The sequence below is a fragment of the Bacillus pumilus genome, from assembly GCF_038738535.1.
Lineage (GTDB): Bacteria > Bacillota > Bacilli > Bacillales > Bacillaceae > Bacillus.
In genome coordinates, this window is sequence record NZ_CP046128.1 from 1 (window position 1) to 57,671 (window position 57,671).

Below are 57,671 nucleotides of genomic sequence, written 5' to 3' on the forward strand. Positions count from 1 at the left end.
ATGGAAAATATTTTGGATCTGTGGAATAAAGCACTTCAAAAAATAGAGACAAAGTTGAGCAAACCCAGTTTTGAGACATGGATGAAATCGACAAAAGCCCATTCTCTTCAAGGCGATACGCTTACAATTACGGCACCTAATGAATTTGCTAGAGACTGGCTGGAATCAAGATATCTCCACTTAATTGCTGATACCATCTACGAACTGACAGGTGAAGAGCTCAGCATTAAATTTATTATTCCTCAAAATCAGGATGAAGTGGAAGCCATGCCAAAGTCTCCAATTAAAAAAATGTCTAAAGAAGAGGCCGTTGATATTCCACAAAATATGCTGAATCCAAAATATACATTTGATACTTTTGTTATTGGTTCAGGCAACCGATTTGCGCATGCCGCTTCACTTGCAGTTGCGGAAGCACCGGCAAAAGCATATAACCCGCTCTTTATTTATGGGGGCGTTGGTTTAGGAAAGACTCACTTGATGCATGCGATTGGTCATTATGTCATCGACCATAATCCATCAGCCAAAGTGGTCTATCTATCATCTGAAAAATTTACAAATGAATTTATCAACTCAATCCGAGACAACAAAGCTGTCGATTTCCGTAATCGCTATCGGAATGTAGATGTGCTTTTGATAGATGATATTCAATTTTTAGCAGGAAAAGAACAAACACAAGAAGAGTTTTTCCATACATTCAACACACTTCACGAAGAAAGTAAGCAAATCGTCATTTCTAGTGACCGGCCGCCGAAAGAAATTCCGACACTTGAAGACAGATTACGCTCTCGATTCGAATGGGGCTTAATCACAGACATTACCCCGCCAGATTTAGAAACACGTATTGCAATTTTGCGAAAAAAGGCAAAAGCAGAAGGCTTAGACATTCCGAATGAAGTCATGCTTTATATTGCCAATCAAATCGACAGCAACATTCGTGAACTGGAGGGTGCTTTGATTCGTGTCGTTGCTTACTCTTCTTTAATTAATAAAGACATCAATGCGGATCTAGCAGCTGAGGCCCTAAAGGACATCATTCCTTCATCGAAGCCAAGAGTCATTACAATTAAAGATATTCAAAGAATTGTAGGGCAGCAATTTAATATACGCTTAGAGGATTTCAAAGCGAAGAAACGTACGAAGTCAGTTGCTTATCCAAGACAAATTGCCATGTATCTCTCTAGAGAAATGACCGATTCCTCTCTGCCTAAAATAGGAGAAGAATTTGGAGGTCGTGATCATACGACTGTCATTCATGCTCATGAGAAGATTTCGAAATTAATGGTTGAGGATGAACAGCTTCAGCAGCATGTGAAAGAAATCAAAGAACAATTAAAATAACCAAGCTGATATAATAAGTACGGGAAAATGTGAATAACTAGAGCATAGTCATACACAGTCTGTCCACATGTGGATAGGCTGTCTTTCCTTTCTTTTTACCGACTTATCCACATATTCACAAGCCCTACTATTACTTCTACGATTTTTATTAATAAAATATATATACATGTCATTAAGAAAATTTAGGAGGACCACTATGAAATTCACGATTCAAAAAGATCGTCTTGTCGAAAGTGTCCAAGATGTATTAAAGGCCGTATCCTCTAGAACAACGATACCTATTTTGACAGGGATTAAAATTGTTGCATCTGATGAGGGGGTTTCTCTAACAGGAAGCGACTCTGATATCTCAATTGAATCCTTTATTCCTCAAAGAGATGGAGATTTAGAAGTAATCACGATTGACCGTCCAGGGAGTATTGTGCTTCAGGCCCGCTTCTTTAGTGAAATTGTGAAGAAACTGCCAATGGCTACTGTCGAAATTGAAGTAGAACAAAATCACCTCACGATCATCCGTTCTGGTTCAGCGGAATTTAACTTAAACGGCTTAGATGCTGAGGAATATCCGCATCTGCCGCAAATTGAAGAGCATCATGCATTTCAAGTCCCGACAGATTTGCTTAAAAACTTAATTCGTCAAACCGTTTTTGCAGTGTCCACCTCAGAAACACGACCTATCTTGACAGGTGTAAACTGGAAGGTAGAGAAAGGTGAATTAATATGCACAGCGACGGATAGCCACCGTCTTGCTTTAAGAAAAGCGAAGTTGGATATTGACGAGGAAAGCTCATACAATGTCGTAATTCCAGGGAAGAGTTTAACAGAGCTAAGTAGAATCCTTGATGACGGACAAGATCTTGTGAGCATCGTGATTACAGAAACGCAAGTTCTCTTTAAAGCACAAAACGTGTTGTTCTTCTCAAGATTGCTGGATGGTAATTATCCAGATACAGCTCGCCTGATCCCGCAAGAAAGTAAAACGGATGTCGTGGTCAACACGAAGGAATTCCTTCAAGCTATTGATCGTGCATCACTTTTGGCAAGAGAAGGACGCAATAATGTCGTAAAGCTGTCAGCTGATCCTGAACAAAGCCTTGAGATTTCTTCTAATTCACCTGAAATCGGTAAAGTAGTCGAAACGGTTCAAGCGGATGACATTAAAGGGGAGGACCTCAAAATCTCCTTCAGTCCAAAATATATGCTGGATGCGTTAAAAGTATTAGAGGGAACAGAAATTCATGTAAGCTTCACTGGTGCCATGAGACCGTTCCTGTTGCGCACGCCAAATGATGATTCAATCTTGCAGTTGATTCTCCCAGTCAGAACATATTAATCCAATCTAAAATAGCTGCTGTGTGAGTGCACAGCAGCTTTTCTTCTCGTTTACCATGCTTTCTTTCATCCTAGTTCGCTTTCCCCCTTTCCTTCTTGTCTTGTTTTTTAGTACAATTAGATATTAGTGATATTGAAAGAGGTCGATATAATGCCTAATCTTATAACCATTGAGAAAGAAATGATTACTTTAGGGCAGTTTTTGAAATTAGCCGAAGTCATCCAATCTGGCGGAATGGCGAAATGGTTTTTAAGTGAACATGAGGTGTTCATTAATCAAGAGCCAGATAATAGACGGGGACGCAAACTATACCCAGGAGATGTTGTCGAGATAGAAGGTTATGGCACATTTCAAGTTGTGAATTAGAAACGGGTGACAATACATGTACATTCAAAGTCTGGCGTTAACTTCATACAGAAACTATGAACACACTGAGCTTCAATTCGACAACAAGGTGAATGTCATGATCGGTGAGAATGCCCAAGGTAAAACGAACTTGATGGAAGCGATCTATGTATTGTCGATGGCAAAGTCGCATCGTACGTCAAATGATAAAGAACTTATCCGATGGGACCAAGACTATGCTAAAATAGAAGGTAGAGTCATCAAAAAAAATGGTCCACTCCCAATGCAGCTCGTGATCTCAAAAAAAGGGAAAAAGGGCAAGGTCAATCACATTGAACAACAGAAGCTCAGTCATTATGTTGGTGCGTTAAACACCATCATGTTTGCACCAGAGGACTTAAGTCTTGTGAAGGGCAGCCCGCAAATCCGCAGAAGATTCCTCGATATGGAGATTGGACAAGTTTCGGCTGTCTACTTGCATGATTTATCGCTCTATCAAAAAATCCTCTCTCAGCGGAATCATTACTTGAAACAATTGCAGACAAGAAAGCAAACGGATCAAGCGATGCTGGAGGTTTTAACAGAGCAGTTGATTGATGCGGCAGTGAAAGTGGTCAAAAGACGACTGACTTTTACGAAACAGCTCGAGAAATGGGCGCAGCCGCTGCATTTTGGCATTTCTAGAGAGCTAGAAACACTCACGCTCCAATACCAGACGGCGATAGAGGTATCAGAAGCGTCAGACTTGTCGAAAATAAAGAATAGCTATGAAGAATCGTTTCAGAAACTAAGAGACAGAGAAATAGACCGAGGAGTGACACTGTGGGGACCTCACAGAGATGACCTTCTTTTCTTTGTGAATGGTCGGGATGTTCAGACATATGGCTCTCAAGGGCAGCAAAGAACAACAGCTCTTTCACTAAAGCTGGCAGAAATCGACCTGATACATGAAGAAATCGGAGAATATCCCATTCTTCTACTCGATGATGTTTTATCTGAACTTGATGATTACAGACAGTCTCATTTGCTCCATACCATTCAGGGACGTGTACAGACCTTCGTCACCACAACAAGTGTTGAAGGCATCGATCACGCCACCTTGAAAGAAGCGGAAATTTTCAGAGTAGCCAGTGGAAAAGTAATTGACTGATAAATGAGGTGTGAGTCTTGTATATTCATTTAGGTGATGATTGTGTTGTTTCTACACGAGAGATTGTCGCAATTGTTGATTACAAAATGAGGTCGTCTTCTGTTGTAGAAGAGTTTCTCCAAAAACAAGAAGAACAAATCATTTCGTTATCACAAGGAACACCCAAATCCATCGTCGTCACAACTGAATCTGTTTATTACTCTCCTCTTTCCTCAAGCACGCTCAAAAAACGTGCTTCATTTGTGATTGAAATTGAAGTCTAAAAGCTCAATTCATATAAATATATCGTTTAAGAAAAGTGTAGGTGAATGTACGTGGCAATGGAACAGCAACATAATAGTTATGATGAAAATCAGATACAGGTGCTCGAAGGACTAGAAGCTGTTAGAAAACGTCCAGGAATGTACATCGGGTCAACCAGTGCAAAAGGACTTCACCATCTTGTATGGGAAATTGTCGACAACAGTATTGATGAGGCTTTAGCTGGATATTGCACAGATATTACGGTGCAAATTGAAAAGGATAATAGCATTACAGTGAAAGATAATGGCCGCGGGATTCCGGTTGGGATTCATGAGAAAATGGGACGTCCTGCTGTAGAGGTCATTATGACTGTTCTTCACGCTGGCGGTAAATTTGACGGCAGCGGTTATAAAGTATCTGGCGGTCTGCATGGCGTAGGGGCATCTGTTGTTAATGCGTTATCTACGACCTTAGACGTGACCGTATATCGTGACGGGAAAATTCATTATCAACAATTCAAACGCGGTGTTCCAGCTGGAGATTTAGAGATCATTGGTGAAACAGATGTTACAGGGACAACCACTCATTTTGTGCCAGATCCAGAAATTTTTACTGAAACCATTGAATTTGATTACGACACACTTGCCAACCGTGTACGTGAGTTAGCTTTCTTAACAAAAGGTGTAAACATCATTATTGAAGATTTACGTGAAGGTAAAGAACGACGAAATGAATACTGCTATGAAGGCGGTATTAAGAGCTATGTAGAACATTTAAATCGCTCAAAAGAAGTCGTTCATGAAGAACCCGTTTACATCGAAGGTGAAAAAGACGGAATCACGATTGAAGTGGCGTTACAATATAACGATTCCTATACAAGCAACATCTATTCCTTCGCCAACAATATCAACACGTATGAAGGCGGAACGCACGAAGCAGGCTTTAAAACAGGTTTGACGCGTGTTATCAATGATTATGCTCGTAAGAATGGCGTATTCAAAGATGGAGACTCGAATTTGAGCGGTGAAGATGTGCGAGAAGGCTTAACAGCCATTATCTCCATCAAACATCCAGATCCTCAATTCGAAGGACAAACGAAGACAAAGCTTGGGAACTCAGAAGCAAGAACCATTACCGACTCCCTTTTCTCCGAAGCACTTGAGAAATTCCTCTTAGAGAATCCTGATGCTGCAAAGAAAATTGTGGAGAAAGGCGTGATGGCAGCTCGTGCAAGAATGGCTGCCAAAAAGGCACGTGAGCTGACAAGACGTAAAAGTGCACTGGAAGTCTCCAGCTTACCGGGGAAACTGGCGGACTGTTCTTCTAAAGACCCTTCCATCTCTGAACTCTATATCGTAGAGGGAGATTCTGCGGGCGGATCTGCTAAGCAAGGCCGTGATCGTCACTTCCAAGCGATCTTACCGTTAAGAGGGAAGATCCTAAACGTTGAAAAAGCGCGACTAGATAAAATTCTATCGAACAACGAGGTTCGTTCAATGATTACAGCATTAGGAACTGGAATCGGAGAAGACTTCACTTTAGAGAAAGCTCGCTATCACAAAGTTGTGATCATGACGGATGCCGATGTGGATGGAGCGCACATTCGAACGCTGCTTTTAACATTCTTCTATCGCTACATGCGTGAAATTATTGAAAACGGTTATGTGTATATTGCACAGCCGCCTTTATATAAAGTGCAGCAAGGAAAACGTGTTGAGTACGTGTATAACGACAAACAGCTAGATGAGCTGTTAAAAACACTTCCTCAAACACCAAAACCTGGACTTCAGCGTTATAAAGGTCTTGGAGAGATGAATGCCACTCAGCTTTGGGAAACAACAATGGACCCTGATGCGAGAACACTTCTTCAAGTCACACTTGAGGATGCGATCGATGCTGATGAGACATTTGAAATGCTCATGGGAGATAAAGTAGAGCCGAGAAGAAACTTTATCGAAGAAAACGCGCAATACGTGAAAAACCTCGATATTTAGATAGATCCCTACTGAGAACAACCTTATTTCTTGTTTGGAATAAGGTTGTTTTTCAAGAAATAGGGGCGTATAACCAATGTCCTGTTTTTCCGTGTTTTCGTTGATTTTCTAGTAAATAAATGTGTATAAAGACGAGATTATTGATATAATGGAGAATAGTCTTGTGAAGATAAATACATATTTTACTCCCACATAATTTATTTCATGTGATACGTAAAGGGAGGTTCTTATAGTGAGTGAACAACATACACCAAATGTACGCGAAGTGAATATTAGTCAAGAAATGCGTACGTCCTTTTTAGATTATGCAATGAGTGTGATTGTGTCGCGTGCATTACCAGATGTGCGAGACGGATTAAAGCCCGTGCATCGAAGAATTTTGTATGCGATGAATGACCTAGGTATGACAAGTGATAAACCATTTAAGAAATCTGCACGTATCGTTGGGGAAGTTATCGGTAAGTATCACCCTCACGGTGACAGCGCTGTATACGAAGCAATGGTTCGTATGGCGCAAGACTTCAACTATCGTTATATGTTAGTTGATGGTCATGGAAACTTTGGTTCAGTCGATGGAGACGGAGCAGCGGCGATGCGTTATACCGAGGCGCGTCTATCGAAGATTTCTATGGAAATCCTCCGTGATATCACAAAGGATACCATTGATTATCAAGATAACTATGACGGCAGTGAAAGAGAGCCAATGGTGATGCCTGCAAGATTCCCGAACTTATTGGTCAACGGAGCGACAGGAATTGCTGTAGGAATGGCGACCAATATTCCGCCGCACCAATTAGGTGAAGTGATTGATGGGGTATTGGCCATCAGTCAAAACCCGGAAATGACAACACAGGAGCTTATGGATATCATCCCAGGGCCAGATTTCCCAACAGCAGGTCAAATCATTGGCCGAAGTGGTATTCGAAAGGCGTATGAAACAGGGCGCGGCTCTATTACATTAAGAGCAAAATCGAATATTGAGGAAACATCTAGCGGAAAACAGCGCATTGTTATCAATGAGATCCCGTACCAAGTCAACAAAGCCCGTTTGATTGAAAAAATTGCTGATCTTGTGCGTGATAAAAAGATTGATGGCATTACAGATTTGCGTGATGAATCAGATCGTAATGGTATGCGTATTGTCATTGAACTGCGAAGAGACGCAAACGTCCATGTTCTATTAAACAATCTTTATAAACAAACGACACTTCAAACGTCATTTGGTATCAACTTATTAGCACTTGTTGATGGACAGCCGAAAGTCTTGTCCCTCAAACAATGTCTTGAGTATTATCTAGAGCATCAAAAAGTGATCATTCGCAGAAGAACGGCGTATGAGCTGCGTAAAGCAGAAGCAAGAGCACACATTTTAGAAGGCCTCAGAATTGCACTTGATCACTTAGATGAAGTCATTGCTTTAATTAGAGGCTCTCAAACTGCGGAAATTGCGAGAAATGGTTTGATGGAAAACTATAGCTTGTCTGAAAAACAGGCACAGGCCATTCTTGATATGCGACTTCAGCGTTTGACTGGCCTAGAACGAGAAAAGATAGAAGATGAATATAAAGGACTTGTTGATTTGATTGCTGAATTAAAAGCCATTTTAGCAGACAATGAGAAAGTACTTGAAATCATTAGAGAAGAATTAACAGAAATTAAAGAACGCTTTAATGATACGCGCCGGACTGAAATTGTGACAGCGGGTATTGAAACAATTGAAGACGAAGATTTGATTCCTGTTGAGAACATCGTGATTACGCTGACGCATAATGGTTATATCAAGCGTCTCCCTGCATCAACATACCGCAGTCAAAAAAGAGGCGGTAAAGGTGTCCAAGGAATGGGAACCAACGAAGATGATTTCGTTGAACAGTTGATTTCAACCTCGACCCACGATACGATTCTTTTCTTCTCTAATAAAGGGAAGGTTTATCGTGCGAAAGGGTATGAGATTCCTGAATTCGGACGGACAGCGAAAGGGATTCCGATCATTAACCTTCTTGAAGTAGAAAAGGGAGAATGGATTAACGCCATTATTCCAGTAAGCGAATTTGATGAAAATTCGTATCTCTTCTTTACAACAAGACACGGTGTATCAAAACGGACGACATTGTCTCAGTTTGCTAACATTCGAAACAACGGTCTTATTGCACTCAGCCTTCGTGACGAAGATGAACTGATGGCTGTTCGTTTAACCAATGGAGAAAAACAAATCATCATTGGAACGAAAAAGGGGATGCTGATCCGTTTTGACGAGACAGATGTTCGTGAAATGGGACGTACGGCAGCTGGAGTGAAAGGTATCACACTTTCCGAAGATGACATTGTCGTGGGTATGGAAATCCTTGAACCAGATGCAAACGTATTGATTGTAACTGAAAAAGGATATGGTAAACTAACCCCTGAAAAAGAATACCGTGTGCAAAGTCGTGGCGGTAAAGGTCTTAAAACGTGCAAAATCACTGACAACAACGGTCCGCTTGTCGCAGTGAAGGCAACTAATGCTGAAGCCGAAGAAGACTTGATGATTATTACAGGAAGCGGTGTAATCATTCGTATGGCCGTTTCTGACATTTCGACAACAGGTCGAGTCACTCAAGGTGTCCGCCTAATCCGCCTCGGTGATGAGGAACATGTCGCTACAGTGGCATTAGTTGAACAATCACAAGAAGACGATGAAGAGATTAGTGAAGAGAACGTAGAAAATATAGAGTCAGATCAAGAGCAATCTGAGTAAAAATGAAGCCGGTTCTTCACCGGCTTTATTTTTTTTTGAAAAAACATCATTTTTTTTGAAATTTATAATGCTTTTTTCATAGATATGTGTTAATCTTTCAAAGGAGCAAAAAGAGGCTCTATTTTTTATCTCATTCTCAGTAAAAACTTCTTTAAAAAAACGAAATGTTTTTTAAGAAAAATGTTGACTGTTGATAGAGATACATGATATATTTAAGTGGTCGCTTTAAGAGAGTGGCACACAAGTTCTTTGAAAACTAAACAAGACAAAACGTACCTGTTAATTCGAGTTTTTATAAAAAAATCCTATGAAATATCATAGGTAGTCAGTCAAACTGGCGAAAAACAAAACTTCGGTTTTGTACTTTTTCGGAGAGTTTGATCCTGGCTCAGGACGAACGCTGGCGGCGTGCCTAATACATGCAAGTCGAGCGGACAGAAGGGAGCTTGCTCCCGGATGTTAGCGGCGGACGGGTGAGTAACACGTGGGTAACCTGCCTGTAAGACTGGGATAACTCCGGGAAACCGGAGCTAATACCGGATAGTTCCTTGAACCGCATGGTTCAAGGATGAAAGACGGTTTCGGCTGTCACTTACAGATGGACCCGCGGCGCATTAGCTAGTTGGTGGGGTAATGGCTCACCAAGGCGACGATGCGTAGCCGACCTGAGAGGGTGATCGGCCACACTGGGACTGAGACACGGCCCAGACTCCTACGGGAGGCAGCAGTAGGGAATCTTCCGCAATGGACGAAAGTCTGACGGAGCAACGCCGCGTGAGTGATGAAGGTTTTCGGATCGTAAAGCTCTGTTGTTAGGGAAGAACAAGTGCGAGAGTAACTGCTCGCACCTTGACGGTACCTAACCAGAAAGCCACGGCTAACTACGTGCCAGCAGCCGCGGTAATACGTAGGTGGCAAGCGTTGTCCGGAATTATTGGGCGTAAAGGGCTCGCAGGCGGTTTCTTAAGTCTGATGTGAAAGCCCCCGGCTCAACCGGGGAGGGTCATTGGAAACTGGGAAACTTGAGTGCAGAAGAGGAGAGTGGAATTCCACGTGTAGCGGTGAAATGCGTAGAGATGTGGAGGAACACCAGTGGCGAAGGCGACTCTCTGGTCTGTAACTGACGCTGAGGAGCGAAAGCGTGGGGAGCGAACAGGATTAGATACCCTGGTAGTCCACGCCGTAAACGATGAGTGCTAAGTGTTAGGGGGTTTCCGCCCCTTAGTGCTGCAGCTAACGCATTAAGCACTCCGCCTGGGGAGTACGGTCGCAAGACTGAAACTCAAAGGAATTGACGGGGGCCCGCACAAGCGGTGGAGCATGTGGTTTAATTCGAAGCAACGCGAAGAACCTTACCAGGTCTTGACATCCTCTGACAACCCTAGAGATAGGGCTTTCCCTTCGGGGACAGAGTGACAGGTGGTGCATGGTTGTCGTCAGCTCGTGTCGTGAGATGTTGGGTTAAGTCCCGCAACGAGCGCAACCCTTGATCTTAGTTGCCAGCATTTAGTTGGGCACTCTAAGGTGACTGCCGGTGACAAACCGGAGGAAGGTGGGGATGACGTCAAATCATCATGCCCCTTATGACCTGGGCTACACACGTGCTACAATGGACAGAACAAAGGGCTGCGAGACCGCAAGGTTTAGCCAATCCCATAAATCTGTTCTCAGTTCGGATCGCAGTCTGCAACTCGACTGCGTGAAGCTGGAATCGCTAGTAATCGCGGATCAGCATGCCGCGGTGAATACGTTCCCGGGCCTTGTACACACCGCCCGTCACACCACGAGAGTTTGCAACACCCGAAGTCGGTGAGGTAACCTTTATGGAGCCAGCCGCCGAAGGTGGGGCAGATGATTGGGGTGAAGTCGTAACAAGGTAGCCGTATCGGAAGGTGCGGCTGGATCACCTCCTTTCTAAGGATATATGGAGCAGTGTGCGTTTTCGTCTTGTTTAGTTTTGAAGGAACTTGCAAAAGATCCTACAATATCATATCTTCGATATGAAAGATGGGCCTGTAGCTCAGCTGGTTAGAGCGCACGCCTGATAAGCGTGAGGTCGGTGGTTCGAGTCCACTCAGGCCCACCATCTTCTATTAAATCGGGGCCTTAGCTCAGCTGGGAGAGCGCCTGCCTTGCACGCAGGAGGTCAGCGGTTCGATCCCGCTAGGCTCCACCAACGTGTTCTTTGAAAACTAGATAACAATAAGTAATACATTCACATTGAATGCAATGCAAAGTTCATCACACATAGTGATTCTTTCTAAAGTAAGAAATGGTTAAGTTAGAAAGGGCGCACGGTGGATGCCTTGGCACTAGGAGCCGATGAAGGACGGGACGAACACCGATATGCTTCGGGGAGCTGTAAGCAAGCTTTGATCCGGAGATTTCCGAATGGGGAAACCCACTGCTCGTAATGGAGTAGTATCCATACTTGAATACATAGAGTATGAGAAGGCATACCCGGGGAACTGAAACATCTAAGTACCCGGAGGAAGAGAAAGCAAATGCGATTCCCTGAGTAGCGGCGAGCGAAACGGGAACAGCCCAAACCAAGAGGCTTGCCTCTTGGGGTTGTAGGACACTCTATACGGAGTTACAAAGGAACGATATAAGCGAAGAGGTCTGGAAAGGCCCGCCAAAGAAGGTAACAGCCCTGTAACTGAAATGTTGTTCTCTCCAGAGTGGATCCTGAGTACGGCGGAACACGTGAAATTCCGTCGGAATCCGGGAGGACCATCTCCCAAGGCTAAATACTCCCTAGTGACCGATAGTGAACCAGTACCGTGAGGGAAAGGTGAAAAGCACCCCGGAAGGGGAGTGAAATAGATCCTGAAACCGTGTGCCTACAAGTAGTCAGAGCCCGTTAATGGGTGATGGCGTGCCTTTTGTAGAATGAACCGGCGAGTTACGATCCCGTGCAAGGTTAAGCAGAAGATGCGGAGCCGCAGCGAAAGCGAGTCTGAATAGGGCGCATGAGTACGTGGTCGTAGACCCGAAACCAGGTGATCTACCCATGTCCAGGGTGAAGTTCAGGTAACACTGAATGGAGGCCCGAACCCACGCACGTTGAAAAGTGCGGGGATGAGGTGTGGGTAGGGGTGAAATGCCAATCGAACCTGGAGATAGCTGGTTCTCTCCGAAATAGCTTTAGGGCTAGCCTCAAGGTAAGAGTCTCGGAGGTAGAGCACTGATTGGACTAGGGGCCCCTACCGGGTTACCGAATTCAGTCAAACTCCGAATGCCGATGACTTATCCTTGGGAGTCAGACTGCGAGTGATAAGATCCGTAGTCGAAAGGGAAACAGCCCAGACCGCCAGCTAAGGTCCCAAAGTATACGTTAAGTGGAAAAGGATGTGGAGTTGCTTAGACAACCAGGATGTTGGCTTAGAAGCAGCCACCATTTAAAGAGTGCGTAATAGCTCACTGGTCGAGTGACTCTGCGCCGAAAATGTACCGGGGCTAAACGTATCACCGAAGCTGCGGACTGTTCTGACGAACAGTGGTAGGAGAGCGTTCTAAGTGCTGTGAAGTCAGACCGGAAGGACTGGTGGAGCGCTTAGAAGTGAGAATGCCGGTATGAGTAGCGAAAGACGGGTGAGAATCCCGTCCACCGAATGCCTAAGGTTTCCTGAGGAAGGCTCGTCCGCTCAGGGTTAGTCGGGACCTAAGCCGAGGCCGAAAGGCGTAGGCGATGGACAACAGGTTGATATTCCTGTACCACCTCCTCACCATTTGAGCAATGGGGGGACGCAGGAGGATAGGGTAAGCGCGGTATTGGATATCCGCGTCCAAGCAGTTAGGCTGGGAAATAGGCAAATCCGTTTCCCGTAAAGGCTGAGCTGTGATGGCGAGCGAAATTTAGTAGCGAAGTTCCTGATTCCACACTGCCAAGAAAAGCCTCTAGCGAGGTGAGAGGTGCCCGTACCGCAAACCGACACAGGTAGGCGAGGAGAGAATCCTAAGGTGATCGAGAGAACTCTCGTTAAGGAACTCGGCAAAATGACCCCGTAACTTCGGGAGAAGGGGTGCTTCTTAGGGTGTTAAAGCCCCGAGAAGCCGCAGTGAATAGGCCCAGGCGACTGTTTAGCAAAAACACAGGTCTCTGCGAAGCCGTAAGGCGAAGTATAGGGGCTGACGCCTGCCCGGTGCTGGAAGGTTAAGAGGAGCGCTTAGCGTAAGCGAAGGTGCGAATTGAAGCCCCAGTAAACGGCGGCCGTAACTATAACGGTCCTAAGGTAGCGAAATTCCTTGTCGGGTAAGTTCCGACCCGCACGAAAGGCGCAACGATCTGGGCACTGTCTCAACGAGAGACTCGGTGAAATTATAGTACCTGTGAAGATGCAGGTTACCCGCGACAGGACGGAAAGACCCCGTGGAGCTTTACTGCAGCCTGATATTGAATGTTGGTACAGCTTGTACAGGATAGGTAGGAGCCTTGGAAACCGGAGCGCTAGCTTCGGTGGAGGCATCGGTGGGATACTACCCTGGCTGTATTGACCTTCTAACCCGCTGCCCTTATCGGGCAGGGAGACAGTGTCAGGTGGGCAGTTTGACTGGGGCGGTCGCCTCCTAAAATGTAACGGAGGCGCCCAAAGGTTCCCTCAGAATGGTTGGAAATCATTCGCAGAGTGTAAAGGCACAAGGGAGCTTGACTGCGAGACCTACAAGTCGAGCAGGGACGAAAGTCGGGCTTAGTGATCCGGTGGTTCCGCATGGAAGGGCCATCGCTCAACGGATAAAAGCTACCCCGGGGATAACAGGCTTATCTCCCCCAAGAGTCCACATCGACGGGGAGGTTTGGCACCTCGATGTCGGCTCATCGCATCCTGGGGCTGTAGTCGGTCCCAAGGGTTGGGCTGTTCGCCCATTAAAGCGGTACGCGAGCTGGGTTCAGAACGTCGTGAGACAGTTCGGTCCCTATCCGTCGCGGGCGCAGGAAATTTGAGAGGAGCTGTCCTTAGTACGAGAGGACCGGGATGGACGCACCGCTGGTGTACCAGTTGTTCTGCCAAGGGCATCGCTGGGTAGCTATGTGCGGACGGGATAAGTGCTGAAAGCATCTAAGCATGAAGCCCCCCTCAAGATGAGATTTCCCATTCCGCAAGGAAGTAAGATCCCTGAAAGATGATCAGGTTGATAGGTCTGAGGTGGAAGCGTGGTGACACGTGGAGCTGACAGATACTAATAGATCGAGGACTTAACCTATATTCTAATGTGAAGCATGAACATTGTTATCTAGTTTTGAGAGAACATTCTCTCCATCAGGTTTGGTGGCGATAGCGAAGAGGTCACACCCGTTCCCATACCGAACACGGAAGTTAAGCTCTTCAGCGCCGATGGTAGTTGGGGGTCTCCCCCTGTGAGAGTAGGACGCCGCCAAGCTTTTCTAAGGATCAGTTCCATACGGAACTGGTCTTTTTTGTGTTTTCTTCTAACAGCATCATGATATAAGCTGGGAACTTCTCTTCGGCAATCTCCATGTAGCGTTCAATCATGACGTAATCATCACTAATGTATTGAGACAGCAGCTCGTACCACCATTCAGTTTCGTAGCGGGCAATCATACTGAGGTTATACATTAATAAGTAATGGCTGATGATCTCAGGAATCCCTAAAAATGAATCACGAGTTGACGGAATAAACCATTGATCCATTTCTAAATCATAATGAAGATGAGTAGCGAGCGCTGGATTTTCTTCTAGAGCTACATCAAACGTCAGCTTTTTGGCTTCTCTTTGCTTGAGTTTCCAACTTGTATGGAACTCAAAGTATTCAATAAAGCGTTCAGCAGACATGTTATAAAGCAATGGAATATGATCTTGAATCATCATCCCATTAACCTTTTCCACTTTAACTAATGTCGAGGGCTGCTTTTGAAACTCCAGAATATGACTCATTTCAGGTATCTTTGAAAGGAGATGAATCATCGTAAATCGCTCATCTTCAAGACCATTTAAATGAAATAGATGCTTTAACACATGCATGCATAGTCCATTTCGCTGAATTTTCACTTCATCTTCACTAAAACGGTAGTGCTGCTTCTTTCTCTTTCTCGATGTTACGCCGTGGGCCAAAACAGAGGTTTGAGAAGGATAGTGAGGATCAACTGTCAGTAAACATGCCTTTAGCAACTGAGCCATTCCATAAAACAATAAAATCGGCTTCAGTTCGAGTGGAGCGATAGCTGCCTGTTCATAGAACGTATGGCCATGCTTTAAAAAGTAAATAAACCGTTCACAGTTTTTATAGGCTTGCTGGTTTGCATCTTGAATGCTTCGTTTCTCATATTGTTGATATAGAAACTTTTGGGAAGTTTCGAGTGAGTAAAAACGTTTTAAATCCTTCCATCCTGAACTTTTCATCTTCTTCCTCAACTCTCTTTATATTTTCTAAAAATTGCAACTGTTTGTTGCTTCCTTGACATGCTGTTTCCTAGTTGATAATCTACATATAATATTTTGCCGAAAAGAGGGGGATTTACTAATGTGGGAAAGTAAATTTTCAAAAGAAGGTTTGACGTTTGACGATGTTTTGCTTGTTCCAGCTAAGTCTGAAGTACTTCCGCGTGATGTCGATTTATCAGTTGAGTTAACAAGCACATTAAAACTAAACATTCCAATTATCAGTGCAGGAATGGACACGGTGACGGAATCACAAATGGCGATTGCAATGGCACGTCAAGGTGGTCTTGGTATCATTCATAAGAACATGTCTATTGAGCAACAAGCAGAACAAGTGGATAAAGTAAAACGTTCAGAGCGCGGCGTTATTACAAATCCATTCTTCTTAACACCTGAGCATCAAGTATTTGATGCAGAGCACCTAATGGGTAAATACCGTATTTCAGGTGTACCGATTGTAAATAACGAAGAAGATCAAAAGCTTGTTGGTATTATTACGAACCGTGACCTTCGTTTTATTTCGGATTATTCAATGAAGATTAGCGACGTGATGACAAAAGAGGAACTTGTGACAGCTTCTGTAGGTACGACGTTAGAAGAAGCTGAAAAAATCCTACAGCAATATAAAATTGAAAAATTACCTCTTTTAGATGACGAAGGAACGTTAAAAGGTCTCATCACCATCAAAGATATTGAAAAAGTGATCGAATTCCCTAACTCCTCTAAAGATGCACATGGCCGTTTAATTGTTGGTGCCGCTGTTGGTGTCACTGGCGATACAATGACTCGTGTGAGAAAATTAGTCGAAGCCAATGTTGATGTCGTTGTCATTGATACTGCACATGGTCATTCACAAGGTGTTCTAAACACTGTATCGAAAATCCGTGAAACGTATCCTTCTCTTAATATCATTGCTGGTAATGTTGCAACAGCCGAAGCAACTAAAGCATTATTTGAAGCAGGAGCAGATATTGTGAAAGTCGGTATCGGACCAGGGTCTATTTGTACAACACGTGTTGTTGCAGGTGTTGGTGTACCACAAATCACAGCAATCTATGACTGTGCAACAGAAGCAAGAAAACATGGTAAAGCTATTATTGCAGATGGTGGAATTAAATATTCAGGTGATATCGTAAAAGCTCTAGCATCTGGTGGACATGCTGTTATGCTTGGAAGCCTTCTAGCTGGTACATCTGAAAGCCCAGGAGACACAGAAATTTTCCAAGGTAGACGCTTCAAAGTTTATCGCGGTATGGGTTCAGTCGCTGCAATGGAAAAAGGAAGTAAAGATCGTTACTTCCAAGAAGATAATAAAAAATTCGTTCCAGAAGGTATTGAAGGCCGTACACCGTACAAAGGACCAGTCGTTGATACAGTGTATCAACTAGTTGGCGGTATCCGTTCTGGTATGGGCTATTGTGGAACACAGGACTTACGCTCACTTAGAGAAGACGCACAGTTCATTCGCATGACTGGTGCAGGACTTCGTGAGAGTCATCCACATGATGTACAAATTACAAAAGAATCACCAAACTACACAATTTCTTGATAAATTGTGACAATCAAATTACATTTGACAGGGTCTATGACTCTGTCTATTTTTTTTGTCTTTATTGTGATAAAATTTATACTGTTGTGTTGAAATAAGCCCTTGTGGATTAAATATATATGAAATACGTCGAAAAAAGATGAATACGGAGGTATGACGATTGAACAGCAAGATGTTGAAACAGCTTATGGTCTCTATCCTTGCACTGGCATTGATTGTGACAGCATTTACACCAATGTCCAAAGCAAAAGCAGCTGAAGATCCATTCAATGTGAATGCGAAAGCAGCGATCCTAATTGAAGCTTCTACAGGTAAAATTCTTTATAGTAAAAACGCAGAACAAAGACTGCCTATTGCAAGTATGGCAAAGATGATGACAGAGTATCTATTACTAGAGGCGATTGCTGAAGGCAAAGTGAAATGGGATCAAACGTATACGCCAGATGATTATGTATACGAAATTTCTCAGGACCGCAGTTTATCAAACGTTCCTTTGAGAAAAGATGGCTCGTATACAGTGAAAGAACTTTATCAAGCAACGGCTATTTATTCGGCAAATGCAGCAGCGATTGGCTTAGCAGAAGTGATCGCTGGATCAGAATCGAAGTTCGTTGAAAAAATGAACGCAAAAGCGAAAGAACTTGGTTTAACTAACTACAAATTCGTGAATGCAACTGGACTAGAAAATAAAGATTTACATGGCAAACAGCCAAAAGGTACAGGCCCTGATGAAGAAAGTGAAGTATCTGCGAAAGATATGGCATTGCTTGCACAGCATCTCATCAAAGACCATCCAGAAATTCTTGAAACATCAAGTATCGCGAAAACAAAGTTCAGAGAAGGCACAGACGATGAAATGGACATGCCTAACTGGAACTTCATGCTTAAAGGACTTGTGAAGGAATATGAAGGTGTAGACGGTCTGAAGACAGGCTCTACGGATTCAGCTGGTTCTAGCTTCACAGGTACCGCAAAACAAGGTGACATGCGTGTCATCGCTGTGATCTTGAATGCAAAAGGTAATCTTCATACAGCACGTTTCGACGTGGCGAAAAAACTGTTCGACTATGCATTTAAAAACTTCACGATGAAAGAAATGTACAAAAAAGGTCAACAGATCAAAGGACATGAAAACATCGAAGTCGATAAAGGCAAAGACAAAGAAGTACCTGTCGTCACGAAAGAAGCTTTCTCTGTGCCAGTAAAAAATGGCGACGAAAAGAGCTTTAAAGCAAAAGTAAATATCGAGAAAAAGAAACTAGAAGCTCCTATTAAAAAAGGAACGAAGGTTGGCATGCTGACGACTTCTTATTCTGGTGATGAGAAGGACTACGGCTATTTGAATAAAGATCAATCAGGTGTTGAGCTTATAACGAAAACAGGCGATGAAAAAGCAAACTGGTTCATCCTTGCAATGCGTAGTGTAGGTGGATTCTTCGCTGGCATTTGGGGCGGAATCGTTGACACAGTAAAAGGTTGGTTCTAATAAAAAACTGCTCTCTATGCATAGAGAGCAGTTTTTTTATCGTTAAAAGAAAAGTGATTGTTTTTGATTTTGAGGAGTGGACAAGGCTTGCTGAAAAATACCACATAACTTTTCCACGCCCTCGGTCAGTGCCTTTTCATTCACATAAGAAAAGCTGAGGCGGATATAGTTTTGCTTCGGCTCTCCAGGATAGCACACAGAGCCAGGCAGAAAGGTAATTTGCTGCTTACGTGCCTCATGCAGCAGTGCACGTGTATCGACCCAGGAAGGAAAGCTAAGCCATAAATTGAGCCCGCCCTGAGGGATTTGCCACGTCACATCTTTTGGTGCATGCTTCGTTAATACATCTATCATTAAATCACGTCTCACCTTCAAGGCGGTTCTCAGCTTTTTCGTATGATCAATCATCTTCTTCGAAGTCAGAAATGGCAGAATGGCTTTTTGTGTGAGAAGAGGGCTGCCTAAATCATTATTGGCCTTTGCAGCTAATAAACGATTAAATATCGAGCCTGAGGCGGTGATAATCCCAATTCTGCATCCTGGAGCCAGTGTTTTACTTAATCCTCGCAAATAAATGACGTGTCCATCATGATCAAGACTTTTGATAGGTGCTGGCGGCTTCTTTTCGAAATAAAGCTCACGATAAGGATCATCCTCTACAATGAGACAATCAATGCTTTGAGCCAGTAAGAGAAGTTGTTTTCTGCGTTTCATTGACATACTGGCCCCTGTCGGACTGTGAAAAGTAGGAATCGTGTAGATGAGCTTTGGTTTATATTTATCACAAATGCTTTGAAGCTGCTTCATGTTCATGCCTTCATGATCAACAGGGACTGTAATAATTCTTGCCCCTCTGCCCATAAAGACATCAATGGCGCCTGGATAAGTCGGTGCTTCCATGACAACTACATCATCAGGACCGATAAACGCACGTGCGACCAAATCAAGCCCTTGCTGAGAACCACTAGTTACAAGGATATTTTCAGGAGTAGAAGGCACACCCAGCTTTTCTAAAAAAGACTGAATGACTTGCCTAAGCTGAAGATCCCCTTGAATTTCCCCATACTTCGACATGATTTGAGGATGTCTGGCTAGTACGTGCTGCATTTCTTTTTCTAAATACCGGTTTGGCAAAAGCCCTGGATCAATCATAGAGGAAGAAAGGTTGATCGCTTCTTCGACATAGTGATACTGAGCAAATTGAGACCGAGGTAAATAATCCGGAATGGATAACTGCCAATCAAAAGAGGTAGATGATGGAACCGGAATATCTGACTGCTTTTGCAGCTCATCCACAAACGTCCCTTTACCTTGCACAGTCGTTAAATATCCGTCGTCCTTCAGCCGTGTGTATGCCTTTGCTGCCGTGACAAGACTCACATTCAGCTGCTTTGCTAAATCACGTACAGTTGGCAGCTTATCTCCCTGCTGAAGCAAACCCGATTGGATATGATCAATGATCGAAAAGTAAATCTGATTCGAAAGAGATGTATCAGAATGTCGATGGATATCAATATGCATGAGAAACCTCCATTGAGTGCAAAATTGTTATACATGAATTTGAATTGTTATAGTTGCATTATAGCATGTAAATCACACTTCAAAGAAAAAACGACTTATTTTTAGCCAGAAATCGTTTATATACAAGGGTTTAGGCTTTTTTGTCGGCTGATTGAATTGTTATACTATTCTCTTTATTGTTATACTGTCTCGATTGTATGATAAAGAGGTAAATCAATCGAATTGACAAATGGGAGGAAACTATTGTGAGCAATAAGGGAACTGAACGAGTGAAACGTGGAATGGCAGAAATGCAAAAGGGTGGCGTCATTATGGATGTCGTCAATGCTGAGCAGGCAAAGATCGCAGAAGAAGCAGGTGCGGTGGCAGTTATGGCACTAGAACGAGTACCAGCTGATATCCGTGCAGCCGGCGGTGTAGCCCGTATGGCAGACCCAAGAATCGTAGAGGAAGTACAAAATGCAGTAACGATTCCAGTCATGGCAAAGGCACGTATCGGCCACATTGTCGAGGCTCGTGTTCTTGAAGCACTTGGTGTTGATTATATCGATGAGAGTGAAGTGCTGACGCCCGCAGATGAGGAATTCCATTTAAATAAAAATGAATACACAGTACCTTTTGTCTGTGGTTGCCGTGACTTAGGTGAAGCAACCCGCCGTATCGCAGAAGGCGCTTCGATGCTTCGTACGAAAGGGGAACCTGGGACAGGCAACATTGTAGAAGCTGTCCGTCATATGAGAAAGGTCAATGCTCAGATTCGTAAAGTAGCAGCAATGAGTGAAGATGAACTGATGACAGAAGCCAAGAACCTAGGAGCACCTTATGAATTATTGCTTCAAATCAAAAAAGACGGAAAGCTCCCAGTTGTTAACTTTGCAGCTGGAGGCGTTGCGACACCAGCAGATGCTGCGTTAATGATGCAGCTTGGAGCAGACGGTGTATTTGTTGGATCTGGTATTTTTAAATCAGACAATCCGGCGAAATTTGCAAAAGCGATTGTTGAAGCAACGACTCACTTCACAGATTACCGTCTCATTGCAGAACTTTCAAAAGAGCTTGGAACAGCCATGAAAGGAATTGAAATCTCAAATCTACTGCCAGAAGAGCGTATGCAAGAGCGTGGCTGGTAATTAAGGGAGCGCAAACGAACATGCTAACAATTGGTGTACTAGGGCTTCAAGGAGCCGTGAGAGAGCATATTCAATCGATTGAAGCCTGCGATGCAGAAGGTAAGATCATTAAACGAGCAGAAGAGCTAGCATCCGTTGACGGTCTTATTATCCCTGGTGGAGAAAGCACGACGATGAGGAGACTCATGGATACGTACCAATTCATTGAACCGATTAAAGCGTTCGCTGCAGAAGGGAAACCGATTTTCGGGACATGTGCCGGTTTGATTATGCTCGCAAAACATATTGAAGATCGAGAAGATGCCCATCTTGGATTGTTAAATGTATCAGTTGCACGGAATTCATTTGGCAGACAGGTAGACAGCTTTGAAGCAGATATAGAAGTAAAAGGGCTGGATGCGCCGTTTACAGGGGTGTTCATCCGTGCGCCTCATATCATCAGCGCAGATGTGAGCGTAGAAATCATGGCTGAATATGATGGCAGGATTGTGATGGCGAAAGAAAACAATATCTTAGGCTGTTCTTTTCATCCAGAGCTGACAGACGATCATCGGTTAACACAGCTGTTTGTTGAAATGGTGAAGTCTTACAAAACGAAGCTCGCTGTATAAAACGGTTGAAAAGAGATAAAACTTATAGTACATTAAAATCACAATCAAAGATCGAAAAAGCGTTGACGGGAAATAGTAAGAAGCCCCTCTTTCTCAGAGAGCCGATGGTTGGTGCGAATCGGTGAAAGATGCAGTCTGAATCCATCCTTGAGCGAAATGCTGAAACACGAGAAGTAAGCATTTACGGTGATACCGTTACAGAGGAAAGAGGAAAGCATGCTTCTGCATGTTTTCAATCAGGGTGGCAACGCGAGAGCTCTCGTCCCTTTCATGGGATGAGGGCTCTTTTTATTTTTCGATAAAAAAAGGAGTGTTACACATGCTGGATATTAAACAACTGCGCACGGACTTTGATCAAATTAAAGAAAAATTAGCACACCGAGGCGAAGATTTAGCAGATTTTGATAAGTTTGGTGAACTGGATCAAAAAAGAAGAGAACTAATCGGGAAAACAGAAGAATTAAAGAGCCGAAGAAATGAAGTATCACAGCAAGTGGCCGTTCTAAAAAGAGAAAAGAAAGATGCCGATCACATTATTCAAGAAATGCGTGAGGTAGGAGATGAGATTAAAAAGCTGGATGATGAGCTAAGAACAGTAGAAGAAAGCTTGCAGCACATCCTCTTCTCTATTCCGAATATCCCTCATGACACTGTACCGGTTGGGGAAACAGAAGATGACAACGTGGAAGTGAGAAAATGGGGCGAACAGCCGGCCTTCTCATTTGAGCCAAAACCACATTGGGATGTAGCGGATGAGCTAAACATTCTTGATTTTGAACGCGCAGGAAAAGTCACAGGAAGCCGATTCGTTTTTTATAAAGGGCTTGGCGCACGCTTAGAGCGCGCACTATATAACTTTATGCTCGATTTACATGTCGATGAGTTTGGTTTTACTGAAGTGCTCCCACCTTACATGGTCAATAGAGCTAGCATGACAGGGACTGGGCAGCTGCCAAAATTCGAAGAGGATGCCTTTAAAATCCGTGAAGAAGATTATTTCCTCATTCCAACAGCTGAAGTACCTATTACTAACATGCACCGTGATGAAATTCTTGAAGGGGAACAGCTGCCAATCAATTATGCAGCATTCAGTGCTTGCTTTAGATCAGAGGCTGGATCTGCCGGAAGAGATACACGCGGACTCATCCGTCAGCATCAATTTAATAAGGTAGAGCTTGTGAAATTTGTTAGACCTGAAAATTCTTATGAAGAATTAGAGAAACTAACAAATCAAGCAGAAAAAGTCCTTCAGCTATTAAACCTGCCATACCGTGTCATGAGCATGTGTACGGGAGATTTAGGCTTCACGGCTGCGAAGAAATACGACATCGAAGTATGGATTCCGAGCCAAGATACGTATCGTGAAATTTCTTCTTGCAGTAACTTCGAAGCATTCCAAGCAAGACGCGCAAACATTCGATTCCGTCCAGAGCCTAAAGCGAAGCCAGAGCATGTCCACACGTTAAATGGATCTGGTTTAGCAGTAGGAAGAACCGTGGCGGCCATTTTAGAAAACTATCAACAAGAGGACGGCACAGTAATTATTCCTGAAGTACTGCGTCCTTATATGGGAAATAAAGAAGTGATGAAATAAGATGCCGCTATGGTATCTTATTTCTTTTTACCAAAAGTCCTACAGTTTTCCTAAATTTAGCCGATAAAAAAATAAAAGCTTCTAGGAAAGAAGGAATAACCTTGAATAGGCTTGACTATTATGTTGAAATGGCTCAATTAATTAGAAAAGTTCTAGATGAAAGTATTCTTTTCGGCATCACTGATACAGAGAAGGTGCTTTGTTACTACCCGTCTAACACAATAGATTTTGGCGTGAAAGTTGGGGACCTATTGAACCCAGAAGACCAAAACGTGGCGACGACATTAAGAGGACAAGAATATGACGGTCATTTACCAGAGTCTTTATATGGTTATGAAATTGCTGTAAAAGGTTACCCGATTTTTGATGAAGATAGAAAAGTGATTGGCTCTTTTTTAGTGGCATTTTCACATCATCGTGAAAAGAAATTAAGCGGTTATATGGAGCATATCAATGATGTAGCGAAAGAACTCCAAGGTGGAATCGAGCAAATTGCTGCGCATTCACAAGAGCTGGCTGCCACAAGTTTAGAAATAAGCGAACAGGCAGGAAGAGCGGAAGAGAAATCTGCAAATATTGAAGAAGTCGTCAAAACCATTGGCGGGATCGCTAGACAAACAAACTTGCTAGGTCTAAATGCTGCAATTGAAGCAGCAAGAGCAGGCGAGAATGGAAAAGGGTTTGCTGTCGTAGCTGATGAAGTTCGTAAATTATCAGATGGCTCAAAGGAAGCGGCAGAAACCATTAATACCTTCTTAAAGGAAATCCAAGACAGTATTAGCACTTTGTCTGAAAACATCTCACAAATCAGCAGCTCAACAAATGAACAAGCCAAACAAGTGACAGACTTTACGAAAATTATTGAATCATTAAATGAGTTTAAAGAAGAGATGAATCAGTTTATTGAAGAGATTAGACAGGATACAAAATAGATCAAGAGCAGCCGTTAATGGCTGCTTTTTTATGGGCAGATTCTCATACCAAAACAACTTATTGAAATTTTTTTCGAAAAGATGTTGACTTGAATTAAAATGATATGGTATATTAATTCTTGTCGATACGGAGGAATACCCAAGTCCGGCTGAAGGGATCGGTCTTGAAAACCGACAGGGGTGTCAAAGCCCGCGGGGGTTCGAATCCCTCTTCCTCCGCCATATTGATTTTTTACCTTAGTTGAATTGAAACGCAAGCATAAAAATTGGAATTGTCAAACCGCTGCATTCGCGAAATGCAGCGGTTTTTTTTATTTTGTTTTAGAGCGATTTTTTTGTATAACAGAAGCAATTTCATGAAGAATGGGTTCAAGTGAGCTTTCATCATGAAGTAAGTCGTAATCTTCAATGTTAATTTTAATCACTGGGCATAAATCGAATTGTTCGATCCATTCCGTATATCGAGTGTACATTTCTTCCCAATAGGCTCGATCAGTTTGAGTTTCCATCTCTCTGCCGCGTTCTTCAATACGATTCAAAATATGATCTAAATCCCCGTGTAAATAGATGAGAACATCAGGGTGAGGGAAGTAAGGTGTCATCACCATCGCTTCGAATAGACTCGTATACGTTTCATAATCTACTTCAGACATCGTACCTTTGTCCGCATGCATTTTCGCGAAAATGCCTGTGTCCTCATAAATTGAACGATCTTGCACATATCCTCCACCAGATTCAAAAATCCGCTTTTGCTCCTTAAAACGCTCAGCTAGGAAATAGACCTGTAAATGGAAGCTCCATCTTTGGAAATCTGAATAAAAGGGCTCTAAGTATGGGTTATCATCTACTTTTTCAAGAGAGGTTTTAAAGCCTAGCTTGTCCGCTATCGTTTTAGTCATAGTTGATTTTCCGACACCAACAGTCCCGGCGATTGTGATCACTGCATCCTTTGGTATTTCGATATTGTTCATAGTACTTGCTCCTTTATGTTCTGTACAATTTGCTGGTAATCTTGCTGTGAGGAAACGAAGTCTGTATGATCTCCTTCAATTGTAATGATAGGAAGCCCTGGGTCAGTCTGTTTTAAATGTTCAATGGCCAGCTCATAATCTTCAATGAGTGTTTTTAAATAAGCTGGGTCGATGTCTTCTTCAAAAGAGCGTCCTCTCATCTGTATTCTTTCAAGTAAGGTAGGAAGGCTGGCTTTTATATAGATTATGGCATTTGGTTTAGGCAGATCATCTGTTAGCAGGTGATAGATCTTTCTGTATTTGTCCATGTGCTTTTTTGATAATGTTCTTTCTGCAAATATCATATTTTTATAGACATGATAATCAGTGACAATCGGCTGCTGTTGACTCACATAGTTTTCTTCAATAGATTCTAACTGTTTGACCCGATTGCATAAAAAGAACATCTCAAGCTGAAAGCTCCATTGTTCCATATCTTCATAAAATTTATCTAAGAATGGATTTTCTTCTACAATCTCTTTTACTAAAGGAAATTGAAATTCCTTCGCAAGCATTGTAGCCAAAGTTGTTTTTCCGGCTCCAATTGGGCCTTCCACTGCAATAAAAGGGGCAGGATACATAGGCGTTCTCCTCTATCTATAAAGTTGTCAAACCAATGTATATTGTACCATACCCCTTCCGAGAGATAGAGCGAATGGGTTACGATGTCGTTCTTTTTTCAATATTAAATTGATCTGATAATAAGAGCCAATTTTGTGGGAAGGATAGACCTAATTTCCAATAAGCAATTCCGTTCAAGTTTAACTCTTTGATGAGATTGAACTTTGCTTGAATCGATCTAGCGTCTTCGAACCATACCTCATGCTCTTTATTAGTGGCATCTGTGTAACGAAAATAAGGTGCTTGTGCTGTTTCGTCGTATAGAATGGAGGCATTATTATTTCTAGCAATGGCAATCGCTTGTTGAGGACTGACGGCTTTAGCAATGGGGCCGCCCTGGACGTAAGGAAGCGTCCAATCATAGCCATATAAATTCTGCCCCATAACAATTTTATTGGCCGGCATGACGGTCAGTGCATATTCAATGACTTGGCGGACAGGTCCAATGGGAGAGACAGCTTGCGCAGGGCCGCCGCTGTATCCCCATTCATAGGTCATTAACACAACATGATCGACGATCTTCCCAATGGCTTCATAGTCATGAGCTTCATACCATTTTCCCTTTTGCTGACTGCTTGTTTTAGGGGCAAGTGCAACAGAAATTGTCCATCCTTCTTGATGGAAGCGGGTTGTTGCCTCTCTTAAAAATTGAATGTAAGCATCTTTATCAGCAGGACGTAAATATTCAAAATCAAAATGGATTTCTTTTAATTGATACTTTTTAGCAACACGAACGATTTCATTTAAAAATGTGGTTTTGACAGATTGGTTATTTAAAAGAATTCGCCCAAGTTCATCACTGAATTTTTCATTCTCTAGGTTTGTCACTACCATGGATAAAACGGTTCTGCTCTGAGCGGCTATTTGAGGTAGCTGATCTAACGGTGGTTCTTTCAGTGTTCCGTCTCTTTGCGCTTGGAAACTAAAGGCGCCTAAATGGGTTAAATATGGAGAGGCCTCTCTAGCTGCTTGTTTTAAGTTTTCACTGACTTGATTTCCCCTTGGTTCAATGTAAGCATTCGAATTAATGTTCCTTTTCGGTCTTTGAGGAATATAGAGCAAGAAGCGAATAGGTAGTATCGCTTCAGGCCGAATTCTATTCACACGTGCCAACTCCTCCACTGAAATTCGAAATCGTCTTCCAATTTGATAAAGTGTGTCATTTTGTTTGACCTCATAAAATTGTCCTCTAATTGGAATGACAATTGTTTGTCCAATGACGAGTTGATTTGGTGTTTCAATATCGTTGGTACGGATGATTTCATTGACTGTTGTTTTAAAGCGCATGGCAATTTCGTTTAAAGTATCTCCTCTTTTGACAACATAAATTTGAATAGTCAACGCCCCCTTTGTTATTGCTAACAATTTATGAGGGTTATGGATAAATCATGTTTGATTTTCATTCGTGATCTCTTTAGCAGTGGTGATTTTTGCTAGTAGAACGTTCTCCATCATCGTTAAAGCATATTCGTTATCTCTGTCGTCATTTGATGCGATACAATCTTTAGGTACAATTAAGTTGTATTCTCGCATGTATGCGTCATTTGCAGTGAACAGAACGCAAATGTTTCCTGCAATTCCAGTCAAAATGATGTCTTGTACACCTAATTCATTTAAGAGTGTTTCTAGTGCAGTTCCGTAGAAGGCCGAATGCTTCGGTTTAATTAAGAAGTAATCATCTTTAGATGGTGCCATTTTCTCTAAAATAGGGGCGCTTCTTTCGTTTTTGCATGTTTCCATCACAGCTTGAATATCAGCCTTCCAGAGACCGTAGTGGTCGTTGATATAGATGATTGGCCAATTTTCCTTGAAAGCATGATCTTTAAGAGCTAAAATCTTATTGGTCATTTGCTCTGTTTTATCAGCGAGCACATGTCCCATTTCAAAATCAAAATTATTAATCATGTCGATAATAAGCAGTGCCTTTTGGTGCTTTGACAAAGTAAGACCCCCTTTAAAAGATTGTGCTAATATGTTAACCTCAATATCCTTTTAAAAAACATGAAAAGAGAGCCGTGCTATGACGAGAGATGAACAGTTTATGCAAGAAGCTATTTCTGAAGCCTTAAAAGCAGAACAAATAGGAGAAGTACCAATCGGTGCCATCATCGTTGTTGATGACCAAATTGTGAGCCGCGCTCATAATTTAAGGGAAACAGAGCAGCGTTCAATTGCACATGCAGAATTACTTGCTATTGATGAAGCGTGTAAAACGACTGGAAGCTGGCGTTTAGAAGATGCTGTACTTTATGTGACGCTTGAACCGTGTCCTATGTGTGCGGGAGCGATTGTCCTTTCTAGAGTGAAAAAGGTCGTTTTCGGTGCATACGATCCAAAAGGTGGATGTGCAGGTACTTTAATGAATTTACTGGATGATGAACGGTTCAATCATCAGTCTGAAGTCATTGGTGGTGTACTTGAAAATGAGTGCGGTGAGCTGTTAAGTCAGTTCTTCCGAAATCTCCGTCAGCGAAAGAAACAAGCCAAAAGTAAATGAATGGATGTCGTTTGCAATTTCAGCTATAAAAAGGTATACTTATGTCTGCGTCACTAACAATTTAATATTCATTTTGCCGTGCTAAGCGGGGAGGTAGCGGTGCCCTGTACTCGCAATCCGCTCTAGCGAGGCCGAATCCCTTCTCAAGGTTCGTTTACTTCAAGGTCTGCCTTAAATAAGTGGTGTTGACGTCTGGGTCCTGCGCAATGGGAATTCATGAACCATGTCAGGTCCGGAAGGAAGCAGCATTAAGTGAAACCTCTCATGTGCCGCAGGGTTGCCTGGGCCGAGCTAACTGTTTAAGTAACGCTTGGGGTAGCGAATCGACAGAAGGTGCACGGTAAATCAATATTAAATGTAACTCATCTAGTTAATCTAGGTGAGTTTTTTGTTGCTGTTTAAAGAATAGTTCAGCTGCTTTGTTTATACAAATAGGCAAAAAACCTTTTTAGAGTCTTTTTGTTTTTTCATTAATCACAATAGGAACAAAAGTTCTCCATGGTGTTGCAGAACAATTCGAAAATCTAGAAAACACGTTTTTGATTCATAAAAAGTAGAAAATCTATAGTTGAAATCATCATTTTCGCTTATTAGAAAATAAAGGTGTGCTTTTGAATTGATCGGTGCATCATGTATAATGAAAATGATGATAAATGGAGGAGGGCGTATTTGTGAGTTATCAAGCTTTATATCGAGTGTTCAGACCTCAAGTTTTTGAGGATGTTGTTGGACAAGAACACATCACAAAAACGTTGCAAAATGCCCTTTTGCAGAAGAAGTTTTCTCATGCTTACTTATTTTCAGGTCCTAGAGGGACAGGTAAAACAAGTGCTGCCAAAATCTTTGCGAAGGCAGTGAACTGTGAAAAGTCACCTGTGAGTGAACCTTGTAATGAATGTGATGCCTGTAAAGGGATTACAAACGGCTCGATTTCAGACGTGATTGAAATAGACGCTGCCTCAAACAACGGGGTTGATGAAATCCGTGATATACGTGATAAAGTGAAATTTGCTCCTTCGGCGGTTACATATAAGGTTTATATTATAGATGAAGTACATATGCTCTCTATCGGGGCATTTAATGCCCTCCTTAAAACGTTAGAGGAGCCGCCTGCTCATTGTATCTTTATTTTGGCTACCACAGAGCCTCATAAGATTCCTCTTACCATCATATCCCGTTGTCAGAGATTTGATTTTAAACGAATCACGACAAAAGATATTGTTGGAAGAATGAAGAAAATTGTAGATGCAGAAAGCCTAAATGTACAAGAGGGCTCGCTCGAGATTATCGCTAGTGCAGCAGATGGCGGTATGCGTGATGCACTAAGCCTCTTAGATCAAGCGATCTCATTTAGTGGTGAGCAGCTGACAATTGATGATGCGCTGCTCATTACAGGAGCTGTTTCTCAGCATTTCATTAGTCAGCTAGCCGAAGCAATTTTTGATCAAAATATTGCTGTAGCGTTAGATACCTTAAATGAATTACTTCAGCAGGGGAAAGATGCTGCTAAATTAATAGAGGACATGATCTTTTACTTTAGAGATATGCTGCTTTATAAAACGGCACCGGATCTGGAGGGGGTCCTTGAAAAGGTAAAGGTCGATGAAAATTTCGTGACGCTTTCGGATCGTGTGACACCTCAATTTCTATATGAAACAATTGAAGTGCTGAATAAAAGCCACCAAGAAATGAAATGGACGAATCATCCAAGGATTTTCTTTGAGGTAGCTGTTGTCAAGCTATGTCAATCAACGGCTGGAATAACACAAGCTCATGCTAACGCTGATTTAACGGCGCTAACGGATAAAATAGACAGGTTGGAACAGGAGCTATCGAGGATAAGAGCTGAGGGTGTGCCAATGTCTCATTCTCATCATCCTCAAGAAAAAAAGGAAGCACCTCGACCACAAACGAGTAACAAAAATGGATACCGTGCACCTGTCGGCCGAATTCACGAGATTCTAAAAGAAGCAAAACGTCCAGAGTTAGAAAAAATTAAAGGCAAATGGGGAGAACTCCTTGCCCACTTGAAACAGCAGAATAAGGTGTCTCACGCTGCACTATTAACGGATAGTGAACCAGTTGCTGCTGCTTCTCATGCCTTTGTTTTAAAATTCAAGTTTGAAATACACTGTAAAATGGTTGCCGAAGATAAAAGCGGTGTTCGAACCAACCTTGAGCAGCTATTAGAGTCTATGTTAGGAAAAAGAGTGGAATTAGTTGGCGTTCCTGACGCTCAATGGGGTAAAATAAGAGAAGAATTTTTAAGAGATCATCAGCCGGATGAACAGGCAGATGGTCAGGGGACTTCTGCTGAAGAGGATCCATTGATTGCAGAAGCAAAGAAGTTAGTAGGAAACGATTTAATTGAAATTAAAGATTAATAAAAATGAAAGAGAGTGGTTTTCATATGCGCGGTGGAATGGGAAATATGCAAAAAATGATGAAACAAATGCAAAAAATGCAAAAGGATATGGCTAAGGCTCAAGAAGAGCTTGCTGAAAAAGTCCTTGAAGGTACAGCGGGTGGCGGTATGGTCACTGTAAAAGTAAATGGACAAAAAGAAGTTGTTGATGTAGCAATCAATGAAGAAGTTGTTGATCCAGAAGATATCGATATGCTTCAAGATCTTGTACTTGCAGCAACAAACGACGCATTGAAAAAAGTCGATGAGTTAACGAATGAAACAATGGGTCAATTCACAAAAGGAATGAACATGCCAGGTTTATTCTAGGAGGAATAACTGAAGATGCAATATCCTGAACCAATATCAAAGCTGATTGACAGCTTTATGAAATTGCCAGGAATCGGACCGAAAACTGCGGTTCGTCTGGCTTTTTTTGTTCTTAGTATGCAGGAAGATGTCGTACTAGATTTCGCGAAAGCGCTTGTTAATGCAAAGCGTAATTTAACTTATTGTTCGGTATGCGGCCATATCACAGACCAAGATCCTTGCTATATTTGTGAAGATACAAGAAGAGATCAATCTGTTATCTGTGTAGTGCAAGACCCAAAAGATGTGATCGCAATGGAAAAGATGAAAGAATACAACGGCTTATACCATGTGCTTCATGGTGCCATTTCACCGATGGACGGAATTGGCCCAGAGGATATTAAAATTCCTGACCTGTTAAAAAGATTGCAAGACGATCAAGTGACAGAGGTGATCCTTGCAACCAATCCAAACATTGAAGGAGAGGCTACAGCCATGTATATCTCTAGACTGTTGAAACCATCAGGAATTAAACTCTCTCGCATTGCTCACGGACTTCCAGTAGGTGGAGACTTAGAGTATGCGGATGAAGTCACACTGTCTAAAGCTCTAGAAGGCAGACGTGAGATGTAGGAAGGAGAAGTACGGTACATGGGTTTTCTTCGCAGAAAATCAATTCGAAAAGAATTCGATGAGAAATTAATTCAACAGCTTTTTAAGCAAAAGGAAGAATGGAACAGACAAAAAAAGCTTGTCGCAAATAGCGTTGAGCCTTCACCGGACATTCTATTCGAATTAAAGCTTGCTCAAGCGAAGTACTTTTTCTATCTAAGAGAAGCGAAAAAGAGGAATTTACGTTTAAACAACTGGAGATAGCAGGTCTATTTTACATAGTCCTCTCATATGCTTGTACTATTCATATGAAGAGGAGATGAGAGGATTATGGAACCTGTTATTGTGATCGGGTCAATTTTGCTAGCTGTACTATTGTTGTTTATGTCAGGTGTTCAAGCGAACCCCTTCAAATGGTTAGGGCTGATCGGAGTAAAGTTTGTGGCAGGTGCTCTTTTTTTATTTTGCCTCAATCTATTTGGAGAGAGTCTAGGATTACATGTCTCTATTAACCCTGTAACGAGTGGAATCAGTGGTTTATTGGGCATCCCAGGCGTAGCAGCTTTAGTCGTAATTGAAAAATTTATTATTTAATGAGAAATATTGTTGACTTTGATCCTGTATGGTGGTAAATTAATATACGTCGCTGATGACGAAGAAACGAAAAAACATTATAACAAAAAAGTTGTTGACATTAACAATTTAAATATGGTATGATGTTCTAGTCGCTTCTGAAGCGGTAAACAAGTTCTTTGAAAACTAAACAAGACAAAACGTACCTGTTAATTCGAGTTTTTATAAAAAAATCCTATGAAATATCATAGGTAGTCAGTCAAACTGGCGAAAAACAAAACTTCGGTTTTGTACTTTTTCGGAGAGTTTGATCCTGGCTCAGGACGAACGCTGGCGGCGTGCCTAATACATGCAAGTCGAGCGGACAGAAGGGAGCTTGCTCCCGGATGTTAGCGGCGGACGGGTGAGTAACACGTGGGTAACCTGCCTGTAAGACTGGGATAACTCCGGGAAACCGGAGCTAATACCGGATAGTTCCTTGAACCGCATGGTTCAAGGATGAAAGACGGTTTCGGCTGTCACTTACAGATGGACCCGCGGCGCATTAGCTAGTTGGTGGGGTAATGGCTCACCAAGGCGACGATGCGTAGCCGACCTGAGAGGGTGATCGGCCACACTGGGACTGAGACACGGCCCAGACTCCTACGGGAGGCAGCAGTAGGGAATCTTCCGCAATGGACGAAAGTCTGACGGAGCAACGCCGCGTGAGTGATGAAGGTTTTCGGATCGTAAAGCTCTGTTGTTAGGGAAGAACAAGTGCGAGAGTAACTGCTCGCACCTTGACGGTACCTAACCAGAAAGCCACGGCTAACTACGTGCCAGCAGCCGCGGTAATACGTAGGTGGCAAGCGTTGTCCGGAATTATTGGGCGTAAAGGGCTCGCAGGCGGTTTCTTAAGTCTGATGTGAAAGCCCCCGGCTCAACCGGGGAGGGTCATTGGAAACTGGGAAACTTGAGTGCAGAAGAGGAGAGTGGAATTCCACGTGTAGCGGTGAAATGCGTAGAGATGTGGAGGAACACCAGTGGCGAAGGCGACTCTCTGGTCTGTAACTGACGCTGAGGAGCGAAAGCGTGGGGAGCGAACAGGATTAGATACCCTGGTAGTCCACGCCGTAAACGATGAGTGCTAAGTGTTAGGGGGTTTCCGCCCCTTAGTGCTGCAGCTAACGCATTAAGCACTCCGCCTGGGGAGTACGGTCGCAAGACTGAAACTCAAAGGAATTGACGGGGGCCCGCACAAGCGGTGGAGCATGTGGTTTAATTCGAAGCAACGCGAAGAACCTTACCAGGTCTTGACATCCTCTGACAACCCTAGAGATAGGGCTTTCCCTTCGGGGACAGAGTGACAGGTGGTGCATGGTTGTCGTCAGCTCGTGTCGTGAGATGTTGGGTTAAGTCCCGCAACGAGCGCAACCCTTGATCTTAGTTGCCAGCATTTAGTTGGGCACTCTAAGGTGACTGCCGGTGACAAACCGGAGGAAGGTGGGGATGACGTCAAATCATCATGCCCCTTATGACCTGGGCTACACACGTGCTACAATGGACAGAACAAAGGGCTGCGAGACCGCAAGGTTTAGCCAATCCCATAAATCTGTTCTCAGTTCGGATCGCAGTCTGCAACTCGACTGCGTGAAGCTGGAATCGCTAGTAATCGCGGATCAGCATGCCGCGGTGAATACGTTCCCGGGCCTTGTACACACCGCCCGTCACACCACGAGAGTTTGCAACACCCGAAGTCGGTGAGGTAACCTTTATGGAGCCAGCCGCCGAAGGTGGGGCAGATGATTGGGGTGAAGTCGTAACAAGGTAGCCGTATCGGAAGGTGCGGCTGGATCACCTCCTTTCTAAGGATATATGGAGCAGTGTGCGTTTTCGTCTTGTTTAGTTTTGAAGGAACTTGCAAAAGATCCTACAATATCATATCTTCGATATGAAAGATGGGCCTGTAGCTCAGCTGGTTAGAGCGCACGCCTGATAAGCGTGAGGTCGGTGGTTCGAGTCCACTCAGGCCCACCATCTTCTATTAAATCGGGGCCTTAGCTCAGCTGGGAGAGCGCCTGCCTTGCACGCAGGAGGTCAGCGGTTCGATCCCGCTAGGCTCCACCAACGTGTTCTTTGAAAACTAGATAACAATAAGTAATACATTCACATTGAATGCAATGCAAAGTTCATCACACATAGTGATTCTTTCTAAAGTAAGAAATGGTTAAGTTAGAAAGGGCGCACGGTGGATGCCTTGGCACTAGGAGCCGATGAAGGACGGGACGAACACCGATATGCTTCGGGGAGCTGTAAGCAAGCTTTGATCCGGAGATTTCCGAATGGGGAAACCCACTGCTCGTAATGGAGTAGTATCCATACTTGAATACATAGAGTATGAGAAGGCATACCCGGGGAACTGAAACATCTAAGTACCCGGAGGAAGAGAAAGCAAATGCGATTCCCTGAGTAGCGGCGAGCGAAACGGGAACAGCCCAAACCAAGAGGCTTGCCTCTTGGGGTTGTAGGACACTCTATACGGAGTTACAAAGGAACGATATAAGCGAAGAGGTCTGGAAAGGCCCGCCAAAGAAGGTAACAGCCCTGTAACTGAAATGTTGTTCTCTCCAGAGTGGATCCTGAGTACGGCGGAACACGTGAAATTCCGTCGGAATCCGGGAGGACCATCTCCCAAGGCTAAATACTCCCTAGTGACCGATAGTGAACCAGTACCGTGAGGGAAAGGTGAAAAGCACCCCGGAAGGGGAGTGAAATAGATCCTGAAACCGTGTGCCTACAAGTAGTCAGAGCCCGTTAATGGGTGATGGCGTGCCTTTTGTAGAATGAACCGGCGAGTTACGATCCCGTGCAAGGTTAAGCAGAAGATGCGGAGCCGCAGCGAAAGCGAGTCTGAATAGGGCGCATGAGTACGTGGTCGTAGACCCGAAACCAGGTGATCTACCCATGTCCAGGGTGAAGTTCAGGTAACACTGAATGGAGGCCCGAACCCACGCACGTTGAAAAGTGCGGGGATGAGGTGTGGGTAGGGGTGAAATGCCAATCGAACCTGGAGATAGCTGGTTCTCTCCGAAATAGCTTTAGGGCTAGCCTCAAGGTAAGAGTCTCGGAGGTAGAGCACTGATTGGACTAGGGGCCCCTACCGGGTTACCGAATTCAGTCAAACTCCGAATGCCGATGACTTATCCTTGGGAGTCAGACTGCGAGTGATAAGATCCGTAGTCGAAAGGGAAACAGCCCAGACCGCCAGCTAAGGTCCCAAAGTATACGTTAAGTGGAAAAGGATGTGGAGTTGCTTAGACAACCAGGATGTTGGCTTAGAAGCAGCCACCATTTAAAGAGTGCGTAATAGCTCACTGGTCGAGTGACTCTGCGCCGAAAATGTACCGGGGCTAAACGTATCACCGAAGCTGCGGACTGTTCTGACGAACAGTGGTAGGAGAGCGTTCTAAGTGCTGTGAAGTCAGACCGGAAGGACTGGTGGAGCGCTTAGAAGTGAGAATGCCGGTATGAGTAGCGAAAGACGGGTGAGAATCCCGTCCACCGAATGCCTAAGGTTTCCTGAGGAAGGCTCGTCCGCTCAGGGTTAGTCGGGACCTAAGCCGAGGCCGAAAGGCGTAGGCGATGGACAACAGGTTGATATTCCTGTACCACCTCCTCACCATTTGAGCAATGGGGGGACGCAGGAGGATAGGGTAAGCGCGGTATTGGATATCCGCGTCCAAGCAGTTAGGCTGGGAAATAGGCAAATCCGTTTCCCGTAAAGGCTGAGCTGTGATGGCGAGCGAAATTTAGTAGCGAAGTTCCTGATTCCACACTGCCAAGAAAAGCCTCTAGCGAGGTGAGAGGTGCCCGTACCGCAAACCGACACAGGTAGGCGAGGAGAGAATCCTAAGGTGATCGAGAGAACTCTCGTTAAGGAACTCGGCAAAATGACCCCGTAACTTCGGGAGAAGGGGTGCTTCTTAGGGTGTTAAAGCCCCGAGAAGCCGCAGTGAATAGGCCCAGGCGACTGTTTAGCAAAAACACAGGTCTCTGCGAAGCCGTAAGGCGAAGTATAGGGGCTGACGCCTGCCCGGTGCTGGAAGGTTAAGAGGAGCGCTTAGCGTAAGCGAAGGTGCGAATTGAAGCCCCAGTAAACGGCGGCCGTAACTATAACGGTCCTAAGGTAGCGAAATTCCTTGTCGGGTAAGTTCCGACCCGCACGAAAGGCGCAACGATCTGGGCACTGTCTCAACGAGAGACTCGGTGAAATTATAGTACCTGTGAAGATGCAGGTTACCCGCGACAGGACGGAAAGACCCCGTGGAGCTTTACTGCAGCCTGATATTGAATGTTGGTACAGCTTGTACAGGATAGGTAGGAGCCTTGGAAACCGGAGCGCTAGCTTCGGTGGAGGCATCGGTGGGATACTACCCTGGCTGTATTGACCTTCTAACCCGCTGCCCTTATCGGGCAGGGAGACAGTGTCAGGTGGGCAGTTTGACTGGGGCGGTCGCCTCCTAAAATGTAACGGAGGCGCCCAAAGGTTCCCTCAGAATGGTTGGAAATCATTCGCAGAGTGTAAAGGCACAAGGGAGCTTGACTGCGAGACCTACAAGTCGAGCAGGGACGAAAGTCGGGCTTAGTGATCCGGTGGTTCCGCATGGAAGGGCCATCGCTCAACGGATAAAAGCTACCCCGGGGATAACAGGCTTATCTCCCCCAAGAGTCCACATCGACGGGGAGGTTTGGCACCTCGATGTCGGCTCATCGCATCCTGGGGCTGTAGTCGGTCCCAAGGGTTGGGCTGTTCGCCCATTAAAGCGGTACGCGAGCTGGGTTCAGAACGTCGTGAGACAGTTCGGTCCCTATCCGTCGCGGGCGCAGGAAATTTGAGAGGAGCTGTCCTTAGTACGAGAGGACCGGGATGGACGCACCGCTGGTGTACCAGTTGTTCTGCCAAGGGCATCGCTGGGTAGCTATGTGCGGACGGGATAAGTGCTGAAAGCATCTAAGCATGAAGCCCCCCTCAAGATGAGATTTCCCATTCCGCAAGGAAGTAAGATCCCTGAAAGATGATCAGGTTGATAGGTCTGAGGTGGAAGCGTGGTGACACGTGGAGCTGACAGATACTAATAGATCGAGGACTTAACCTATATTCTAATGTGAAGCATGAACATTGTTATCTAGTTTTGAGAGAACATTCTCTCCATCAGGTTTGGTGGCGATAGCGAAGAGGTCACACCCGTTCCCATACCGAACACGGAAGTTAAGCTCTTCAGCGCCGATGGTAGTTGGGGGTCTCCCCCTGTGAGAGTAGGACGCCGCCAAGCTTTTCTAAGGATCAGTTCCATACGGAACTGGTCTTTTTTGTTTTTTAAGAAAAGGAACAAACACCCGATCTGACATGGATACATATACTAAACTACCATCTAAAACATTCTTAATTTTGTATACAATTGAAAGCGCTAGGGCATACTGAAGCTATAAGTGGAGGTGTCACAATGAGCAAAAAAGAGCGAGAAGCGATTTGTTTGATTTGTGAAGAGAAAAAGACAAAGGGAATTTATTTATATCATCAGTTTTTGTGCCGAGACTGTGAGCGAAAGTTAATTTCTACATCGACCTCGGATCCTAGCTATTCCGATTATGTGAGAAAGCTTAAAAATCTTCATACGCCGCCTTTGTATTCATAGACCACTAGATGGTCTTTTTTTATGAGCTATAAAGGATTGGTCTTGTTTTTTGGAACTTAGTTTGGACATCATCCGTAATTCATAATAAGATAAACAGAGAGCCTGATTATTCATAGGAGTCGATGAACATGAAATCAATCTTTTATACATTTATATGGGCCATCCTCTCTACTTTTTTTTCGGTTGTGATTTTAACCGTCAGTATAGGGGTTTTCCATCATCATGCTGGATTATCGATACTGTATGCGATGATTGGATGGGGTGTGATGTTTGCAGGGGGCAGATGGGCTGCTTTCCAATTGTTTTTAAAGAAACACGGACTGTCTCGTAGTGATTATGTATATATCAAACAGCATTTAAAAGAAGCAGGGCAAAAACTTGTGCGTTTAAAAAAAGCTTTATTTGCTGTGAAAAACGTACAAACGATCAAACATAATTATGAAGTTCTTCGGCTTGCACGACGAATCTATACAATAACAAAAAAAGAGCCAAATCGATTTTATGATGCACAGCGTTTTTATTTCGAAAGCTTGGATTCTGTCGTTGAACTAACTGAGAAATATGCACTATTGTATAATCAGCCTAATCGTAGTCATGAGCTGGAAATGACATTGAGCCAAACCCGAGTGACATTGACAGAGCTGCAAAAGCAATTGACCAATGATTTGCAGCAAGTTTTAGGAAGAGACATAGAAGCTCTTCATATTGAGCTTGAAGTAGCAGATAAAATGATGAAGAAATAGATGAAAGGAGTCAAACTCGATGAAACCGGAAGATCACGCCACACCATCACCTGCCTCCACTACAGATCTTCAGTTTCGGGTGTTTGATACCTTATCTGATGAGGAGAAAAAAGAAGCCGTGCAGCGTGCTAAGCAGATCCCTGACAATCCGCAAAAACTGCTTTTCTATGGTACACGTGTGCAGGAACGACTATTGGAACAATCACAACAGATGATGAAATATGTTGAGAAAAAAGATATCGATCAAATAGGAGACGTGCTTGAGACCTTTTTGCAGCAGCTGCATGTAGTGGAGCCTGAGGATTTACTGCCAAAGAAACAAGGCTTTTTTTTAAAATGGTTTCAACGGGATAAACGATCTACTCAGGAGATCATATCGCGTTTTCAACATGCAAAATCACAGATCGAGAGATTGTCAGCAAGGCTTCGTTATGCAAGAGGCGTATTAATCTCGGATCATATGTTATTAGAGCGTTTATTTGAAGAAAATCAAACTTATTTTCAAGAGATGACGCTGCAGGTCGCAGCAGTTGAAGCGAAAATGACAACGTTAGAGCAACGGCCTATTTCAGAAACGCAACTTTCTGTTGACCGGACAATAGAGGAGCAATTGATGAGTCAAGAAGTCAATGAAGAAGAGTATGTGGAGAGACTAAAGGAACGAAAGTATGATTTGCTGTTAAGCCGGCAAATTGCATTGCAATGTAATGCACAAATTCGGATGATCCAGCATACGAATCATACATTGGCCAATCATATTCAATCAACTGTTTCTGCGTCTATTCCTCTATGGATCAACCAAATGTCGATTGCGTTAACGCATATTCAGCAACGGGCCAATTCAGCTCTTGAGAACCGAATCCAAAAAACATATGAAAAGGTATCGAAGCAACAGGAACAGCTTCTTGAAGAGGCATCTTTTGCTCCTATAGATACGTTGAAAAAGGTCCAACGTCAATTAGCTGAAACATTACAGGAAACGTTACAGGTGAAAGAGCATGGAAGCCAAGAGCGAGCTCAATTGAAAAGCAGTATGTATGAGGCAGAGCAGCAGCTGGCGAATCCAATAAAGGAATGAGAAACCATCTTTCGGTTCACTTGTTTGAACGTTATAATAGACTTAAGATATCGTTAAAGTGAAAAGGGTCGATTTGATTGAGAACACCTTTATATACAGCATTAGCACAGCATGCGGAAAAGAAGCCTTATTCTTTTCACGTTCCAGGACATCACAATGGAGATGTCTTTTTTGATGAGGCACGGTCCCACTATGCTTCAATCCTTCAGCTGGATGTGACGGAGCTTGAAGGTCTAGATGACCTCCATCACCCGACTGGTGTGATTCAAGAGGCAGAAAATTTATTGACTAAGCTATATGGTTCAGATCAAAGCTTTTTCCTTGTAAATGGCACAACAGTCGGAAATTTGGCGATGGTGATGGCGGCATGCCGCACGGGAGACGAGATTTTTGTCCAGCGTAATTGCCATAAGTCTGTCTTCCATGCGATCGAGCTTGCAGGGGCAACGCCTATTCTGGTAGACGCTGAGATAGACCCACACTTGCATGTTCCAACACATGTGACGGATGATACAGTCAGAAAAGCCATAGCAAGACATCCTAATTGCCGAGCAATCGTTTTGACTTATCCGAACTACTATGGACATGCAGCTGATTTATCAAAGCTGATTCACATGTGTCATGAAGCAGATGTGGTTGTTCTGGTTGATGAGGCTCATGGCGCGCATTTTGTATTAGGCGGCGCATTTCCTCCATCTGCTCTTTCCTATGGAGCGGACGTGGTGGTACAATCAGCACATAAAACCCTTCCGGCAATGACGATGGGTTCCTATCTTCATCTTCAAGGGGACCGAATCGATGCGAAGCGATTGAAAACATTGCTCACGATGCTTCAAAGCAGTTCGCCGTCTTATCCAATTATGGCCTCATTAGATGTGGCGAGAGCTTATGTCGAGGAGATCAAAGGAAAAGGGACATTGCATGTAATCATGAAAGAACTGACAGAGCTGAAAGATCAGTTCAACCGTCTGACTCATCTTGAAGTGGTTGAGCCTGACTCGCTGCTTTCCGATCCATTAAAATGCGTCATTCGATCAACAAAAGGACTGACTGGTTACGAACTAAAACGGGTGCTTGAATCAGTGGATGTTCATCCAGAGCTTGCGGACGAACATCAGGTTTTACTTATTCTTAGCTTAGAACAGAGGAAGGACGTTCCTTTCAAGCGGATCGAGCAGGCTCTTAAGCAAAGTGATTCATTGCTCAAAGGAAAAAAACATATCCAAAATGAGACGTTATCTATTGAGACTGATGAGCAAAATCAAGACATAGAGGCTGTCCCATTTGAACATGCAGCAGGCCGGATGAGTGCAGAATCAATTATTCCCTATCCGCCTGGTATTCCTTTGATGATTAAGGGAGAGCGTATTGAGATAGATCAAATTGAGGCGTTAAGCCGTTTGCTTGGACATCAGGTTCATGTTCAAGCAAGTCAGGTCATTCATCAGAGAAAATTATATGTTTATATAGAAGAGGAGACACTATGAGCGGTATGTTTATTACGTTTGAAGGGCCAGAGGGCGCCGGAAAAACGACAGTGATTCGAAAAGTGTACGAAGAAATGGAACGTCAAGGATACGCAGTCATGGCGACACGTGAGCCGGGAGGCATTGAGATTGCTGAGCAGATTCGTGAAGTCATTTTAAATGAAAAAAACACGAAAATGGATGCGAAAACAGAGGCATTGCTGTATGCAGCAGCGAGAAGGCAGCATTTGGCTGAAAAGGTAGAACCGGCATTGCAGCGCGGAGACACAGTCTTATGTGATCGTTTTGTTGATAGCTCTCTCGCTTATCAAGGCTATGCGAGAGGGCTTGGAATTGACCAAGTCAGATCAATTAACGACTTTGCTATTGATGGTACGATGCCGCAAATGACCATTTATTTTTCCATTACACCTGAAGAAGGGTTAAAACGAATTCACGCCAATCAAGGAAGAGAAAAAAACAGATTAGACATGGAGACGCTGAATTTCCACCAGTTGGTCAGAGAAGGATATGAACTGCTTATTGCGCAATCGCCAGAACGATTCCGTGTAGTAGATGCGTCTCAGCCGATACAGGATGTCTATGAAGAAGTACTTCGGGTGATTCAGGACACATTAAAGAAAAATCAAATATGACCTCATTCCCAATCGTTGTTATAATATAGAGGAAGACATCGGCATGTCACCTGTGCCTAAAACAAAGGAGGCCAATCAAATGAAATTAATTGTTGCCGTTGTACAGGACCAAGATAGCAGCAAGTTGTTGAAAATATTGACTGAACATCATTTCGGCGTGACAAAATTAGCTTCAACTGGTGGGTTTTTAAAGTCTGGGAATACGACTTTTATCATTGGTTGTGATGATGTCCGAGTGGATAAAGCATTACAGCTTATAAAAGAAAATTGCCGCAAACGTGATCAAATGATTGCACCTGTATCTCCAATGGGTGGTAACGCAGATTCATATGTACCATACCCTGTTGAGGTTGAAGTTGGTGGAGCTACTGTCTTTATTCTGCCAGTTGAACAATTTCATCAATTCTAAGGATGGGTTGCTGTGAAAATTAATCAAGATATGCGGCTGCTTTTAGAAAAGCGTGAACTCCAAGGCATTAAAGGAAGCCAAACATCTGCCTCCTTTAAAGCATCGATGGAGACGCAAAGCGGCAAAATGCGCTTAGAGCAGCTGACGGTCATGCTGAGTGATATCGAAGTGTTCGGTAAAAAGCTGACAAAGTCACGAAACCTAAAGGACTTGGCTAGGTTTAAAGGGCTTGTGAAGCGCTTTGTAAAAGAGACAGTCGATAATGGATTCAATATAGAAACATCAAGGAGCTTTGACATTTATGGCAACACGCGTACACTCGCTTTAGTCAAAGCATTAGATGAAAAGCTGATTGAATTAACAGAGGATATGATGGACCAAGAGAAACCTTCTATTGATTTGCTTGAACGTATTGGAGAAATAAAAGGTTTATTGATTAACCTTTACACATAGAGAGTGATAACATGGCAATTAGCTGGGATGACATGAATGATTTGCAGCCGCGCGTCATGCGGCTGATTTTTAATAGTATTGATAAAGACCGACTTGCGCATGCCTACTTATTTGAAGGAAAAAAGGGGACGGGAAAGCTGGATGCTGCGATGCTTTTGGCTAAGAGCTTTTTTTGCTTGAAAGCAGGAGTGAAACCATGTGAATCCTGCCAAAACTGCAAAAGGATTGAGTCAGGAAACCATCCCGATTTACATCTCGTGCAGCCTGATGGTCAATCGATTAAGAAAGCGCAAGTGCAGGCATTGCAAGAGGAATTTACAAAAGCAGGTGTGGAATCTCACCGAAAAATGTATATCATTCTTCATGCGGACAAAATGACGGTCAATGCCGCGAACAGTTTATTGAAGTTCCTAGAGGAGCCTAACCGGGAAACGATGGCAATTTTAATCACTGAGCAATCGCATAAAATGCTGGATACGATTATTTCAAGATGTCAGATGCTTAGCTTTCAGCCGCTGCAGCCGCAATCCTTGGAGCAGCAGCTATTACAAGAAGGCGTATCTCAGCATCTTGCAAGGCTTTTGTCGAATTTAACCAATAATTTAGCAGAAGCACTCGAATTAAGTCGAAATGATCAGTTTGCAGAGTCTAGAGCGAAAGTGATAAAATTGTATGAAGTCTTACACCAGCGAAAAGAACATGCATTTTTTTATATACAGGATCAATGGATGCCTTTTTTCAAAGAGAAAGACCTTCAAGAAACAGGTCTGGATATGCTTTTATATATATATCGTGATGTATTGTCGATTCAAATAGGAAATGAAGATAAAGTCATTTATCAAGACTTATTCCAGACAATGAAGCAGCACGCGCTGCATTCCACACAGCAGATGGTGACGAACCAGATCCTTGCTGTATTAGAAGCGAAAAAGAGACTTCAATCCAACGTGAATGCCCAAGGGCTGATGGAGCAATTGGTGTTGATGTTGCAGGAGGGATAAGTTTGTACAACGTAATTGGTGTTCGTTTTAAAAAAGCGGGCAAAATCTATTATTTCGATCCTAATGGATTTCATATAGAAAATGATAGTTGTGTCATTGTAGAGACGGTCAGAGGAGTTGAGTACGGACAAGTGGTCATCGCTAATAAAAAAGTAGATGAACACGATGTCGTTCTTCCTCTGCGTAAGGTGATTCGTGTAGCAGACGAACGAGACCGGCTCATCGTTGAGGAAAACAAAGAAGCAGCGATGACAGCCTTTGATACATGTCTTCAGAAGGTAAGTGAACACGGGCTAGAAATGAAGCTGGTCGATGTTGAATTTACATTTGACCGAAACAAGGTCATCTTCTACTTCACAGCGGATGGCAGAGTAGATTTCCGCGAGCTAGTGAAAGATCTTGCTTCAATTTTCAAGACGAGAATTGAACTTCGCCAGATTGGTGTAAGAGACGAGGCAAAAATGCTGGGTGGCATAGGTCCTTGCGGGCGAATGCTTTGCTGTTCGACATTCTTAGGAGACTTTGAACCAGTATCCATTAAGATGGCAAAAGATCAAAACCTGTCGCTAAATCCTACAAAAATTTCAGGGCTTTGCGGCCGTTTGATGTGCTGCTTGAAATATGAGAATGATGAGTATGAAACAGCGAAAGAACAATTGCCCGATATCGGTGAAACGATTCAGACATCTAGTGGCTCTGCAAAGGTAGTAGGGCTCAACATTTTAGAACGAATTTTGCAAGTTGAATTAACCGGGCAAGAAAAAGTGATAGAATATACTTGGGAAGAATTATTACAAGAAGGCGTTGTATCTGCACAAACAACTGAGTAACGAGGTGTGCCACCTTGGATAAAAAGGAACTATTTGATACGGTGATCAATTTAGAAGAACAAATCGGTTCTCTTTATCGCCAGTTAGGTGATTTGAAAAATCATATCGGTGAAGTGATTGAAGAAAATCATCAGCTGCAGATGGAGAATCAGCACTTGCGTGAACGTCTGGATCAGTCTGATCGGGACAAATCGTCTGAGACAGAGAATGATTCTGCTCAGAAGCCAGGTCATTCTGATATAGGAGAAGGTCATGATAACCTGGCTCGGTTATATCAGGAGGGCTTCCATATTTGTAATGTACATTATGGGAGCATTCGTAAAGAGGGAGACTGTTTGTTCTGTCTGTCATTTTTAAATAAAAAATGAGAAAAGGCTTCCGCTGAATCGGAAGCCTTTTTCACAGGAAAAGAAAGGATACATCATGGTTTCGTTAAGAGAAGATGAACGATTAGATTACTTGCTCGCCGAAGATATGAAGATTATTCAAAGTAAAACGGTTTTCGCCTTTTCATTGGACGCAGTATTATTAGCGAAATTTGCGTATGTGCCAATCCAAAAAGGAGAGATCATTGATCTTTGTACGGGAAATGGCATTGTGCCATTGCTGCTTTCGACTCGATCTAAGGCCTCCATTACTGGGGTCGAAATTCAAGAACGGCTGTTTGATATGGCAAAAAGAAGTGTGGCGTATAATCAACTTGAAAAGCAAATTAAATTGATTCATGGTGATTTGAATGATATGCCAGCACGCTACGGCAACCACAAAGTAGATGTCATCACATGTAATCCGCCATATTTTAAGACACCTTCTAAGGAAGAAATCAATGAAAATGAATACTTGGCAATTGCTCGGCATGAAATCCATTGTACATTAGAAGATGTCATTCGCGTTTCTTCCACGCTGCTGAAGCAAGGGGGTAAACTGGCGATGGTTCATCGGCCGGGTCGGCTGCTTGAGATTGTGGAATTGATGAAGAAGTACCGAATTGAGCCAAAACGAATTCAATTTGTTTATCCCAAACAGGGGAAAGATGCCAATACCATCTTAGTAGAGGGTATAAAAGATGGAAAACCAGATCTGAAAATTCTCCCGCCTCTTTTTGTTTATGGAGATGATCAAGAGTATACAGAAGAAATCAGGACGATACTGTATGGAGAAGCATAATCATTACTTCTATGTATTGAAATGTGCAGATGGCAGCCTGTATGCAGGTTATACAAATGATTTGCAAAAAAGACTGACGACCCACAATAGTGGAAAGGGAGCAAAGTATACAAGAGCGAGACGGCCGGTTGAGCTGTATTATCATGAATGTTTTGCAACCAAAAGAGAAGCCATGCAGCAAGAATATCGTTTTAAAACGTGGACGCGGAAAAAGAAAGACCTTTATATAGAAGAAATGCGAATAGAAAAGGAGGCGGCACATGAAAACACAGAAAAGCTTTGATGGTCAATCAGATATGGGCATTCTGTATCTCGTCCCAACCCCAATTGGCAATTTAGAAGATATGACGTTTCGAGCCATACAAACATTAAAAGATGTAGACTATATTGCCGCAGAAGATACAAGACAAACGAAAAAACTTTGTCATGTCTATGAAATTGATACGCCATTAACGAGTTATCATGAGCATAACAAAGACAGCAGCGGCCACAAGTTAATCGAATGGTTAAAAGAAGGAAAAAACATCGCACTCGTGAGCGATGCTGGTTTACCGACGATCTCAGATCCAGGTGCTGAAGTGGTTCGAGACTTTACTAATATCGGCGGCTATGTCGTTCCGTTACCTGGAGCAAATGCTGCACTTACAGCACTCATTGCATCAGGGATTACACCTCAGCCATTTTTCTTTTATGGTTTTCTTGACCGACAAAAAAAGGAAAAGAAAAAACAGCTCGAAGCTTTGAAGAAGCGTCAAGAAACAATCATTTTCTATGAAGCGCCCCATCGATTAAAAGAAACGCTGACTTTGATGAAGGAAGTGTGGGGCAACCGGAATATCGCCATTACGAGAGAACTAACGAAAAAATTTGAAGAGTTTATTCGTGGAGATTTAGAGTCTGTGCTGACATGGGCCGCAGAACATCAAATCCGGGGTGAATTCTGTCTTGTCGTACAAGGTAATGATCAAGATGAAGAAGAGTTAAATGAAGATGTCTGGTGGAAGTCCTTATCTGAAAAGGAACACGTGATCCATTACATAGAAGAAGGATTAACGTCGAAGGAAGCCATTAAACGTACAGCCGTCGAACGTGGTGTACCAAAGCGCACCATATACGATGCTTATCATATTGGACAATAAAGAAAGGTTCTTGCAAACGGTGCAAGAACCTTTTTTATATCAAACTTATTTTTGTGATTGAAGTTGGTTTTGGATTTCGTTAATGATTTGCTCTGCACCTTCACGGCTAAGAACTAATTTCCCATTAGCAAGTTTAAGGTTATCGTCTGATACTTCACCTGTAACTTGGCAAGTCATGTTTGGTTTATATTTTTTTAGGATAATTTTTTCATCATCAACATAAATTTCCAAAGCGTCTTTTTCAGCGATTCCTAGAGTACGGCGAAGTTCGATTGGAATCACCACGCGCCCTAATTCGTCAACTTTACGTACAATACCTGTAGATTTCATCTTCATTCTCCTCCCAAAGAGTTCTTATTCTTAATATAATATTATCTTCGTCATTATTCGACAAATTCCTTACATTCATAGCATAACAAGGTTTCCATAAATCGTCAATCATTTTGTTTACTATTGTTTGTAAAATATGACTCTTAAAGTCAAAAGACCTTGAAACTACTGATTTATAAGGGTTTTGTGGCTTTTTTCTATGAAAATATGAGAAATGACGAGTTCAGATTAACAAGACTTTTGCCCTAAATTAGACAATTGTAAATCTGGAGATATATTTCATACGACAATATTCGACAAAATGACGACAGGTTTGTCGTTTTTTTCGAAAAACTCATCTTTTTCGATCATTTCATCTTGTTCTATGTATATATGCTTGATCTTAAAGGCTAAGATGGTATCATAGAGAAAGCACAAGTGCAAAATTTAATGAATTGATCTAACACATTTTCATGTAATGATGATAACCGCTCTCGTCCATTGGGCGGGAGTTTTTGACATTTACACACACGCAGGAGGTTCCGACATGCCGGAAAAGAAAAAAACGTTTTATCTGACAACACCTATTTACTATCCGAGCGGAAAATTACATATTGGACATGCTTATACGACAGTAGCAGGGGATGCTATGGCTCGTTATAAACGTCTTCAAGGCTATGATGTGATGTATTTAACGGGTACAGATGAGCACGGACAAAAAATTCAGCAAAAAGCTGAAGAACAAAATATTACACCGATCGAGTATTTAGATCCGGTCGTAGCAGACATTCAATCATTATGGAAGAAACTCGACATTTCGAATGATGATTTCATCCGTACAACAGAAAAAAGACATACGAAAATCATTGAGCAAGTGTTTCAAAAGCTGCTTGATCAAGGTGATATTTATTTAGATCAATATGAAGGCTGGTACAGTATTCCTGATGAGACATTCTATACGGAAACACAGCTTGTGGATGTTGAGCGGAATGAAAAAGGAGAAGTCATTGGCGGGAAGAGCCCTGACAGCGGACATCCTGTCGAATTAATTAAAGAGGAATCATATTTCTTCCGTATGAGTAAGTACGCGGATCGTTTACTAGACTATTACGAAAAGAATCCAACGTTCATTCAGCCTGAATCAAGAAAGAATGAAATGATCAATAACTTCATTAAACCCGGTTTAGAGGATTTGGCTGTATCAAGAACAACCTTTGATTGGGGAATTAAAGTTCCTAACAATCCAAAACACGTCATCTATGTATGGATTGATGCGTTATTCAACTATTTAACTGCGATTGGCTACGGAACTGATCAGGATGAAAAATATAAAAAATATTGGCCTGCTAACGTGCATCTCGTAGGGAAAGAAATTGTACGCTTCCATACGATTTATTGGCCAATTATGCTGATGGCACTAGATCTGCCGCTGCCGAAACAAATTTTCGCACACGGCTGGCTGCTGATGAAAGATGGTAAGATGTCTAAATCAAAAGGGAACGTAGTAGATCCCGTCACATTAATTGATCGCTATGGCCTTGATGCCCTTCGTTATTACCTCCTTCGTGAAGTACCATTTGGTGCGGATGGTGTGTTTACACCAGAAGGATTCGTGGAACGTGTAAACTACGACCTTGCCAATGATTTAGGTAACTTGCTTAACCGTACAGTTGCGATGGTACAAAAATATTTTGACGGTACATTAAGCAGCTATAAGGGTCCAGTTAATGAGTTTGATGAGGAACTTAAAGCGGTAGCTGAGCAAACAGTCAAAGCCTATGAAGAAGCGATGGAAAACCTTGAATTCTCGGTGGCTCTTTCAAATGTTTGGACATTAATCAGCAGAACCAATAAATATATTGACCAGACAGCTCCATGGGTGCTGGCAAAGGATGAAACAAAACGAAAAGAGCTGCATTCTGTCATGTATCATTTAGCAGAATCACTGCGCATCACAGCGGTTCTCTTAACGCCATTCCTAACGAAAACACCTGAGAAAATCTTCTTCCAGCTTGGCATTGAAGAAGAGAAGCTTAAAAGCTGGGATAGCATTCTATCTTTTGGTGCCATTCAACAAGCGACGGTACAAAAAGGAGAGCCTTTGTTCCCTCGTTTAGAGGTTGAAGAAGAAGTAGCGTATATTAAAGAGAAAATGCAGGGAAGTGCACCAAAGGAAGAAGAGAAAGTAGAAATAGAAGAAACGGAATTACCTGAGCTTGGAGCAGAAATTGTATTTGATGATTTCTCAAAAGTTGATCTTCGAGTAGCACAGGTACTGGAAGCAGCCCCAGTGAAAAAAGCGGATCGTCTCTTAAAGCTTCAGCTTGATTTTGGATTTGAAAAAAGACAAATTGTTTCAGGGATTGCCAAGCATTATCAACCTGAGGATTTAGTAGGGAAAAAGCTCGTTTGCGTAGCGAATCTGACACCAGTCAAACTCAGAGGGGAAATTTCCCAGGGAATGATTTTAACAGGAGAAACTGACGGGAAATTGCAGGTTCTTGAAGTAGACCGATCTCTAGCAAATGGAACAAAAATTTTATAAATCAACAAAAGGTGTTCCACGTGTAACATTTCGTCGAACACCTTTTGTTTTTTAGAAGAATTGTCGAAAGGAGCAATCAACGATGTTATTTGATACACATGCCCATTTAAATGCTGAACAATATAATGAAGACTTAGAGCAGGTGATCGAAAGAGCGAAAAGTGAAAAAGTCGAAAAAATCGTGGTGGTAGGGTTTGACCGCCCGACAATTACGAGAGCAATGGAATTAATTGAAGAGTATGATTTCATCTATGCAGCCATTGGCTGGCACCCAGTCGATGCCATTGATATGACAGATGAGGATTTGCTGTGGATCAAAGAATTATCTCAACATGAAAAAGTCGTTGCGATTGGAGAAATGGGTCTGGATTACTATTGGGACAAGTCGCCAAAAGATGTACAAAAGGAAGTCTTTAGACGTCAAATTGCTCTTGCGAAGGAAGTGAATCTTCCAATCATTATTCATAATCGTGACGCAACGGAAGATGTCGTGACGATCTTAAAGGAAGAGGGAGCGGCTGATGTTGGAGGGATTATGCATTGCTTTACGGGCAGCCTAGAAATCGCAAAAGCGTGTATGGATATGAACTTTTATATTTCATTCGGTGGACCCGTGACATTTAAAAATGCCAAAAAACCGAAGGAAGTTGTCAAGGACATACCAAGTGACCGGCTTTTAATTGAAACAGACTGCCCTTACTTAACGCCAGCGCCATTTAGAGGGAAACGTAACGAGCCAAGTTATGTGAAATATATCGCAGAACAGATCGCGGAGTTACGAGAAACAAGCTTTGAAGAGCTTGCTGAATTGACCACAAAAAATGCGAAAAAAGTTTTCGGTATAAACTGACAGTATATGATGTCAATCCTTGTTTAAGCTTGTCCAATTGTGAAACATAACGAAAATGTTCTACACGTTTGCGCCTCCTCATAGGATAAGTTGTCGATAAGTCTTTCTTCCCTTCCTTCCATCAATCTCCCATAATAGGGTTACAATCGAGCATTTTTGTACAGTGGGAGGAAGGGTTGACAGGTTTTGAGATACTCTATATAATCTCTCCGAGGAGAAGGAGGCGTTTTTCATCGTACAAAAAATGAAAAATCTGTTTTCTGTTAAGCTAGGAAAAGGCAAGGTTTTATTACTAGTTGTTTGCTTGCTTTTAGCTGGAACTGGGACGGCTTACGGTGCGCATGAGCTCACTAAGCAGTCTATTACCATTTCAATCAATGGTAAAGAGAAGACAATTCGTACACATGAAGAGACAGTAGCACAGCTGCTTTCAGACCTTGGAATAAAGACCAGGGCGGAGGATCATATCTCTCCAAGTCTAAATACAAAAATTGAAGACAACATGAACATTGTGTATGATGCGGCTATACCGGTTCATCTGACCCTAGATGGGAAAGAGAAAACGATATGGACAACAGATCAGACGGTTGGAGCATTATTGAAGAATGAGAAGATAGATATTGGGAAGCACGATCAAGTAACTCCAGGAAAGAATGACAAGATTAAAAAGGATATGAATCTTGTGGTTCAGCAGGCCTTCCAGGTCAGCGTAAATGATGGAGGAAAAGTTAAAAAGGTGTGGACCACTTCGACTACGGTCGCTGACTTTTTAAAGCAACAAGAGCTGAGGCTCAAGAAGCACGATAAGATCAAGCCTGCGTTACATAGTCATATTTCTAAAAAAAGCGCAGATATCCAGATCACTCGGGTGGAAAAAGTCACCGATGTAGTGGAAGAGAAAATTGCTTTTGATACCAAACATAAAAAGGATCGTTCTCTTGAAAAAGGAAAAGAGAAGGTGCTTAAAAAAGGTGAAGAAGGTAAATTGAAGAAGCACTATGCCATTGTGAAAGAAAACGGCAAAGTGGTGTCTAAAGAATTGATTAAAGAAGTGACTGAAAAAGATAGCAAGGATCGTTTAGTGGCTATTGGTACACAAGTGTCCAATAAAGAGCCTAAAGCGACACCTGCCGTTTCAAGAAGCAATGAATCGTCTGGAAAAGAATTTTATGTGGCGTCGACAGCCTACACAGCGAGCTGTGCTGGATGTACTGGCAGAACGTCAACAGGCTTTGATTTAAAAGCAAATCCGGGTGCAAAGGTTATAGCAGTAGATCCGAGTGTCATTCCGCTAGGCTCTAAAGTGTATGTGGAAGGCTATGGATATGCCGTTGCATCAGACACTGGATCTGCTATAAAAGGGAATAAAATCGATGTGTTCGTCCCAAATAAGTCGGCAGCTTATCAATGGGGAAATAAACGAGTGAAAATTAGAGTACTCAAATAAACACATCCAATCATTTATATGAACAGAGGGCTTTGCGCACCCTCTGTTTTTTTGGTTATAATAGAAGCACTGTTTTCTAATTAATTAGACGCAAAAACAGCATGAAAGGTTTCATTTTTTAACCAAAAATTGTTTATTGTTTTTGCAAGCGGAGGAATACATGAAAATCAAAGAAATCATTGTGGTGGAAGGTCGTGATGACACTGCCAGAGTGAAGATGGCAGTTGATGCAGATACGATCGAAACAAACGGATCAGCTATTGGTGATACAGTTATTCAACAAGTGCGTCTTGCTCAGGAGACGAGAGGGGTCATTATTTTAACTGATCCTGATTTCCCTGGAGAGAAGATCCGGAAAACCATCGCAGAAGCGGTTCCTGGCTGTAAGCACGCATTTTTGCCAAAACATCTTGCGAAGGCGAAGCGGGACAAAGGAATTGGCGTCGAGCATGCTTCCTTGGACAGTATTCGAGAATGCCTAGCCCATGTCCATGAGGAAATGGAAGAATCGGAAAGTGACATTACATTAGATGACTTATTTGACGCAGGCCTTATCGGAGGCGAATCGTCGAAACGCCGCCGCGAACGACTAGGTGTGCTTTTAAATATAGGATATACCAATGCGAAGCAGCTGCAAAAGCGCCTTCACATGTTCCAAATAACCAAACATGATTTTATTGCGGCCTTAAAGACCGTCATGCAGGAGGAAGCCGATGAATAAAGATATTGCGACACCCATCAGAACGAAGGAAATACTGAAGAAATACGGTTTCTCTTTTAAAAAGAGCTTAGGGCAGAACTTTTTAATTGATACAAATATACTCGATCGTATTGTCGATCACGCAGAGGTGACGGATGAGACCGGCGTGATTGAGATTGGGCCTGGTATCGGTGCATTGACCGAGCAGCTCGCTAAGCGTGCAAAGAAAGTCACTGCTTTTGAAATCGATCAGCGTTTATTGCCCATTTTAAACGATACGCTTTCTCCATATGATAATGTCACGATCATTCATCAAGACGTATTAAAGGCAGATGTGAGGAAGGTCATTGAGGAAAATTTTGCTGACTGTAAAGAAGTGATGGTTGTCGCCAACCTTCCATATTACGTGACGACACCGATTATTATGAAACTGCTTGAAGAAAACCTTCCATTGAAAGGGATTGTGGTCATGCTGCAAAAAGAAGTAGCAGATCGTATGGCAGCAGTCCCTTCATCAAAGGAATACAATTCGCTGTCTATCGCAGTTCAATACTATACGGAAGCGAAAACAGTAATGGTTGTGCCTAAAACTGTTTTTGTTCCACAGCCTAATGTGGATTCGGCTGTGATTAAACTAACCGTTCGTGAAACGCCTGCTGTCTCAGTAGAAAATGATGTTTTTTTCTTTCAATTGATCCGTGCGAGCTTTGGTCAGCGCCGAAAAACATTGATGAATAATCTCATGAACAATTTACCTGATGGAAAAAAACATAAAGCCATCATCGAAGAAGCACTTCAAACAGCAGACATTGATGGAAAGCGCCGCGGCGAGTCATTATCCATTGAGGAATTTGCCCGTTTGTCGAACGTTTTACAAAAAGCCCTGTCTTAAGGGCTTTTTTCTTTTGTTTTTCACCACTTTGTTCGTTCGGGCATAGGCTAGAAAGAACAGCACACATGAAAGAAGAACATATTTTAGCGTAAGACGATACCAACAGGATATGAGCCTGATTGTGGAGTGAAAAGCATGCAATTTCAAATAGGAGATATGGTGACAAGGGCATCCTATCAAATGGATATTATGTTTCGAATCATTCGAATTGATGAGACCGATCAGCACGAAGCCACCGCCATATTGCATGGGAATGAAGTGAGGCTGATTGCAGATGCCAAGGTGTCAGATCTCGTCAAGATTCAAAAAGAGGAACAGCTGACTAGAGAGAAGGATGACGAGCGAAAAATCAATGAATCGCTCGATTTACTAAGACAGGATTATCAGCTGCTGCGGGAAAAACAAGAGTATTATACTTCTGGACAATATCAGCATCAAGAGCAGTATTTTCACATGCCTGGAAAGGTCCTTCATTTAGATGGAGATGCTTCATACTTAAAGAAATGCTTAGATGTATATGAACGAATTGGTGTACCTGTGTATGGTGTACATTGCCATGAGAAGAAAATGCCAAGCATGATTGACTCGTTAATTGATCAATATCGACCTGATATTTTGGTCATCACAGGACATGATGCGTATTCCAAGCAAAAGGGCGGCGTACATGATATCGGTGCCTATCGCCATTCTCGTCATTTCGTTGAAACGGTTCAAAAAGCAAGACGGAAAATTCCTCATTTAGATCAGCTTGTGATCTTTGCAGGTGCCTGTCAATCTCATTTTGAATCATTGATCCAAGCAGGTGCCAATTTTGCGAGCTCGCCTTCACGTGTGAATATCCATGCGCTCGACCCCGTCTATATCGTTGCGAAGATCAGCTTCACTCCATTTGTAGATCGAATCAACGTGTGGGATGTGCTCCGAAATACATTAACAAGAGAAAAAGGCCTCGGAGGCATCGAGACGAAGGGTGTTCTAAGGGTAGGTATGCCATATAAAAGAGACCATGAATCGACATAACCCGACTGATTTCAGTCTGGTTTTTTTTATGTTCAAAAAGAAATTTCAAAAGGATACATAATTCACCGGAATTTGAGAAAAATAGGGAGAAGAAAAGGTAGAAGTTTGTCAAAATTATTTTGTTGACAATGGCTCGTGTTCGTTGATATAATTTAATTTTTATTTGACAAAAACGGGCCGTTGTTGTATAATTATCTCAGTGAGGTGGATGCAATGGCGAAGACTTTGTCCGACATCAAAAGATCGCTTGATGGTAACTTAGGTAAACGTTTGACGTTAAAGGCTAACGGGGGCCGCCGTAAAACAATTGAGCGTTCGGGCATTTTAGCTGAAACGTACCCTTCTGTATTTGTGATTCAATTAGATCAAGATGAGAATTCGTTTGAAAGAGTTTCTTATAGTTATGCAGATATACTGACTGAGACGGTCGAATTAACGTTCGATGATACCGCTAGCTCAGTCGCCTATTAATGGGCAGTGAACTTCTTGTTTACTGCTTTTTGTTTTGCCTTTTTTTCTGAATGGGAGTCTGTCCATTTTTTGAAAGGGGTAAAAGGAAGGAATCGATACAAAATAAGAAAGCCACACAAGCAGTGGCACTGATTCGAATTCTCGACTAAAGGGGCTGTTTCGTTTGGGTAGACGCCGAGGCATTATGTCAGATGAGTTCAAATACGAGCTGGCGAAGGATCTTGGATTTTATGATACCGTCAAAAATGGAGGCTGGGGAGAGATTCGTGCGCGTGACGCAGGTAATATGGTCAAACGTGCCATTGAATTAGCTCAACAGCACATGGCTCAGGATGAGAATCAACGATAGAAAAACGGTCAGGGATACCTCGGGTGTCTCTGGCTTTTTTTGATGAAAAAGTCAGTGTGCTCGGCGTAAAAGCCTATATTCATCAGATCCATCAAATGTGATACAATATTGATACTTATGTTTAGATGGAGAAGTAGGTGAAATGTTTGCGTATTTTAGAAAAAGCACCGGCAAAAATTAATCTCTCACTTGATGTTCATGGAAAAAGACCGGATGGATATCACGAAGTGGAGATGGTGATGACAACAATAGACCTTGCAGATCGACTAGAGCTGACGGAGCTGGACAAGGATGAAATCCGTGTATCATCTCATAATCGATTCGTGCCAGATGATCAGCGTAATTTGGCTTATCAGGCGGCTAAATTACTCAAAACAAGGTTCGGTATTCAAAAAGGTGTATCAATTGTCATCACAAAAGCAATTCCAGTCGCAGCAGGTTTAGCTGGGGGCAGCAGTGATGCGGCAGCAGCTCTTCGCGGCTTAAATCGTTTGTGGAAATTAAACCTCACGTTAGATGAACTAGCTGATCTTGGAGCGGAGATCGGCTCAGATGTGTCTTTTTGTGTACACGGAGGCACAGCACTAGCGACAGGACGTGGAGAAAAGCTGAAGCATATTGCGACACCGCCGCATTGCTGGGTGATTTTAGCGAAGCCGGTGATTGGGGTATCTACAGCTGAAGTCTATAGACAATATGACGCAAGCAAAGTAGAACACCCAAATGTAAAGCGTATGATTGAAGCGATTGAAGCGAAAGATTATAAAGAGATGTGCGGCTCACTCGGCAACGTTCTAGAGTCTGTGACATTAAAGATGTACCCAGAAGTAGATATGATCAAAAGACAGATGAAGCGTTTCGGTGCTGACGCTGTTTTAATGAGTGGAAGCGGCCCTACAGTATTTGGCTTGATTCAATATGAATCGAAGGTACAAAGAATATATAACGGACTGAGAGGATTTTGTGATCAAGTATACGCTGTCCGCATGATCGGCGAACAAAATGCCCTTGATTAAATCCGTATATTAAGTTATATTTATCATAAATTATTCGGGTTCTGGGGGTAAGTTCATGAAGTTTCGTCGAAGCGGCAGATTGGTGGACTTAACAAATTATTTGTTAGCCCACCCGCACGTACTAGTACCGTTAACTTTTTTTGCAGAAAGATATCAATCTGCGAAGTCCTCCATTAGTGAAGACTTAACGATTATCAAACAGACCTTCGAACAGCAGGGAATAGGCACATTGCTTACTGTACCTGGTGCTGCTGGCGGAGTGAAATATATTCCAAAGATTCACCTAAAAGAAGCAGACGACGTAGTAAACGATATCGGAGAGGCTCTATCGACTCCTGAACGTGTACTTCCTGGCGGTTATTTATATTTAACCGATGTTTTAGGTAATCCATCAATTCTTGCGAAAATCGGTAAGCTGTTTGCGACCATCTTTGCAGACCGTGCGATTGATGTCGTCATGACCGTTGCGACAAAGGGTATTCCAATTGCCTATTCTGTTGCGGGTTATTTAAATGTGCCTGTTGTGATCGTTAGAAAAGATAATAAGGTAACCGAAGGATCAACTGTAAGTATTAACTACGCGTCAGGTTCGTCTAACCGAATTCAAACCATGTCACTTGCAAAGCGGAGTTTAGATAAAGGATCCAATGTCCTAATCATTGATGACTTTATGAAAGCGGGCGGAACCATTAACGGCATGATGAATTTGCTTGAGGAATTTAATGCAAATGTTGCAGGGATCGGTGTTCTTTTAGAAGATGAAGGCGTAAATGAACGTCTCGTTGATGAATATGTATCGCTTTTAAAGCTTTCAACCATTGATATGAAGCAGAAGATCATTGAGATCAATGAAGGTAATTTCCACGAGTTTTTTCATTCGAAAGCTTAAGCTTTGATCAAACATGTAGTTGAATGGGAGAGATTGATATGACAAAAGTTGTTCAAACCAAACATGCACCAGCAGCCATTGGACCTTACTCTCAAGGGATTATTGTCAATAACATGTTTTACAGCTCAGGGCAGATTCCATTAACGCCAGCTGGAGACTTTGTAAATGGAGAT

General features: G+C 42.8%; 49 protein-coding genes, 5 tRNA genes, 6 rRNA genes, 1 other RNA gene, 1 pseudogene and 1 other annotated feature (1 of these 63 running past the window's edge). Of the genes and pseudogenes, 55 read left to right on the forward strand and 7 right to left on the reverse strand.

Features of this window, described 5'->3' with window-relative positions:
- From dnaA to rrf (GKC25_RS00060), 12 genes are all read left to right on the forward strand, one after another.
- Positions 1 to 1,341 (forward strand): chromosomal replication initiator protein DnaA, encoded by a 1,341-nt coding sequence (gene dnaA / locus GKC25_RS00005; RefSeq protein WP_034660669.1) that lies wholly within the window; start codon positions 1 to 3, stop codon positions 1,339 to 1,341.
- A gap of 196 nt (positions 1,342 to 1,537) precedes the next feature.
- Positions 1,538 to 2,674 (forward strand): DNA polymerase III subunit beta, encoded by a 1,137-nt coding sequence (gene dnaN / locus GKC25_RS00010; RefSeq protein ID WP_034660670.1) that lies wholly within the window; start codon positions 1,538 to 1,540, stop codon positions 2,672 to 2,674.
- Between the two features lie 150 nt (positions 2,675 to 2,824).
- Positions 2,825 to 3,040, forward strand: a complete 216-nt coding sequence (gene yaaA, locus GKC25_RS00015; RefSeq protein ID WP_003215257.1) for a S4 domain-containing protein YaaA — start codon at positions 2,825 to 2,827, stop codon at positions 3,038 to 3,040.
- Between the two features lie 16 nt (positions 3,041 to 3,056).
- Positions 3,057 to 4,169, forward strand: a complete 1,113-nt coding sequence (recF, locus tag GKC25_RS00020) for a DNA replication/repair protein RecF (RefSeq protein WP_034660671.1) — start codon at positions 3,057 to 3,059, stop codon at positions 4,167 to 4,169.
- Positions 4,170 to 4,186: 17 nt separating this feature from the next.
- Positions 4,187 to 4,432, forward strand: coding sequence for an extracellular matrix regulator RemB (remB, locus tag GKC25_RS00025; RefSeq protein WP_008360920.1), 246 nt, complete (start codon positions 4,187 to 4,189; stop codon positions 4,430 to 4,432).
- Positions 4,433 to 4,489: 57 nt separating this feature from the next.
- The gene (gene gyrB, locus GKC25_RS00030; protein ID WP_034660746.1) at positions 4,490 to 6,406 is read left to right on the forward strand and encodes a DNA topoisomerase (ATP-hydrolyzing) subunit B; all 1,917 of its coding nucleotides are present in this window, start codon (positions 4,490 to 4,492) and stop codon (positions 6,404 to 6,406) included.
- Between the two features lie 232 nt (positions 6,407 to 6,638).
- Entirely contained in the window at positions 6,639 to 9,143 is a 2,505-nt protein-coding gene (gene gyrA, locus GKC25_RS00035; RefSeq protein ID WP_034660673.1) for a DNA gyrase subunit A, read from the forward strand.
- Between the two features lie 365 nt (positions 9,144 to 9,508).
- Positions 9,509 to 11,057, forward strand: a 16S ribosomal RNA gene (locus GKC25_RS00040).
- 95 nt (positions 11,058 to 11,152) lie between these two features.
- A tRNA-Ile gene (locus tag GKC25_RS00045) sits at positions 11,153 to 11,229 on the forward strand.
- A gap of 14 nt (positions 11,230 to 11,243) precedes the next feature.
- Positions 11,244 to 11,319: transfer RNA gene (locus GKC25_RS00050), tRNA-Ala, on the forward strand.
- A 98-nt stretch (positions 11,320 to 11,417) separates the two neighbouring features.
- Positions 11,418 to 14,348: ribosomal RNA gene (locus GKC25_RS00055) — 23S ribosomal RNA — on the forward strand.
- A gap of 61 nt (positions 14,349 to 14,409) precedes the next feature.
- Positions 14,410 to 14,525, forward strand: a 5S ribosomal RNA gene (gene rrf / locus GKC25_RS00060).
- The 16S, 23S and 5S rRNA genes sit together here with 2 tRNA genes alongside, the layout of an rRNA operon.
- Before the next feature lie 11 nt (positions 14,526 to 14,536).
- On the opposite strand, the gene GKC25_RS00065 is transcribed toward rrf (GKC25_RS00060), so the two are convergent.
- Complete coding sequence (locus tag GKC25_RS00065; protein WP_060595635.1) at positions 14,537 to 15,505, reverse strand: YaaC family protein; 969 nt, start codon at positions 15,503 to 15,505, stop codon at positions 14,537 to 14,539.
- Between the two features lie 121 nt (positions 15,506 to 15,626).
- On the opposite strand from GKC25_RS00065, the gene guaB reads away from it, so the two are divergent.
- A complete protein-coding gene (gene guaB / locus GKC25_RS00070; RefSeq protein WP_034666116.1) occupies positions 15,627 to 17,093 on the forward strand; it encodes an IMP dehydrogenase in 1,467 nt (488 codons plus the stop codon).
- 160 nt (positions 17,094 to 17,253) lie between these two features.
- Positions 17,254 to 18,579, forward strand: coding sequence for a D-alanyl-D-alanine carboxypeptidase family protein (locus GKC25_RS00075; RefSeq protein ID WP_034666113.1), 1,326 nt, complete (start codon positions 17,254 to 17,256; stop codon positions 18,577 to 18,579).
- 42 nt (positions 18,580 to 18,621) lie between these two features.
- On the opposite strand, the gene GKC25_RS00080 is transcribed toward GKC25_RS00075, so the two are convergent.
- Positions 18,622 to 20,100 carry a PLP-dependent aminotransferase family protein gene (locus GKC25_RS00080; protein ID WP_034666110.1) on the reverse strand — a complete coding sequence of 493 codons (1,479 nt, stop codon included), beginning with the start codon at positions 20,098 to 20,100 and terminating at the stop codon, positions 18,622 to 18,624.
- Between the two features lie 245 nt (positions 20,101 to 20,345).
- Between GKC25_RS00080 and pdxS the strand changes: the two genes are divergently transcribed.
- From pdxS to GKC25_RS00105, 5 genes and pseudogenes are all read left to right on the forward strand, one after another.
- Positions 20,346 to 21,230, forward strand: a complete 885-nt coding sequence (pdxS, locus tag GKC25_RS00085; protein ID WP_034666107.1) for a pyridoxal 5'-phosphate synthase lyase subunit PdxS — start codon at positions 20,346 to 20,348, stop codon at positions 21,228 to 21,230.
- A gap of 20 nt (positions 21,231 to 21,250) precedes the next feature.
- Positions 21,251 to 21,841, forward strand: a complete 591-nt coding sequence (pdxT, locus tag GKC25_RS00090; protein WP_095286291.1) for a pyridoxal 5'-phosphate synthase glutaminase subunit PdxT — start codon at positions 21,251 to 21,253, stop codon at positions 21,839 to 21,841.
- A gap of 53 nt (positions 21,842 to 21,894) precedes the next feature.
- Positions 21,895 to 22,111 (forward strand) — a binding site (T-box leader).
- 49 nt (positions 22,112 to 22,160) lie between these two features.
- Complete coding sequence (gene serS, locus GKC25_RS00095; RefSeq protein ID WP_106031973.1) at positions 22,161 to 23,435, forward strand: serine--tRNA ligase; 1,275 nt, start codon at positions 22,161 to 22,163, stop codon at positions 23,433 to 23,435.
- A 599-nt stretch (positions 23,436 to 24,034) separates the two neighbouring features.
- Positions 24,035 to 24,367 (forward strand): annotated as a pseudogene (locus GKC25_RS18415) (methyl-accepting chemotaxis protein); the annotation flags it as partial.
- Between the two features lie 129 nt (positions 24,368 to 24,496).
- Positions 24,497 to 24,589: transfer RNA gene (locus GKC25_RS00105), tRNA-Ser, on the forward strand.
- Between the two features lie 89 nt (positions 24,590 to 24,678).
- Here the strand turns inward: GKC25_RS00105 and GKC25_RS00110 are convergent.
- The 4 genes from GKC25_RS00110 to GKC25_RS00125 form a co-directional block, all read right to left on the reverse strand.
- Positions 24,679 to 25,338, reverse strand: a complete 660-nt coding sequence (locus GKC25_RS00110) for a deoxynucleoside kinase (protein WP_034666097.1) — start codon at positions 25,336 to 25,338, stop codon at positions 24,679 to 24,681.
- The gene (locus GKC25_RS00115; protein ID WP_034666096.1) at positions 25,335 to 25,958 is read right to left on the reverse strand and encodes a deoxynucleoside kinase; all 624 of its coding nucleotides are present in this window, start codon (positions 25,956 to 25,958) and stop codon (positions 25,335 to 25,337) included. Before GKC25_RS00115 ends, GKC25_RS00110 begins: the two co-directional genes overlap by 4 nt.
- 79 nt (positions 25,959 to 26,037) lie before the next feature.
- Complete coding sequence (locus GKC25_RS00120) at positions 26,038 to 27,285, reverse strand: glycosyl hydrolase family 18 protein (RefSeq protein WP_252067888.1); 1,248 nt, start codon at positions 27,283 to 27,285, stop codon at positions 26,038 to 26,040.
- A 99-nt stretch (positions 27,286 to 27,384) separates the two neighbouring features.
- Positions 27,385 to 27,939, reverse strand: a complete 555-nt coding sequence (locus GKC25_RS00125; protein WP_065097772.1) for an isochorismatase family cysteine hydrolase — start codon at positions 27,937 to 27,939, stop codon at positions 27,385 to 27,387.
- 79 nt (positions 27,940 to 28,018) lie between these two features.
- Between GKC25_RS00125 and tadA the strand changes: the two genes are divergently transcribed.
- The 25 genes from tadA (at position 28,019) to rsmI (ending at position 47,010) form a co-directional block, all read left to right on the forward strand.
- On the forward strand, positions 28,019 to 28,495 hold the full coding sequence (tadA, locus tag GKC25_RS00130) for a tRNA adenosine(34) deaminase TadA (protein ID WP_003218102.1): 477 nt from the start codon (positions 28,019 to 28,021) through the stop codon (positions 28,493 to 28,495).
- Positions 28,496 to 28,571: 76 nt separating this feature from the next.
- An RNA gene (gene ffs, locus GKC25_RS00135) (signal recognition particle sRNA large type) lies at positions 28,572 to 28,836 on the forward strand.
- 330 nt (positions 28,837 to 29,166) lie between these two features.
- Positions 29,167 to 30,879, forward strand: coding sequence for a DNA polymerase III subunit gamma/tau (dnaX, locus tag GKC25_RS00140; protein ID WP_034666087.1), 1,713 nt, complete (start codon positions 29,167 to 29,169; stop codon positions 30,877 to 30,879).
- Positions 30,880 to 30,905: 26 nt separating this feature from the next.
- On the forward strand, positions 30,906 to 31,229 hold the full coding sequence (locus tag GKC25_RS00145) for a YbaB/EbfC family nucleoid-associated protein (protein WP_008342011.1): 324 nt from the start codon (positions 30,906 to 30,908) through the stop codon (positions 31,227 to 31,229).
- Positions 31,230 to 31,244: 15 nt separating this feature from the next.
- The gene (recR, locus tag GKC25_RS00150; RefSeq protein WP_003218094.1) at positions 31,245 to 31,841 is read left to right on the forward strand and encodes a recombination protein RecR; all 597 of its coding nucleotides are present in this window, start codon (positions 31,245 to 31,247) and stop codon (positions 31,839 to 31,841) included.
- Positions 31,842 to 31,859: 18 nt separating this feature from the next.
- Positions 31,860 to 32,084: a YaaL family protein gene (locus GKC25_RS00155; protein WP_003218088.1), complete on the forward strand. Its 225-nt coding sequence runs from the start codon at positions 31,860 to 31,862 to the stop codon at positions 32,082 to 32,084.
- 66 nt (positions 32,085 to 32,150) lie between these two features.
- On the forward strand, positions 32,151 to 32,414 hold the full coding sequence (locus GKC25_RS00160; RefSeq protein WP_008342006.1) for a pro-sigmaK processing inhibitor BofA family protein: 264 nt from the start codon (positions 32,151 to 32,153) through the stop codon (positions 32,412 to 32,414).
- Positions 32,415 to 32,688: 274 nt separating this feature from the next.
- Positions 32,689 to 34,237: ribosomal RNA gene (locus GKC25_RS00165) — 16S ribosomal RNA — on the forward strand.
- 95 nt (positions 34,238 to 34,332) lie between these two features.
- Positions 34,333 to 34,409, forward strand: a tRNA-Ile gene (locus GKC25_RS00170).
- A gap of 14 nt (positions 34,410 to 34,423) precedes the next feature.
- Positions 34,424 to 34,499 (forward strand) — tRNA-Ala (locus GKC25_RS00175).
- A 98-nt stretch (positions 34,500 to 34,597) separates the two neighbouring features.
- Positions 34,598 to 37,528: ribosomal RNA gene (locus GKC25_RS00180) — 23S ribosomal RNA — on the forward strand.
- A gap of 61 nt (positions 37,529 to 37,589) precedes the next feature.
- A 5S ribosomal RNA gene (gene rrf / locus GKC25_RS00185) occupies positions 37,590 to 37,705 on the forward strand.
- Between the two features lie 171 nt (positions 37,706 to 37,876).
- Positions 37,877 to 38,068, forward strand: coding sequence for a sigma factor G inhibitor Gin (locus GKC25_RS00190; RefSeq protein ID WP_003217973.1), 192 nt, complete (start codon positions 37,877 to 37,879; stop codon positions 38,066 to 38,068).
- A gap of 128 nt (positions 38,069 to 38,196) precedes the next feature.
- Positions 38,197 to 38,811, forward strand: a complete 615-nt coding sequence (locus GKC25_RS00195) for a 5-bromo-4-chloroindolyl phosphate hydrolysis family protein (protein WP_095286193.1) — start codon at positions 38,197 to 38,199, stop codon at positions 38,809 to 38,811.
- A gap of 19 nt (positions 38,812 to 38,830) precedes the next feature.
- Entirely contained in the window at positions 38,831 to 39,889 is a 1,059-nt protein-coding gene (locus GKC25_RS00200) for a toxic anion resistance protein (RefSeq protein ID WP_095286194.1), read from the forward strand.
- A gap of 77 nt (positions 39,890 to 39,966) precedes the next feature.
- A complete protein-coding gene (locus GKC25_RS00205) occupies positions 39,967 to 41,376 on the forward strand; it encodes an aminotransferase class I/II-fold pyridoxal phosphate-dependent enzyme (RefSeq protein WP_095286195.1) in 1,410 nt (469 codons plus the stop codon).
- Entirely contained in the window at positions 41,373 to 42,011 is a 639-nt protein-coding gene (gene tmk, locus GKC25_RS00210) for a dTMP kinase (RefSeq protein WP_034665671.1), read from the forward strand. The genes GKC25_RS00205 and tmk overlap by 4 nt, the downstream gene beginning before the upstream one ends.
- Before the next feature lie 79 nt (positions 42,012 to 42,090).
- The gene (locus GKC25_RS00215; RefSeq protein ID WP_024425625.1) at positions 42,091 to 42,420 is read left to right on the forward strand and encodes a cyclic-di-AMP receptor; all 330 of its coding nucleotides are present in this window, start codon (positions 42,091 to 42,093) and stop codon (positions 42,418 to 42,420) included.
- A gap of 12 nt (positions 42,421 to 42,432) precedes the next feature.
- Complete coding sequence (locus tag GKC25_RS00220; protein ID WP_034665673.1) at positions 42,433 to 42,873, forward strand: YaaR family protein; 441 nt, start codon at positions 42,433 to 42,435, stop codon at positions 42,871 to 42,873.
- Positions 42,874 to 42,884: 11 nt separating this feature from the next.
- The gene (holB, locus tag GKC25_RS00225) at positions 42,885 to 43,874 is read left to right on the forward strand and encodes a DNA polymerase III subunit delta' (RefSeq protein ID WP_034665677.1); all 990 of its coding nucleotides are present in this window, start codon (positions 42,885 to 42,887) and stop codon (positions 43,872 to 43,874) included.
- A 2-nt stretch (positions 43,875 to 43,876) separates the two neighbouring features.
- Positions 43,877 to 44,704, forward strand: coding sequence for a PSP1 domain-containing protein (locus GKC25_RS00230; RefSeq protein ID WP_012008643.1), 828 nt, complete (start codon positions 43,877 to 43,879; stop codon positions 44,702 to 44,704).
- A 14-nt stretch (positions 44,705 to 44,718) separates the two neighbouring features.
- Positions 44,719 to 45,072: a DNA replication initiation control protein YabA gene (gene yabA, locus GKC25_RS00235; protein WP_003217957.1), complete on the forward strand. Its 354-nt coding sequence runs from the start codon at positions 44,719 to 44,721 to the stop codon at positions 45,070 to 45,072.
- Between the two features lie 55 nt (positions 45,073 to 45,127).
- On the forward strand, positions 45,128 to 45,871 hold the full coding sequence (locus GKC25_RS00240; RefSeq protein ID WP_034665680.1) for a tRNA1(Val) (adenine(37)-N6)-methyltransferase: 744 nt from the start codon (positions 45,128 to 45,130) through the stop codon (positions 45,869 to 45,871).
- Positions 45,858 to 46,154 carry a GIY-YIG nuclease family protein gene (locus tag GKC25_RS00245; RefSeq protein ID WP_003217970.1) on the forward strand — a complete coding sequence of 99 codons (297 nt, stop codon included), beginning with the start codon at positions 45,858 to 45,860 and terminating at the stop codon, positions 46,152 to 46,154. Before GKC25_RS00240 ends, GKC25_RS00245 begins: the two co-directional genes overlap by 14 nt.
- Positions 46,132 to 47,010: a 16S rRNA (cytidine(1402)-2'-O)-methyltransferase gene (gene rsmI / locus GKC25_RS00250; protein WP_034665683.1), complete on the forward strand. Its 879-nt coding sequence runs from the start codon at positions 46,132 to 46,134 to the stop codon at positions 47,008 to 47,010. Before GKC25_RS00245 ends, rsmI begins: the two co-directional genes overlap by 23 nt.
- 45 nt (positions 47,011 to 47,055) lie before the next feature.
- Here the strand turns inward: rsmI and GKC25_RS00255 are convergent, their stop codons facing one another.
- Positions 47,056 to 47,346: an AbrB/MazE/SpoVT family DNA-binding domain-containing protein gene (locus GKC25_RS00255; protein WP_087975202.1), complete on the reverse strand. Its 291-nt coding sequence runs from the start codon at positions 47,344 to 47,346 to the stop codon at positions 47,056 to 47,058.
- A 520-nt stretch (positions 47,347 to 47,866) separates the two neighbouring features.
- Here GKC25_RS00255 and metG point away from each other — a divergent pair.
- From metG to ridA, 11 genes are all read left to right on the forward strand, one after another.
- Positions 47,867 to 49,864, forward strand: coding sequence for a methionine--tRNA ligase (gene metG / locus GKC25_RS00260; RefSeq protein ID WP_342689875.1), 1,998 nt, complete (start codon positions 47,867 to 47,869; stop codon positions 49,862 to 49,864).
- A gap of 82 nt (positions 49,865 to 49,946) precedes the next feature.
- Positions 49,947 to 50,714 (forward strand): TatD family hydrolase, encoded by a 768-nt coding sequence (locus tag GKC25_RS00265; protein ID WP_034665688.1) that lies wholly within the window; start codon positions 49,947 to 49,949, stop codon positions 50,712 to 50,714.
- Positions 50,715 to 50,958: 244 nt separating this feature from the next.
- A complete protein-coding gene (locus GKC25_RS00270) occupies positions 50,959 to 52,161 on the forward strand; it encodes a ubiquitin-like domain-containing protein (RefSeq protein ID WP_342689876.1) in 1,203 nt (400 codons plus the stop codon).
- A gap of 160 nt (positions 52,162 to 52,321) precedes the next feature.
- Positions 52,322 to 52,882 carry a ribonuclease M5 gene (rnmV, locus tag GKC25_RS00275; protein WP_095286198.1) on the forward strand — a complete coding sequence of 187 codons (561 nt, stop codon included), beginning with the start codon at positions 52,322 to 52,324 and terminating at the stop codon, positions 52,880 to 52,882.
- Complete coding sequence (gene rsmA / locus GKC25_RS00280; protein WP_095286199.1) at positions 52,875 to 53,753, forward strand: 16S rRNA (adenine(1518)-N(6)/adenine(1519)-N(6))-dimethyltransferase RsmA; 879 nt, start codon at positions 52,875 to 52,877, stop codon at positions 53,751 to 53,753. The genes rnmV and rsmA overlap by 8 nt, the downstream gene beginning before the upstream one ends.
- 135 nt (positions 53,754 to 53,888) lie before the next feature.
- Positions 53,889 to 54,773, forward strand: a complete 885-nt coding sequence (gene yabG, locus GKC25_RS00285; protein WP_095286200.1) for a sporulation peptidase YabG — start codon at positions 53,889 to 53,891, stop codon at positions 54,771 to 54,773.
- Positions 54,774 to 54,986: 213 nt separating this feature from the next.
- Positions 54,987 to 55,244, forward strand: coding sequence for a biofilm formation stimulator Veg (gene veg, locus GKC25_RS00290; protein WP_003217979.1), 258 nt, complete (start codon positions 54,987 to 54,989; stop codon positions 55,242 to 55,244).
- Between the two features lie 163 nt (positions 55,245 to 55,407).
- The gene (locus tag GKC25_RS00295; RefSeq protein ID WP_012008653.1) at positions 55,408 to 55,593 is read left to right on the forward strand and encodes a small, acid-soluble spore protein, alpha/beta type; all 186 of its coding nucleotides are present in this window, start codon (positions 55,408 to 55,410) and stop codon (positions 55,591 to 55,593) included.
- Between the two features lie 146 nt (positions 55,594 to 55,739).
- Entirely contained in the window at positions 55,740 to 56,609 is an 870-nt protein-coding gene (gene ispE / locus GKC25_RS00300; RefSeq protein ID WP_034665703.1) for a 4-(cytidine 5'-diphospho)-2-C-methyl-D-erythritol kinase, read from the forward strand.
- Between the two features lie 55 nt (positions 56,610 to 56,664).
- Positions 56,665 to 57,498 carry a pur operon repressor gene (purR, locus tag GKC25_RS00305; protein WP_034665706.1) on the forward strand — a complete coding sequence of 278 codons (834 nt, stop codon included), beginning with the start codon at positions 56,665 to 56,667 and terminating at the stop codon, positions 57,496 to 57,498.
- 38 nt (positions 57,499 to 57,536) lie between these two features.
- Positions 57,537 to 57,671 carry the start of a 2-iminobutanoate/2-iminopropanoate deaminase gene (gene ridA / locus GKC25_RS00310; protein WP_034665708.1) on the forward strand. Its footprint extends 243 nt past the window's final position, so the window shows 135 of its 378 coding nt (coding positions 1-135); its start codon is at positions 57,537 to 57,539; the stop codon falls past the right edge of the window.

Excerpts from the sequence above, each read along its gene's own strand:
- GKC25_RS00065 (WP_060595635.1), bottom strand. The coding sequence starts at position 15,505 with ATGAAAAGTTCAGGATGGAAGGATTTAAAACGTTTTTACTCACTCGAA.
- GKC25_RS00255 (WP_087975202.1), bottom strand. The coding sequence starts at position 47,346 with ATGAAGATGAAATCTACAGGTATTGTACGTAAAGTTGACGAATTAGGG.
- GKC25_RS00160 (WP_008342006.1), top strand. The coding sequence starts at position 32,151 with ATGGAACCTGTTATTGTGATCGGGTCAATTTTGCTAGCTGTACTATTG.
- recF (WP_034660671.1), top strand. The coding sequence starts at position 3,057 with ATGTACATTCAAAGTCTGGCGTTAACTTCATACAGAAACTATGAACAC.
- GKC25_RS00200 (WP_095286194.1), top strand. The coding sequence starts at position 38,831 with ATGAAACCGGAAGATCACGCCACACCATCACCTGCCTCCACTACAGAT.
- tadA (WP_003218102.1), top strand. The coding sequence starts at position 28,019 with ATGACGAGAGATGAACAGTTTATGCAAGAAGCTATTTCTGAAGCCTTA.
- serS (WP_106031973.1), top strand. The coding sequence starts at position 22,161 with ATGCTGGATATTAAACAACTGCGCACGGACTTTGATCAAATTAAAGAA.
- metG (WP_342689875.1), top strand. The coding sequence starts at position 47,867 with ATGCCGGAAAAGAAAAAAACGTTTTATCTGACAACACCTATTTACTAT.
- tmk (WP_034665671.1), top strand. The coding sequence starts at position 41,373 with ATGAGCGGTATGTTTATTACGTTTGAAGGGCCAGAGGGCGCCGGAAAA.
- gyrB (WP_034660746.1), top strand. The coding sequence starts at position 4,490 with ATGGAACAGCAACATAATAGTTATGATGAAAATCAGATACAGGTGCTC.
- pdxT (WP_095286291.1), top strand. The coding sequence starts at position 21,251 with ATGCTAACAATTGGTGTACTAGGGCTTCAAGGAGCCGTGAGAGAGCAT.
- GKC25_RS00240 (WP_034665680.1), top strand. The coding sequence starts at position 45,128 with ATGGTTTCGTTAAGAGAAGATGAACGATTAGATTACTTGCTCGCCGAA.
- GKC25_RS00110 (WP_034666097.1), bottom strand. The coding sequence starts at position 25,338 with ATGAACAATATCGAAATACCAAAGGATGCAGTGATCACAATCGCCGGG.
- GKC25_RS00190 (WP_003217973.1), top strand. The coding sequence starts at position 37,877 with ATGAGCAAAAAAGAGCGAGAAGCGATTTGTTTGATTTGTGAAGAGAAA.
- GKC25_RS00145 (WP_008342011.1), top strand. The coding sequence starts at position 30,906 with ATGCGCGGTGGAATGGGAAATATGCAAAAAATGATGAAACAAATGCAA.
- GKC25_RS00080 (WP_034666110.1), bottom strand. The coding sequence starts at position 20,100 with ATGCATATTGATATCCATCGACATTCTGATACATCTCTTTCGAATCAG.
- yaaA (WP_003215257.1), top strand. The coding sequence starts at position 2,825 with ATGCCTAATCTTATAACCATTGAGAAAGAAATGATTACTTTAGGGCAG.
- GKC25_RS00215 (WP_024425625.1), top strand. The coding sequence starts at position 42,091 with ATGAAATTAATTGTTGCCGTTGTACAGGACCAAGATAGCAGCAAGTTG.
- rsmA (WP_095286199.1), top strand. The coding sequence starts at position 52,875 with ATGAATAAAGATATTGCGACACCCATCAGAACGAAGGAAATACTGAAG.
- purR (WP_034665706.1), top strand. The coding sequence starts at position 56,665 with ATGAAGTTTCGTCGAAGCGGCAGATTGGTGGACTTAACAAATTATTTG.
- dnaA (WP_034660669.1), top strand. The coding sequence starts at position 1 with ATGGAAAATATTTTGGATCTGTGGAATAAAGCACTTCAAAAAATAGAG.
- GKC25_RS00265 (WP_034665688.1), top strand. The coding sequence starts at position 49,947 with ATGTTATTTGATACACATGCCCATTTAAATGCTGAACAATATAATGAA.
- rnmV (WP_095286198.1), top strand. The coding sequence starts at position 52,322 with ATGAAAATCAAAGAAATCATTGTGGTGGAAGGTCGTGATGACACTGCC.
- veg (WP_003217979.1), top strand. The coding sequence starts at position 54,987 with ATGGCGAAGACTTTGTCCGACATCAAAAGATCGCTTGATGGTAACTTA.
- yabG (WP_095286200.1), top strand. The coding sequence starts at position 53,889 with ATGCAATTTCAAATAGGAGATATGGTGACAAGGGCATCCTATCAAATG.
- GKC25_RS00270 (WP_342689876.1), top strand. The coding sequence starts at position 50,959 with ATGAAAAATCTGTTTTCTGTTAAGCTAGGAAAAGGCAAGGTTTTATTA.
- GKC25_RS00195 (WP_095286193.1), top strand. The coding sequence starts at position 38,197 with ATGAAATCAATCTTTTATACATTTATATGGGCCATCCTCTCTACTTTT.
- recR (WP_003218094.1), top strand. The coding sequence starts at position 31,245 with ATGCAATATCCTGAACCAATATCAAAGCTGATTGACAGCTTTATGAAA.
- GKC25_RS00155 (WP_003218088.1), top strand. The coding sequence starts at position 31,860 with ATGGGTTTTCTTCGCAGAAAATCAATTCGAAAAGAATTCGATGAGAAA.
- dnaN (WP_034660670.1), top strand. The coding sequence starts at position 1,538 with ATGAAATTCACGATTCAAAAAGATCGTCTTGTCGAAAGTGTCCAAGAT.
- holB (WP_034665677.1), top strand. The coding sequence starts at position 42,885 with ATGGCAATTAGCTGGGATGACATGAATGATTTGCAGCCGCGCGTCATG.
- GKC25_RS00115 (WP_034666096.1), bottom strand. The coding sequence starts at position 25,958 with ATGTATCCTGCCCCTTTTATTGCAGTGGAAGGCCCAATTGGAGCCGGA.
- rsmI (WP_034665683.1), top strand. The coding sequence starts at position 46,132 with ATGAAAACACAGAAAAGCTTTGATGGTCAATCAGATATGGGCATTCTG.
- GKC25_RS00120 (WP_252067888.1), bottom strand. The coding sequence starts at position 27,285 with ATGCGCTTTAAAACAACAGTCAATGAAATCATCCGTACCAACGATATT.
- guaB (WP_034666116.1), top strand. The coding sequence starts at position 15,627 with ATGTGGGAAAGTAAATTTTCAAAAGAAGGTTTGACGTTTGACGATGTT.
- GKC25_RS00245 (WP_003217970.1), top strand. The coding sequence starts at position 45,858 with ATGGAGAAGCATAATCATTACTTCTATGTATTGAAATGTGCAGATGGC.